The organism is Candidatus Brocadiia bacterium (assembly GCA_041658285.1).
GTDB lineage: Bacteria > Planctomycetota > MHYJ01 > JACQXL01 > JACQXL01 > JBBAAP01.
In genome coordinates this window covers 1-57,671 of record JBBAAP010000006.1, presented here as the reverse complement: position 1 = coordinate 57,671, position 57,671 = coordinate 1, and the positions used below count along the sequence as shown (strand labels likewise).

Genomic DNA, 57,671 nt, shown 5'->3' with positions numbered 1-57,671 from the left:
GGAGTAAAATTCTTCTGGTACTTTTCCATGGCGCCTTTCCATTTATCCATAGAGGCGAATAATTTATCACCGTCTATCTCCATAAAGATAATCTTGTTGCCATCCCGGAAAGAAGCGTTGGTTTCGACTATCTCCGCGCCGCAGGTCAGGCCCATGGAAATGCGCAGACCTTTAAGAAACTGCTTGGCCATTTCCATATCCGCTTCACTATCGGAACCAGGCTCTTCCTTGTTTTCGGGCTGTTCAACCTGCTCCGGATCCTTCGGCTCAGGTTTTTCCTTGGATTCCTGAACAGCTGTTTTCTTAAGGGGCGACTTGATAGTCAACACGGTTGCCTTGCCGTCGACGGTTTTCTTAAGGACGAACCCGAAAGCCTCCATAGCCGAAGCCGAAGGCGCGCTCATACCACCCATAAAACTGCTCATCGGACCGGCTGACTGGGGATTAAGCTTGATCTTGGTGATATCGGTGAAAGTATACGCCACGTTAAAGCAGATAAACCCATCCTTGGTCGTTTCCTTGGAGAACGATTCGAAATAAACCCCATCGCCGTAGGAAGAGGTCGCTTTGCGGAATTCCTTTTCCATGGCCGCGGTTTCGTCCTCTTTTTTACCTTTCTCATCCTTGACGCCGGGCATAGCCGTCATCATGCCGTTGAGCATTTCAAAGGTCTCTTTGCTCAGGCCGATGGTCTGCTTGATTCTGCCGGAACCGTCGGGATTGACGCTTACATTAATATCAACCTTAAAACATCCTATTGTAACCAAGATAACCAACCCGAATACCGCCCAAATAATCAGTTTCTTCATAAAGCTCGCCTTTCATTTGGTATTAAATACCGATGCAAAACCTGGAATGGTAGTATCTAAACCTTCAAAGTCAAGTTTTAGTTGACTAGTCGGTCTGGCGGGTTACAATAAGTCGTTTTTATTAGCGATAAATTTATCTATGCTAGACTAGAAAGAGTTGCCTATGAAAAAGATAAAGGTCATCATAATGGGCGCGGCCGGCAAAGATTTCCACACCTTCAATACCTGTTTCCGCGACAACCCCAAGTACGAAATAATGGCATTCACGGCCACCCAGATACCAGACATCGCCGGGCGGAAATACCCGCCAGAACTGGCCGGCAAGCTTTATCCCAAAGGCATCCAGATATATCCGGAAAGCGACCTGCTCAAGCTTATCAAGAAGTATAAGATAGACGAGGTCTATTTCGCCTACAGCGACGTGTCTTATGATTACATCGACGGCCACCGCAAGAAGGTTGAAAAAGCCGGAGCCGAGTTCAAGCTGCCCGATCCGAACGCCACCATGATAAAGGCGCACAAACCGGTCATCGCCATCTGTGCGGTCCGGACCGGGGCCGGCAAAAGCCCCTGCACCCGCCGGGTGGTCAACATCCTAAAACAGCATAACAAAAAAGTCGCGGTCATCCGCCATCCCATGCCATACGGCGACCTGAGGGAACAGATTGTCCAACGCTTTGAAACCATCCAGGATATGAACAAGCATAAATGCACCATCGAGGAACGAGAGGAATACGAACCGCACATCGTCAAAGGCGCCATCGTCTATGCCGGAGTCGATTATCAGAAGATACTTGATGCGGCCGAGAAAGAAGCCGACTTCATACTCTGGGACGGCGGCAACAACGACACCCCCTTCTACAAGCCCAACCTGTACATCACCGTAGCCGACCCCTTAAGGGCCGGACACGAGCTGTCGTATTACCCCGGCCGGGTCAACTTCGAGATGGCCGATGTAATCGTCATAAACAAGGTCGATACGGCCGAACCGTCGGCCGTGGAAAGCATCGCTAAAAACGCCAAGAAATATAATCCCGATGCCATAGTCATCAAAGCCAATTCGCCCATCTTCGTGGCTGATTCCGCCGTCATCAAGGGCAAAAAGGTCCTGGTCATCGAGGACGGCCCGACCGTGACGCACGGCGAAATGGGTTACGGCGCCGGATTCGTGGCCGCCAAAAAATACAAGGCCAAGGAAATCATCGACCCCAGGCCTTATGCCGTCGGCAAGCTGGCTGAAGTATTCAAGAAATACAAACATACCAAGTCCGTACTGCCGGCCGTCGGTTACAGCGCCCAGCAAATCAAAGACCTGGAAGCGACCATAAAGAAAACGCCGGCTGACCTGGTAATCATAGCCACGCCGATAGACCTGCTTAAGTTGGTCAAGATTGACAAGCCGTCGGTTCGGGTTACATACGAGCTGGAAGAAATCACAAAGCCAACGCTGGAAGATATCGTTAAGAGGATGCTCTAACCCGGCGGTTAGTGTATCAGGCGTGTTTTGACGGTATCCAGCGAGAAATTCTTGCCAGGGCAATTGGTCTCGCCTTTGTCCACATCGCGATGGACGACAATATTGCCGGACGGAATATTGTATTTCTGGCAAAGTTCCTTGAGCAGTTTTAACAGCGCCGAGACCTGTTTTTCCGTAGGATTCTTCTGGTCGAAGTCCCCCACCAGGCATATCCCTATTGACTGCTGGTTCATCTTGCCGTCCCAGCAATGAACGCCCGGAATCTGCTTGTCCCAGCGTGCGCCGGTTTCCACCTGGCCGTCCTTGGAGTTCGTTCCGTTGCCGATGACAAAGTGATAGGCCAGACCCTCGGCCAGCCCTTTTTCTTCCCGGTGATACCTGTCAAATATTTTGGCGCTGCCGTTCTTGGTGGCGCTGTGATGAATGATAATATATTTCCACTGGACATTTGCTGATACCGCCTTCTGGTCATCCTTGACCGGTGCCAACTGGTTGACCGCCTGGGGTTTCGGGGTAAAAGACGCCTTATTAGCGCTGACTTGTTTGGATACCTGCCCCTTAAGACCAGCGGTTGTTTCGGCTATTTTCTGGTCAACAATGGCCTCTTCGGTCTGGGCTAACCCCGGGTCTGAGGCAAAAAGATATGCCGCAAAGGCAAACGCCACCACGGCGCCTATGGTCAACATAAAATCAAGGAATTTCATAGTACTACCTGATATCTATATCGGCAGGAGTGCCCGAGGACTTGAGCCAGCAGTATGAATCAGCAAGTAAACGCCTATCCGCCTATTTCTTAACGTAGAACGGATTGGCCCGCTCGATATACTCGTGTGTAGCCTTCTTGTCCGCTTCGGGTATGGACAGGTCAAAGGGCATATCCACAGAGTTGACAATGCGGCTGACCAGCTCCAGCCCGAACTGCCCGAGTATCTTCAGCCCGGCCGGGCTCATCAGGCGCATATTATCCAGCGGCGTATGGCCGTAGTTGCCGCTGTAACGATGCAAGGCGATGGACGGTATGCCCTTCTCATTGAACGGGATATTGTCGCTGGAATAGGCCGAATGACCCGTCTGGAAGGGAATACCTTTTTCTTTGGCGAATGAATCGACAAAAGTGGCCATCTGCTCCGTGCCGCAGATAACCGAACCGTTATTGCCCATGACCGTGCCGGCTACATCCACGTTGATGAGCAGTTTGACCTGGGGCGTATTGAGCATCACCGGCGGTTTGGGCTTGGCCAGTTCTTTCTTATGCTTTTCGGTGTAGGCCCAACTGCCCTTGAGCCCCATCTCCTCGCTCCCGAACCATACAAATACTATGGTCCGCTTGGGCGGATGCTGGGCGAAATACCGGGCGAATTCGGCGATGGTCACCGAGCCGCCGGCGTTGTCGACGCAGCCATCCACCTTGTTGACGCTGTCATAGTGGCCGACGATATAGATTTTCTCATTGGGCAGGTCAGTTCCCTTGATTTCGGCCACCACGTTGCGCGAGGTAGCCTTGAACTCTTTCTGTTTGGAAATGATGTTAATCGTCTTGGCGCCCTTTTGAATCATCTCCAGCCCGTCTTCGTAGCTGATGAATACGGACGGTATCTTGCCAAAAGCCTTGAGGAACAAATCGCCCTGTTTCAGCTGCGGCAGCTGCGGCGTGGCTTCGTAGATGCGTATCAATGCCTTGACATTATTCTGCCTTAGGCGCAGGAACATGGTCTTGCTGATATTCCCCTGGTAAACCATGGCCACCTTGTTCCGGGCGGCATTGATATGCTCGGGCGAGAATGAGTTGAGGTAGACCACTTCGGACCGGACGCCCTTGTCCGGGGTTGAACCGCTGTTGCCCATAACCGAAACGTTATAACGCTTGCGGTAAGGGCTCAGCACCTCGACCGAGGCGTGGATGTCCTGGTAGGCCTGAATCTGGAAGGTCTCTTCCCTGGGATTCAGCCCGACGGACTTGAGGTATTTCCTAAGCATATCCGCGGCGCGCTTTTCCTCGGATGAACCGCCCAGACGCGGGAATGATAACTGCTTTAGTAACCTATAAGCATTCTGTTCGTTGAATACTGTTTCCATAAATCAATCCTTTCTAATACTTCTCACCACAAACCTGCCCGACTATGCCAGTCAGGCGAAGACACAAAGAGCACAAAGAATATCTCTTACTCCTATTTATAGCGATGTCAAATAATTCATTACCTGCCCCGCCGCGGTTGCGAAGTTTTCTTGACGCTATGGATATTTTTAGATAATGATTGTGATATGAGTATTGGCTCTAGAACCGGCATAGAAATCAGGCAGTTAATCCTGGACAAAAAGGCCAGCGCCCAAGAGGTGGTCAGCGAACTACTCAAACACATCAAGTCTGCCGACCATAAAATAAAGGCCTATTTGACCCTGTGCGAAGAACAGGCGCTCAAGCAGGCAAAACTCATAGATGAAAAGATAGCGGCCAAACAGCCGGTCGGCGCCCTGGCCGGCATCCCCATCGCCATCAAGGACAATATCTGCACCGAAGGCGTCCGGACTACCTGCGCCTCGAAGATACTGGGCAATTTCATACCGCCCTACGACGCCACGGTCATCAAGAAAATCAAGGCGGCCGACGGCATCATCATCGGCAAGACCAACCTGGACGAATTCGCCATGGGCTCGTCCTGCGAGAACTCGGCATTCGGCCCGACCTACAACCCGCACAACACGGCTTACGTGCCGGGCGGTTCCAGCGGCGGCTCGGCCGCGGCGGTGGCCGCCTCTATGGCGCCCCTGGCCCTGGGCTCGGACACGGGCGGCTCCATCCGCCAACCGGCCGCGCTCTGCGGCGTGGTCGGACTGAAACCAACCTACGGCTCCGTCTCGCGCTACGGCCTGGTCGCATTCGCCTCATCACTGGACCAGATTGGGCCTATCGCCCGAACCACGGCCGACGCCGAACTGCTCTATTCGGTCATCAACGGACACGACCCGCTGGATTCGACATCAGCCCAATCGAAAGACAAGCCGACCGGCGGACCGGTAGACCTTAAAAATCTGCGCATCGGACTGCCCAAAGAATTCTTCGCCGAAGGCATCCAGCCGGAGATAAAAGAGTCGGTCCTTGCGGCCATAGAGGCCTTTCGCAAAATGGGCGCACAAATAAAGGATATCTCCCTGCCGCACACAAAATACGGCATTGCCACATATTACCTGATAGCCCCATCCGAGGCCAGCTCCAACCTGGCCCGTTACGACGGCATTCATTACGGCTACCGGGCCAAGGAACCGGCTAACCTGATGGACCTCTACGCCCGGTCGCGCGACGAGGGTTTTGGTCCGGAGGTCAAGCGCCGGATTATGCTCGGCACCTTCGCCCTGTCCTCGGGCTATTACGACGCCTATTACCTCCAGGCGCTCAAGGTCAGGCAACTGATAAAGCAGGACTTCGATAACGCCTGGAAGGACGTGGATGTGATAATCGGGCCGACCTCGCCCATCCCGGCGTTCAAGGTCGGAGCCAAGATAGACGACCCGCTCCAGATGTATTTGTGCGATATATTCACCGTCACGGCCAACCTGGCCGGGATTCCGGGCATATCCCTGCCGTGCGGGATCACCCGGGATAAACTGCCCATCGGACTTCAGATACTGGGTAAGGAGTTTGACGAAGCAACATTATTCAAAGTGGCCAGTGCCTTTGAAGAGACAAGAGACAAGTGACAAGAGACAAGAAAAGAGGAACTCCCACGTAGAGACAAGCAACAGGAGATAAGTATATGGAGGAGAGGAAAAAGGGATATCGCAATTTATTAGCGTGGCAAAAAGCTGACGAGTTAGCCTTTCAAATATATAAAGGAACAGAACTCTTCCCCAAATCAGAGTTATACGCCCTTACTTCTCAATTAAGAAGAGCTGCTTTATCGGTACCAACAAATATAGTTGAAGGCTTTGGACGCAAGGGCAAAGGCGAAATGAAATATTTTACCAATATTGCTTTAGGTTCATTAGCCGAAGTAGAATATTTACTTGGTTTTTCTGAAAGATTAGGTTATTTATCAAAGGATGCATATAATAAATTTGAGGGAATAAGAAACGAAACAGGACGACTACTCTGGGGTTATTACGAATCGTTGTAATAATTCCTTGTCTCCTGTTCCTTGTCTGAACGAGCCAGGGCAAGCACTTGTCTCTTGTTGCTTGTCTCCTGTCTCTTGTATATTATGGAATACAAAATAGTCATCGGCCTGGAAGTGCACGTGCAGATAAAGACAGCATCCAAGATGTTCTGCGGCTGTCCGACGCTCTACGGCATGCCGCCCAACAAGCAGACCTGCCCGGTCTGCCTGGGCCTACCCGGAGTCCTGCCGGTCATCAACAAGAAGGCGGTGGAGCTGGCCATCAAGGCCGCCCTGGCCCTAAACTGCGCCATCAACACCCCGACTAAGTTCGACCGCAAGAACTATTTCTATCCCGACCTGCCCAAGAACTACCAGATTTCGCAATACGACCTGCCCCTGGGCAAGAACGGGCACCTTGACATCGGCAAGGGCAAGAAGATAGGCGTCACCCGGGCGCATCTGGAAGAGGATTCGGGTAAGTCCATCCACGAAGAGAATACCGATTACTCGCTGGTGGACCTGAACCGAACCGGCGTGCCGCTCCTGGAAATCGTCAGCCAGCCGGAAATCTCATCGCCCGAAGAGGCCTACCAGTACCTGACCACCCTGAAAGAGCTTATGATATACTTAGGCATCTCCGACTGCGATATGGAAAAAGGCTCTCTCAGGTGCGACGCCAACTTGTCCATATTGCCGGAAGGCGAGACAAAACTCAGGACCAAGACCGAAGTAAAGAACCTCAACTCGTTCAAGTTCGTTGCCAAGGCGCTGGAGTTCGAGGCCAACCGCCAGATAGCCCTGCTCAATGCCGGCAAAGCGGTAGAGCAGGAGACCCGGCTCTGGGACGACGCGGCCGGAGAAACCCGGCGCCTGCGCGGCAAGGAAGCCGTCCAGGACTACAGATATTTCCCCGAGCCGGACCTGAGGCCTATAACCATCTCGCCGGAATGGATAGCCCAGGTCAAAAATACCATCCCCGAACTGCCCGCCCAGCGCCGGGCCCGGTTCGTCCGGGATTACCAACTGTCCGAATACGACGCCAGCGTGCTGACCCAATCCCGGGCCATGGCCGACTACTTTGAGGAATGCGTCAAACTCTACAATAATCCCAAATCCATCGGCAACTGGCTGATGGGCGAGGTATCCAGGCATCTCAATGAACAAAAGATAGGCATAGACGAATTTAAGATTAAGCCCAAACAGTTAACACCCCTTTTAGGCCTGCTCGACGCCAAAAAGATTACCTCCAGTGCGGCCAAGGACGTCTGGGTCGAGATGCTCGCATCGGGCAAAACGGCCGAAGAAATTATCAGTGCCAAAGGGCTGGGCATCGTCAACGACCAGTCCGCCATAGAGGTGTTCGCCAAACAGGCCATAGAAGCCAACCCCAAGATAGTGGCCGATTACAAAGGCGGTAAGAAGGCGGCCATCCAATCCCTGGTCGGACAGGTGATGAGACTGTCCAAGGGCAAAGCCAATCCAGAGATAGCCAAACAGGCGCTGGAAAAACAACTGGGCAATTAGCTCCTCGCTACCTGACCATACTACCTGTACTAGGATAGGGTAGGATACCCTCTGCCATCCGGTAGGGTATGGGGTGCCAGAGGGTGGGGCATCCTCTACTATCCGATGGGGTATCCTCTACCATCCGATGGGGTACCCTCTGCCATCCGGTGGAGTATCCCCTGCCATCCGATGGGGTATCCCCTACCATCCGATAGAGTATCCCCTGCCATCCGATGGAGTATCCCCTGCCATCCGATGGAGTATCCTCTGCTATCCGATGGAGTATCCCCTGCCATCCGATGGAGTATCCCCTGCCATCCGGTGGAGTATCCCCTGCCATCCGGTGGAGTATCCCCTGCCATCCGATGGGGTATCCCCTGCCAGGGGATAGGGTATGGGAGTGTGTCCCGTTTTGGTCTTTGTTGTACTCAATTGTCCCGTTTAGCTGTTTTTATTGACCCCGGACTTCTTACATCCTAACATACCCATTATATGAATAAACTGATGACGGTCAAAGAGGTGGCTGAATATATGAACACCTCCACCAAAACAGTCCTGAGGTTGATAAGAAAAGGCAAGCTCCCGGCCGCCAAGGTGGGCGGTCAGTGGCGGGTAAAGCCCGAAGACCTGGAGATATTCCTTAAAAAACGCCTGCTTTATCTTGGCCAATATGCCAGCCCGCCGATGTATTTCAGGCCGGAGGTTTTGGAGCAATACCGCAAGGACATTTCCTATTTTGTTCACGAGGCCGGATTTGACGGCAGAATCGGCCGCAAAAAGGATTACTATAAAGATCACATCCGCCGGTCAACATTGGGCTGGAGCAAAGACGCGTTCGGCAAGGATAACTTCAATCCGCCGACCACATTCCCTGAGATTGCATTCTGGAAAGTAACGCTCAATGACAATTCCACGGCAATCGTGCTTGACCCGCGGGCGTTCTACAATATGCCCGAAGCCGAGCAGAGAAAATGGTCTAACTACCAGATATTCAATCCGCAGGTATAAAATCTTTCAGCGCAGCGGTTACAAAATATTCTTAGCGCCGTTTTGGTTGGAATCGATTGGCGTGGCCGGGTCGGAAGATATTTCGCCCAGGATGGGTTTGATGGTCTCCATCGGTACGCGGGACAGACCAGAGTCTACTGCCTCCCGTAGGGGCATATTTTCTTCCCTGCTATTTCAGCGGTTTACAATACAAAGTTTTTACCATTTGCCTTTTGGATCGTTTTATGATTTCAGCTGCCGAATACCGAGCTGTATATAAGTATCACCACCGACGCGGTTATAGCAATGGTCGCGGCAACAGCAACAAAGTTAACGATCGGCCCGTTGGCGTATTCGCCCATCAGTTTCTTCTTGTTAATCAGGATTAACATTATGACCAGAACAAAAGGCAGTAATAAGCCGTTTATGGTCTGGGAAAGAATCATTACCTGAATAAGAGGAATGCCCGGGATTAGAATAATCGCCGCGCCCAGGATAATCTGGATGGTAAACATCCCGTAAAATTGAGGCGCTTCCATAAACTTCTTATTGACGCCGCTTTCCCAGCCAAATATTTCGCAGACCGAAAACGCGGTTGAAATGGGCAGAATCATGGCCGCGCCCAGGCTGGCTATCAAAAGCCCGATGGCAAAAAGATCCTTGGCATAAACCCCGGCTAACGGCACCAAGGCCATGGCCGCCTGCTGGGCCGTTTCTATCCTTATACCTTGGCTGTAAAGCGGCGAACAGGTTACAATAATAAAAAATATGACTACCCCGACGCTTATGCCCACAAAAGGCAGTTCCCACCTGAAGTAGCGGAATTCGGCAATGCTTATGCCTTTTTCCACCACAGCCGACTGGTGATAAAACACCATCCAGGGCGCGATGGTCGTGCCGATTAAGGCCACCAATAACATCAGGTATTGTGAATCCATCCGGAATGACGGCGTCAAGGCTTGTTTTGCGACCTCATGCCAATCTATCGGAGACAAAAGGCCGGCAACAATATAACAGGCGAAGAACGCGATGCCGATAAAGAATATTTTCTCCAGCTTGCGGTAGTTGGCCTTTATGGTCAAAAGCCAAACTAATATGGCCATAAGCGGTACTGAGATATACTTATTTACCCCGAACAGCTCCATAGACGCCGCAATACCGCCGAACTCGGCCGTGGTATTGGCAATACCGGCTAGGAATTTGCCTATCATCAGGTAGAAGGCAATCCGGATTCCGAAGTTCTCCCGAATCAGGTCGGACAGCCCTTTTCCGGTGACGGCGCCGAGCCGCCCGCTCATTTCCTGGTACAGAAGCAATATAACGGTTACAGGCAAAACCATCCATATCATCCCTAACCCGAAATCGGCTCCGCAAACCGAGTAAGTAGTAATACCGCCGGCGTCGTTGCCGAAATTACCGGTTATCAAACCGGGGCCTATCAAAGAAAGGAAAATCAGAATGGTGGCCCAAAAAGATTTCTTCTCCACCGGTTTTGCCGGGGCGCCATTGCCGATAACATTTAATTCTTCCGCCATAATCAGTTTACGCTGTCATCAAACACGGTTAATCAAAGGCATCATTACCTTATCAGCCAGGTCCTTAAAAAGAATCACCCCTTTGAGTATATTGTGGTTATCCACCACCGGCAAAGCCACGAAGTTATATTTTATATAAGTCTTTATTATCTTAGCTTCGTGGGTGTTGACCTTTACTTTCACCAGTTTGGTATTCATTATTTCGGATAATTTCGACGCGGGCTGGGCGGCGAACAACCGCCGCATATTGACTACGCCCTGGAGCGTCTGGTCATTGTCAATCACATAGATGTAATACAGGTAGACCGGCTTGTTGGCGACGGAAATTTCCCGTATCTTGGCCATAGCCTGCTCTGCGGTGGTATCTTTATTCAAAGAAACGTAATCGGTCGTCATCAATGCCCCGGCGGTCTGTTCCGGATGAGACAGCAGGCTTCTTATCTCACCGCTTTTGGGCTGGGGGATCTGCTTTAATATTTCTTCCTGCCTGCGCCGTGACAGGCGGCTGACCAGGTCGGCCGCTTTGTCAGAAGGCATCCGGGTGACTATTTCCCGCCGTTTTTCCCCGTCAATCAGGTCCATCAATTCCTTTTGCATTTTAAGATCTATTTCAACCAATGCTTCAGCTGCAGTCTGCGGGTCCATCAGCTTGAACGTGGAAACGCGCTCGTAACGGTCCAGCGCCGTCAGTATCTCGGCCATATCAGCCGGATTCATCTCGCTAAAACACTGGTAGGCCGACCGAAGCATCAGCTTGTCTGATTTGCGCTCGCCGCTTGACGGTATGGCCTGGACGAATTTCCAGGAAACGAATTTATCCGGCAGTTTAGACGTGAATATCCATTCAACCAGCGGGTCCAGCCAGGACAACCAACCCAGCCTGCGGGCAATGCCGCGGAACCCGATATCCATATGCACCACCCAGATTTTGTTATTTTCCTTAAGAAGATGCAGGTCATTTACCCGGACAACTTTGCAACCGCCCGTATCAAGCACCTGCTTGTCAAGAAACATATCTTTAAGCAGAAAATTATTCGGGGCTGACGGCTGGAAAGGCATCGGTTTCCGGTCCGGCTTGAGATATAACTTATTGACAGGCAATGCGAAGGGCTCTAAATCATCGACAGCTACTGTGAATTTCCGGCCCAGGATGCCGACGGAAATAAACAGGGAAGTTATTTCAGGATATATTTCCTTGGGCGCAATCAGGACGTCCTTTATCCGGCCAATAGTTTTATTGGTCTGGCTGTCAATTACCTTTTTATCCAATAATTCCGAAAGATAAAGAAAATACTTGCTGTCCTGAATCATAGGCCATATATGTCATGGAAAATGTTATAGTTTAGAAAGCACCTGCTTTTGTATCCTGATAAGATCATTGATACCCTTTTTCCCGAGGCTTATCATCTCGTTCAATTCCGCCTCAGTAAACGGTTTTGCCTCGGCGGTGCCCTGAATTTCTATTATTTTATTCTGGTCGGTCATGACCATATTAAGATCTACTTCCGCGCTTGAGTCTTCGGGATAAGACAGGTCAAGCATCAATTGCCCGCTCACCCGGCCGACGCTGACGGCAGCCAGATGCGTAATAATCGGGTTTTTAATCAGCAGCTTCTGGCTGAGCATATATTTTACGGCCTGGTAAAGAGCCACAAACGATCCGGTAATGGCCGCAGTGCGCGTGCCGCCGTCCGCCTGAATCACATCGCAGTCTATCCAGACAGTCTTCTCGCCCATAAGCTCCAGATCAACCACGGCCCGGAGCGACCGTCCGATAAGCCTCTGGATTTCCTGGGAACGTCCATCGGTTTTGCCTGAGCGGGATTCCCGCTGCTTGCGCTGTTGCGGGGTAGAAGCAGGCAACATACCGTATTCAGCCGTAAGCCAGCCTTTTCCCTTGTTCATCAGGAAATCAGGCACCTTCAACTCGTATGTCGCCGTACAGATTACTCTAGTGTTGCCAATTTCTATCAGAGCCGATCCAGGTGCAGTATTGATAAAACCCGGCGTTATTGACACCGGTCGAAACTGGTCAAAATTCCGTTTATCCGCTCTTTGCATAATCAAATCATCCGGGTTTCTGGTTAAGGTCGTTAAAGGCTCCCCTGATAGATCTATGGAACTTTTCGTCGCCGGCTCCTTCAAAACGCTTGGCTGCTTCCTGGATGGGATCCAAAGCTTTCTTCTCGCCGATTGCCGCCAGCGTTTTTGCCACATAAACGACCACATCGCCTTTTGGATCACCTAACGCATCAATCAGTTTGTCAACCGCCTTGGACCCAATCTGCTCCAGAGCAACTTTCGCTTCATTCCGCAAGAACTCATTTTTCTTCTGGAAACATTCTATCAAAGGGGTAATTGCCGGCTCACCGATTATGTTTGCCAGCGCTTTTTTGGATTCCTCGCGCGGAACAGTTTCCTCATCCATAAGCATATCAATCAAAAGCGGAATTGCATTTTCATTTTCCAATCTGGCAAGAGCTTCGCAGGCGCCGCCCCTGACGTCCGGCTCCTTATCTTGCAAAGCTTCTTTAACCGCATCAATGGCTGAAGAATCTCCGATTTTACCCAGCACTACGCATACATAGAAACGGACCTTGGTGCTGTCGTTATTCTTAAGTTCCCTTATCATCCTGGGCACAACCGGACTTCCCATGGCCACCAAGCGAGCGGCCGCGGCGTTACGGGTGCCGGCATTTGACATCTTATCTTTCATGTCACTCAAGCATTTATCAATTCTTGACTCTTCGCTTTGGGCGCAACCAATGATTGTTGCCGCCAATACCCCGGCGCTTATTGCCCATTTTATTGCTTTTATCATAACCTACCTCCTCTTTATTTTTTGAGATATCTCGGAGTTCTGGACCGAAATATCAGTATCAATACCCATCATTTTTTCTATGCTGTCGTCAATGTGGAATGAGACTATCGGAATGTATCTCATTTTCAACCTGTGCCCAAGCAGATTCTGGATATATCCTTTGGCCTTATTCAGGCGTTCCAGCGAATCATTCTGCGATGATTTCACATCCAGGATGGAAATAAAAACCTTGGCCGTCTTTAAATCCAAAGACGGCTCCACCCTGGTCACGGTAACAAAACCAAGATGCGGATCTGATAATTCGTACAGAATCAGCTGGCTCATTTCCCGCTGGAGCATCCGGGCAACTTTTTCCAGTCTTTTAAACCTCATTATAACGACTCCTGCCAAATATATCTAATGGTAATGCCGGATTTATTCTATTAGTCCAAGCTATCATCATCTTTATTTGGAAGATAGTTTCTTCATCCGTTTTTCTATATGATAAGCCTCTATGGTATCTCCCACGTTAATATTATTAAAGCCTTCAATCCTTAAACCGCATTCGAATCCGTTGGCCACCTCTTTGACATCGTCCTTAACCCGCTTAAGCGAAGCAATCTTGCCCGTATGAATTATTTCCTTGCCTCGCCGCACCCGGACCAGGCAATTACGTTCAATTTTACCGTTAGACACTTGGCATCCGGCGATATTGCCCAAAGCCGATATCTTGAATAAATTCTTGACCGTCAGCCAACCGGACGTGACCTCCACCTCTTCCGGCTCCAACAATCCTTCCATAGCCAGCCTTAACTCCTCAACTATCTGGTAAATAACTCCGTAGGTTTTTATCTCTATGCCCAACTGCCGGGCCAGCGATACGGATTTTTCCTCAGCCGAAACGTTAAATCCGATAATAATCGCATCCGTGGCATCAGCCAGAAGAACATCAGATTCGCTAATCTGACCGATACCTTTGTGAATAATCGAGACTTTAACCTCGCCGGTGGAAATTCCGGTCAGCATCGTGGGCAGGACTTCCAGAGAACCGTTCACATCGGCCTTTATCAACAGGCGGACCTCTTTTATTTTATCATCTTCCATCCGGCTGAAAAGATTCTCCAAGGTACTGTGCACCGGCGCGGCAACCGTTGTTTTCTTTTTAGCCGCATACACTTCCGAAAGTTCCTTGGCCGTTTTGATACTATCCACCGTATAGAACTTATCACCCGCTTCCGGCAATTCCGAAAGCCCAATAATTTGGACCGGGGTTGAAGGCAACGCTTCAGTTATAACTTTATTCTTGCTGTTAAGCATAGTCCTGACTTTACCGAAGGCGCTGCCGCAGCAGATTAAATTCCCGGCTCTAAGCGTGCCGTTTTGAACCAGGCAGTTTGCCACCACTCCGTAGTTTTCGGTCATCCGGCTTTCCAGTACCACGCCGTAGGCCTTACGTTTAGGATTAGCCTTAAGCTCCAGAATTTCGGTCTGAAGCAGTATCATTTCCAATAAATGGTCCACGCCCTGGCCGGTCAAAGCTGAAATCTCGCAAAAAATGGTTTTGCCGCCCCATTCTTCCGGGACAAGCTCCATACTGGACAACTGTTGTTTAACCTTATGGAGGTTGGCTTCTTTCTTGTCCACCTTATTGATAGCGACAATCATAAGCACGTTGCTTATCCGGGCGTGCTTGATGGCTTCTTCAGTCTGCGGCATAACCCCATCATCCGCCGCTACCACCAAAACCACAATGTCAGTAATATTGGCTCCCCGGGCCCGCATACTGGTAAACGCCTCATGACCCGGCGTATCCAAGAATACTATCTTACGTCCATTAAGTTCCACTTCCGACGCCCCGATATGCTGGGTAATCAATCCTTGTTCGGTAGCCGCGACATTAGTATTGCGTATTTTGTCCAGCAGGCTGGTCTTACCATGGTCCACATGGCCCATCACCACCACCACCGGCGGTCGAAGCACCAGGTCTTCAGGTTTATCAACCGTCGCGGTCGAATATTTGGAAGCAATATCCTTGGACGCGGCAATATTTATCTCGTAATTGAACTCCAGCCCAATTAATATTATGGCATCTTCACTCAAGGTATCATTAATCGTCACCATTATGTTATGCTGCATCAACTTCTGGATAATCTGGTTGACCTTAACGCCTATTTTTTCCGATATTTCCTTGACCCGAACCGGCGGCTCCAGTGTTATTTTACGCTCTTCCTCGGTTTTTACCACCGGCTTGACCGGCGCCGGCGTAACCGGCCTGCCATAATGATGTGTTTTTAGGAAGAATGTCTTCTTGGGTGCGGTTTTAGCCCGGAGCTCCGCCTGTTTGGCGCTTATCTTGCCCTTGGCATCTTCGGTCACCACCTCTTTATCGTAATAATTTATTTCTGTCGAGCGTAGAGCCCGGATGTCTTTCTCTTCGGTTTTGGCTTCCTCAATAATTATCGGCGCTTGATCTTTCTTGGTTTCAGGTTCGTGTTTAACCTCAGGAATCTTTTTCGGCTCCGGTCGAGGCTGTTCAATCGGCTTTGCCGGTAACGTCTCTGCGTGGATCACCGTCGCTGGAGCGTGATGCGTCTTCGGTTCAACGAGCGGCGCTGCGCCGGGCTTTCGTGTTTTTTTCACCGGAGCCGCCTTCTTTTCCACCGGTTTCTTCTTTGGTTTTTCCTTGTCCTTCATTTTGGTCACTTGCTTTCTTCAACGGTTTTTCCGCTGTTTTCGGGATCACTCTTTACGGCTTCTTCGGCCTTATCAGGATTGTCCAGTTCCTCGGTCGACGCCACATCTATTTCCCAGCCAACCAGCTGAGATGCCAGCCTGATATTCTGGCCCCGCCGCCCGATAGCTAACGACAACTGGTCCGGCGCAACAAAAATCTTGGCCCGCCGGTTATCCGCGTCTATCTCGATGGCCCGGACTTCGGCCGGTTTCATGGCATTAGGAATAAAAACCTCCGGCTTTTCATCCCATTTTATAATATCTATTTTCTCGGTCGAAAGCTCCTCGACTATATTTTTAATCCGGTTTCCCCTTACCCCGACGCAAGCGCCAACCGGGTCTATTTTAGGGTTGGATGAATAAACCGCCAGCTTGGTCCGGAATCCGGCTTCGCGTGAAATTTCTTTTATCTCGATAGTCTTATCGGAGATCTCCGGTATTTCCAGCTCGAACAACCGCTTGACAAAATTAATATCGGCCCGGGAAAGTATTATCCTAACCTTGCTGCCCTGTTTCTTGACTTTCTGAATAACCGCTTTGACATGGTCACCCATCCTGTAAGTTTCTCCAGGTACCTGCTCTTTCTTAGGCAACACCGCTTCGGTTTTGCTTACGCTGGTAATGATATCACCACGGTCAAACCTCTGTACCGTACCGCTGACCATCTGGCCGACCCGGTTGTCGAAACTTAACTTAACCACATCGCTTTCCGCGTCTTTTATCATCTGGAGTATTACGTGCTTAGCGGTCTGGGCGATAATCCGGCCCAGCTCGTTGACTTCTATTTTCTCGCCCTTATCATCATGAGCCAATATCTGGCCGCTGGTCCGGTCTATTTTCACAACAATACCGTCCTGCCCGAACTGACTCTGGAAAGCCGACGAAAGAGCCTGCTCGATATCATTAAGAATGACCTCTTTGTCTATCCCCTTATCCCGGTGGATAGCGTCAATCAAACGAAGTATTTCACTGTCCATATATTATTCTATCAATTTGGCCTTGATATCCTTAATGATTATTTTATCATTGGGCTTAAGAATAAAACCAACTTTGCCCTGGGCCGATGTTCCATCCGGCACCGGTACTTTCTTAACCTCACCGTCGCCCTGTTTAAAAATCATCTCATTATCCTTAACAGTCACCGTAACCTTTTCCCATGAACTTCCGAATTTACGGGCCACCGGAATAGCCATGCTTGGCTCACCCGCTTTAAACCTAACTGCTATCGTCACCGCGCCTTGAACCATTTTAAAGTTCAGCTCCACGGTGTAATTTTGCCAGTCCGCTTGACCAGCCGCCGCAAATCCCAAACCGCTGGACTTATTTTCTATGACCAGTCCATCTGTCTCGATAAATAAATTACATCCGACGCTGTCCCAACCGGTTGTGGCTGAACCGTCATAAAGCACCTGCCAGTCGTAGCGCTTCTTCTGGTATTCCGCCTGAGCCTGGTTAATTTTAACTACAATCTTTTCTATATCCGACTTGGCATCGGGCCAATCTTTAAAAGTTTTGTTGCATTCAAATAAAGCCTCCTTGAACTGGTTTTTATCCATCAAGCCGCCGACATTGCTTTCCAACGATGCCAGCACATTTTCAACCTCTTTCTTCTGCGCTTTAACCACCTCGACCTTTAGCTTCTCTATTTCGTTCACCAACGCATCCGTATTCTTAATTACTTGAGCGTCTTCCCTAAGCTTATCATACTGCTTAATTATCCGGTCAAAATCCTTGGGATTGGACTCAAAATCACGCGTTGTCTCCCGAACCACCCGCAAAACATCCACTTTTTGCTTGACCTCGTCCTCCTTGGCGGCCAACTCCTTTTCGAACGGCGTTCCCTTGACATCGCTCTTCTTTTCCCTTATTTTCTTAAGGAGCGAACCATAATCCACTCCTACCGATTCCTCAAATTTGACAACATCTTTTATAACACTTTGAGCCTTCTGCTCACGAGCCTCTTTTTCCTCTTGCTCCTGTTTAACCTTAGCGATGCGCTTATTCTCCTCCAGCTCCTTTTGCTTCCTGGCCGACTGAGCCGACATAAATACGGCTATTAAAACTATGATAATGACTCCAGCAATTGCGCCGCCTAACATCATCATGGTTTTCTTTTTCTTGGCCGCCTGCTCTTCAGGCGACAGCTGTTTTACCCCCGGCCTCAAACGGCCGGATGCCAGCTTACTACCCGTTACCGGTTTAATCGCCGGCTTGGATGCCGGAGCTAATCTGCTTATCGGAGCTGTAGACCTAGGCGCCGGTTTTGGCTCAGGCGGATGCTCCATCATCGGTATCGGCTGGGTCGGCATCGACTCCGAATCCGGTATCTGAATAACGTTCATGCATGCCGGGCACTTAACCGTTCGTCCGACCAAGTTCTGCCTGACCTTTAACAACTTCTGGCAGCTCGGACAATTGAACGAAATAAGCTCCTGGTTTTGTTCCTGCCCCATAACCGTCTCCTTTACCTAACCTTGATATTAACCGCAACGGATTGTTCCTGCCCCTCGCGGATGATTTTCACTTCTACGTTATCCGGCCGATCCTTAACCTTGCCCAAAGCTCGAAGCATCATCTTGGGTGACTCAATCTTAAACTTGCCGATTTCCACGATAATATCTCCCTCGCGCAGTCCGGCCTCCGCCGCCGGCGAATCCGGCTCAACGCCCCTGATAAACGCGCCGTTGGGCTTCTGGATTTTTAACTCCTGCATAAACTTGTCCCTATTATCGTGATTATATGCCTTAGCTAATCGTTCATTGATTTCAGCCGTTACCGCTCCCAGATAAGGCCGACGCACCTGGCCGTCTCTAATCAGCAATTCCATAATCGCCTTGGCCCGGTTAATCGGTATAGAGTTACCGATACCCTGCCAGTTGCCGCCGGTCCGTGAAACAATAGAACTGTTAATGCCAACAACCTCGCCGCGCAGGTTAATCAAAGGACCGCCGGAGTTCCCCTGATTAATAGCCACGTCAGTCTGGATATGGCTTTCCAGTTCCATAATCGGGTCCTCGTCCTTTTCCATCTCGCGCAGTGCACTAACCACGCCCATAGTCAAACTATAGCCAACATTGAGCGGGTTACCGATAGCCACCACGAACTCACCGACTTCGACCTTGTTGGAATCTCCCAACACCGCTTGGGACAGGTCCGGCGGAGGGTTAGTAATCTGAACCACGGCCACATCGGACGGCCGCGGGTCAACGCCTACCACCTTGGCTTCAAGCTCACGTTCATCCTGAAGCACTACGGTAATCGACTCAGCCTCGGCCACCACGTGTTCGTTGGTCAGGACATAGCCTTTTTTCTTATCCACGATAAAACCGGTGCCGGTACTTTGTCCGGTCTTGCCATCGCGTTTAACAATGCAAAACAGTATGACCGTAGCCGGCGAAACCGCCCGGCCCACCGTCACGAACGACTTGGGCGTAAGCGTTCCCGAATCCGGCAGAGGCACGCTGGGCACAGCAACCTTCTTTTCCGGAGCCCCGGCCCCGGCCGGCTTGATAGCCTCAAACCAGATGCCAAACACCAACCCGGCCAGCAGCAGACCGAGAATAATTCCTCGAACCAACGACATAACACTGCTCCTTTGTTAAAATAAAAATTCTTGATTATGTTATATTAAAACATACACGATGTCAATAAAATACCTTAAGATTAAGAGAAAATAATCACAGCTCACAAATCCAGGCAGGCAGGAGAAAAGAAGCTCTATTTACAAACTATGGGCCAGGTCCGGCGTGAGAATATAATCAGAATTTAATCATGCGCTCGAAACCGCAGAGCTTCCAGGCCAGGGCGCTGATACGGGTGCACATCTGTTTCTGGGTGCGCGGGCATTTGGCGCAATCACTTGATTTGGCGTCATCAACATAACCGCGTATCTGGCAGTTCATAGCCATCAGGAAATAATCGTGGTTCTTAATGGCCTTTTCCATGCCTTTGTGAAACTTGGCATAATTCCTTCGAACGCCTTTACGAAGCAGTTTTATCACCGGAGTGTGGCAACAAGGCCGGTTCAGACAGATGAATTTAATACGGTCTTCAAACCCGGACATGGGTACGGGCGTCATGTACTTGCCGCATTCGGGGCATTTGACCTTGAATACTTTTTCGCTCATAGGTTTTTATTAATAGATAATCGCCCAACCGGTGTCAAGCTAATGGATGTTTCAGCCACGGTTCAGTAAGTGTCCATATCCCTGAGCCGCTGGTCGGTGATGCCGAAATGGTGGGCGATTTCGTGGCGGACGGTCCGGCGCACGATTTTCCTTATGGCCGCATCGTTCCGATAAAAACGCTCGATGTTCTTCTGAAAAATGGTTATCTTGTCGGGCAAAATCATACCGTAAAGATGGTCCCGATCGGACAACGGTACGCCTTCGTACAAGCCCAGCACCGATTTCCGCCCGGTCGGAACCTGCCGGACCGTGGGCCGATCGGCAATTACCACCTCGATATCCTTGAGATGACGGCGAAAAACCTTGGGCAGGTTCTTCAATGATTCCATTACCAGTTTTTTAAATTCATCTGGGTTCATTTTCAGTCATCTGTCAATCCATCCAGAATATCTAACCGGATTGTCCAATACGTTGGGTTATAACGCATACGAAAAAATAAGTCAAGCAAATATCCGGGCATAATAGTTTGACTTCCCGGATTGGACTGCTATAATCTGGCTTGAATTATTTATGAATGCCTTGCCTGATTCAGTCAAACGTTACGCCCGGAAACCGTTCGCCTTCCGGCCCGAATACGCCGCCCTGCTGGTCATTGATATGCAGAGGTTTTTCCTGGACAAATCCTCGCACGCTTACCTGCCGCTGGCCCGGCCGATTGTGCCGCGCATAAAACAGCTGGTAACAGCTTTCCGGGAACATAAACTGCCGGTCATCTTCACCCGCCACGCCCTGAAACAATCCGAAAACCCGGGCATCATGCAGGAATGGTGGCGCGATGTCATCAGGAACAAGAGCCGGTTCTCGCACATCATCAAAGAGCTCAAGGCGTTCCGTAACTGTGAGGTCATCAGGAAAACCCGTTACAGCGCCTTCCACGGCACAAAACTGGAGCAAATACTCAAGCAGCATAAAATCAACCAACTGGTCATTACCGGCGTGATGACGCACCTATGCTGCGAGACCACGGCGCGCGAGGCGTTCCTAAAGGATTACCGGGTGTTCTTCACCGCCGACGCCACGGCCAGCGAGAATATGGACCTGCACCTGTCCAGCCTTAAAACACTCAGCCACGGGTTTGCCGTGCCGGTCACTGCCAAAGAAATTATAAATACGCTAGAATGATTTACGATACCATCATCATCGGGGCCGGGCCGGCCGGAATAGCCGCGGCCATACAGCTGAAACGAAACGGACTCAACGCCCTGCTTATGGAAAAACATCAGGTGGGCGGGCTGATGCTCAATGCCAACCTGATAGAAAATTATCCCGGATTCGACAAAGGCATCACCGGAATTAAACTGGCAAACCAATTCTCGCGGCACCTGAAACAACTAAACATCAGGCCGGTGTTCCGTACCGCCAGAATAATCAAGCAAACAAACCAAGGATTTACGGTCGTCACCGACAAGGGCGTTTACAGGAGCCGGTCGCTGGTCATCGCCAGCGGCACAAAACCTAAACAGCTGGACATTACCGGCGAAACAGACGCCGCGCACAGAGAAAAGCTGTTCTACGAAATAAAGGACGTACCAACCGCCAATCGTAACAAATCGTTCATTGTCATCGGCGGCGGCGAGGCGGCATTCGATTACGCCCTGAACCTGGCTGGCCAAAGCAAATCCGTTGATATCGTCTTCCGCAACAACCAACCGCGGGCGCTGGCCCTGCTGATAACCCGGGCAAGGGCCAAAAAGAATATCAGGATATGGCCTAACATCAGTCCGGCCCGGATATTAGTTATCAAGAACAAAGCCGTGCTGGCCGGACACCGGGGCAAGCAGAATGTGGCACTGGTCAGCGACTGTATCCTGGCCGCCGTCGGCCGGTTACCCTGCCTGGATTTCCTTCCCGCCCGGCCGGGTAAAATTCTCAAGGCCAAAGGCTTATTCATTGCCGGCGACGTCCGGCGCGGTAATCACCGACAGGCAATCATCGCCGCCGGCGACGGACTGCTGGCCGCCATGCAAGTAATTGATTTCCATAGAAATAAATAAAATGATGAAAGTAATCTCTGAACAGGGCCGGCCGGAGCTGGCTATGGTTTATATCGGACGGATGCGCGACGGCTCGGACAAGCATCTGGTCGAGTTCGTGGAATCGGTCCAGCCGCCCATCCCGCGCCAGAGCAAGTGGGTCATCATCGTCTCCTCGCAGTTTGGCTGCCCCATCGGATGCCTGATGTGCGACGCCGGCCGTAAGTTCTCCGGCAACCTGACCGCGGACGAAATCCTGGCCCAGATTGATTATCTGGTCACCAAGTATTATCCGTCCGGCGCGGTGCCGGTGCCAAAGTTCAAGATACAATTCGCCCGGATGGGCGAACCGGCCCTCAACCCAGCCGTGCTCGATGTGCTGGAGCAACTGCCCAAACGTTATAAAGCCGAAGGCCTGATGCCCTGCGTCGCCACCGTCGCGCCGCAAGGCAGTGATGAGTTCTTCGAGCGGTTGATAGATATCAAGAATCGTTTATACAGCGGCGACAGATTCCAGCTGCAGTTTTCCATAAATACCACCGACCCGGCCAAGCGGCAGGAGCTTATGCCACATCCCAAATGGACGCTGGCCCAAATCGCCCAATACGGCCGCCGTTTCCACCGGCCGGGTGACCGCAAAATGACGCTCAACTTCGCCGTAGCCGAAGGCTATCCTGTCGACGCCGACATCATCCGCCAACATTTCAGCCCGGAGCAATTCCTGATTAAAATAACTCCGCTCAACCCCACCCGACAGGTGGCCAGCAATAAACTGGAAACATATATCCAGCCAAACAGCATCGGACAGAATAACCAACTGGTCAGCCGGTTCAAGAAACTCGGCTACGATACTATTCTCAGCATCGGCGAGCAGGAAGAAAACCAGATCGGCAGTAATTGCGGCGAGTTCGTGAGCGTGTTGCAGGACAAATCAGCGCTGACTGCGCCGATGTAAACATACGCCTTAGTAGTTCGGGAAACGAAAAATAAAGGTAAGTATGAAAAGATATCTTGTTATTTTTATTATTCCAACATTATTACTTGGAACAGCCTATTTACTGCGGGGAATCATTCCTGACAAGCTGATTTGCCTATCGTTGCTCATTATAGTCATCGGAGTAACAGCTTACTTTGCATATGGAGCATTTTTCTTAGATTCAGGGGAAGAAATTTACAAACAGGCACTGCAATCCCGTTTACAAAGATCTCTTATTAATCCTTTTTATGTTTTGTCTCAATCTGATTATGTATTACGATATAAACTACAATGGGCGGGTATGTTAATTTTCCTGATAATTATTCTCATATTTGTATTAATGAATTGGTAATCCCAGGCGCCAGACATAAACCATCTTAATCCGTGTTCATCCGTGGCTAAATAGCGTATCTGCTACTCTGCGGATTTGAGTGTCTGCAGTTTGCGTGACAATGTTCTTATCAATTCCGGTAATCCCGTCTTCTTTACGGCCGAAATAGTCAGGAACTTCTTAGGCAGTTTGGCCCGGTATTTCTTGATATTGGCCTCGGCTCCGGGCAGGTCTATCTTGTTCAACACCAGTATTTCCGGCTTCTTAGCCAGCGTCGGGCTGTATTCCTTGAGCTCTTCGCGTATGGTCTTGTAAGCCGCATCCAGCGGAGTGGTCGCGTCGATGATGTGCAGGACTATACGGGTGCGCTCGATATGCTTGAGGAACTTATCACCCAACCCCTTGCCCAGATGAGCGCCTTCTATCAACCCGGGCAGGTCGGCTACTACGAAGGTGCGGTCTTCGGTCACCGCCACTACGCCCAGCGACGGCTCCAGCGTGGTAAAGGGATAATCGGCAATCTTGGGCCGGGCGTCGGAAACACGGGAAAGCACCGTTGATTTGCCGGCGTTGGGCAGGCCGACCAACCCGACATCGGCGATGAGTTTCAGTTCCAAATAAAGCCAGCGCTCCTCGCCGGGCGCGCCGGTCTCGGCGTTGCGCGGCGTCTGGTTTATGGCGTTGGCAAAGACCTTGTTGCCCCGTCCGCCCCGTCCGCCTTTGACCACGATGAACTCGTCTTTGGCGTCCTTGAGGTCTTTGAGAATATTCCTGTTGGCCCGGTCGCGGACAACAGTGCCCAAAGGAACTTCAACAACCCGGTCCGCGCCGTTCTTGCCGATGCAGTTATTGGAGCCGCCCGGCTGTCCGGCCTGAGCCAGGATGCGCTCGTGATGAGCCAGGTGGTAGAGCGTGTTCATATGCGGATTGGCACGGATAATGACATCGCCGCCCCAACCGCCGTTACCGCCGTCCGGGCCGCCTTTGGGTATGTATTTCTCGCGCCAAAAGCTGACTATGCCCGCGCCGCCATCGCCGGCCTTGACAAATATTTCTACTTCGTCTTTAAACATATAATTTAATAGTACGCAGATTCACGCACTTGGGCTGTTGGAGCAAAGCGACTTATCCCGATACATCGGGATGCCACTCCGCGAACACAACGCACAGCCCAGTATACCTGGCAGATAATTCGCAAAGTTTATCCCGCTTTTGGCGGGGCTCAAACTGCCAGCGTACTGATAACCACGGATAGTTTATTTAATAGAATATTTTTATAATTACAAGCTAATCCTGTAAATCTTAGTTGCCCATAGGGTGGTAAGATTGTTATTTGCTGGTGCGGCGGAGTATTTCGACGCTCATCACCGTGCTTAGGACCGGCGTGACGTAGTCGCGGATGTAGCGGGAAACATCGGCAATCGGCTTGGCCGAAACATAAACTATATCGTTCGGATACATAACGATGTCGTTGCGCATATTGCCGGCCAGGATTTCGCTGATATCGACCATAACCACCTCGGGCTTGTCCAGGACATCGCCCCGGATGACCAGCAGGTTGCCCTTGCTGGAATCTCGGGTCAGGCCGCCGGCCTCGCCCAGCACCTGCATCAGCGAAATGGTGCCGGTCAGCTTGTAAACCCCGGGCTTGCCCACCTCTCCCAGGACAATCACCGGCTGGCCGGAGAACTTCTTTATGGCCACGGTCACCTGCGGCGCCAGGATGTATTCAGCCAGCCGCTGGGTGATTTCGTCGTCTATCTGGGTTAGGGTCTTGCCGGCCGCCTTGATGTCGCCGGCCAGGAACATTGATATCTTGCCGTCCGGGCGGACTATCAGGTCACCGGAAATATCGGCGTTCTGCCAGACGAATACCTGGATGACATCGTCAACCGCGATGGAATAGTCTATCTTGTCCAGCGACCGGGCCTCTATGGCCGAAGGCCTGATGCTGGGCGGATAGGCGCCGGACTGGTTCTGGACGCAGCTGAAACACAACAGCGCCGATAAAACTGCGGTAAATATGATTATTCCGGACTTCATCTTATGTTTTCCTTGATTACGAGGATTATATATTATATCGTCTTTAACGAAACCAAGCACTAATAATTCAGACAGCGCGACAAATGGAACAAATCATCAAAACTGTCCGGGAAACTATCGGACAACACCGGCTCCTGTCCGGCGGCGATACCGTCATCATCGGCGTTTCCGGCGGTCCCGATTCGGTCGGCCTAACGGTGCTGCTGGACCGGCTCAACCGCTATTACGGGCATAAATGGCAGTTGGTCATCGCCCATCTCAACCACCAGATACGCGGTAAAGCGGCCGACGCCGACGAACGTTTTGTCCGCCAATTGGCCGCCAAGCTGGGACTGCCCTTTTATTCGAGCAAGCGCGACATCCCGGCGCTCAGCCAACGGCACAAGCTCTCGCTCGAAGAAACCGCCCGCAACGAGCGCTACGAGTTCCTGTCCCGGCTGGCCGGGAAACTCAAGCATAATAAACGCGTACCCAAAATCGCCACCGGCCATACGCTCGACGACCAGGCCGAAACGGTCCTATTCCGCATCATCCGCGGCACCGGCATCAAGGGACTGCGCGGCATACTGCCGGCGCGCAACCTGCTGCCCGGCCGGCCGTTCCGGCTCATCCGCCCGCTCATCGAGCTGACCCACAAAGATATAACCGATTTCCTCAAAGCCCATGGCTTCGGGTATCGCTCCGATAAATCCAACTTCGACCGGAAGATACTGCGCAACCGCATCCGGCACCAGCTGATGCCGCTGTTAAACGATTACAACCCCGGCGTGGCGCGCCACCTGGTCCAGCTCGGGCAGGCGGCCGGGGAATACGAAGCCGTCGTCTCCAAACTGGCTGAGACGCTCTGCCCCAAAGGCCGGAAATGGCTGTCCCTGGCCGAACTCAGAAACCAACCCCAACCGGTCCAGCAGATGATGATCAACCATCTGCTGAAAAACGCCGGGTGCAACCTCAAGCACATAGTCCGGGCCAATTACGAAGCGCTCATCGGCTTGGCCTCATCGTGCCGGAAGACTAATGAAGTGCATTTGTCCGGCGGCGTCATCGGACGGATTGCTAACGGCCGGCTGACAATAACAAAGAAAACATAACCATTAGCCACGGATGGACACAGATGAACACGAATAACTTATTATTAAAAAGAAATATCCTCCTTAAATAAAAAGGTTAAATTATGGGGTCTTACAAAAAAATAGTACTAAATGAAAAAGCCTTGGAATTTATTACTAGCGTACTATATGATTTAGCAAATATCAAAAACTATGGGAATGGCAAGAATGACCCAGTAAAATTTGAGGGAAAAATCTTAGCAAAACTCATTTCAGATTCAGTCAATTTAAAGCAAGGAACAATATATACCATACTGCCAGGAGGTACTTCACTCGATCAGGTTTACAGTTTTGAATACGGCGGAGTACTTCCTCAACTCAATAAAGAACAAGATATAATAATGCACATAAAGGGTTTAAAAATACCTAGACCTGATAATTTTATCCAGCTATATTCAATTATTGAAGAATATCTCAAGAAAGACGAGGAAAATATTTGTATCTTTATAGATGCAATGCGCAATGCAGATGATAAAGGCTCCTTAAAGGAAAGAACAGATTCCTTTACCTTCCAGAATAATATCTATCGGTATATAACCCCTACTAATGCCGAAGAAAATAAAATAGAAACGATGGTAAAGGCGTTTGGCAGTGGATGGCGAGCATTTACAGGAATATTAACCAAGGCTGACAAGATAGATACGCCTCCATTCAATAAAATGGAAATAACCTTAAAAAAATTGGAAATCCTCGCTAAAAATACCTCTAAGATTATTATTAACGCGTACGATGGAGAAGGATTCCTAATATGGGAAAAAGTGGATTAGCTGATAAGGGCGGCGCCAAGTAGCCACCCAAGTTAGTGTTTATCCGTGTGCATCCGTGGCCATAATTAACTCAGTGTTTTCAGTGCTCTCAGTGGTTAGTGGCAGTCAGTGCTTATTAGTATTAATCTGTGTAATCTGTGGCTAATATGAATGAAATCTCCCCGGAAGAACTAAAAACCCACTACCAGCTGGAAAAGCGGCTGGCTGAATCCATAAAGAAGGCCGACCGGCCGGCCCGTCCCGTGCTGTACAAACAGGCCTATGACCAGCTCTTCCGCGATATCCCCCACCTGCGGGCCGTGTCGCAGAAGAACGATATTGAGCAATGGAGCAAACCATCGCCCCAGCTCAAATGGCTCAAGCCCTTCCTGACTCCGGAAACGGTCTTCCTCGAGGTCGGGGCCGGGAACTGCAAGCTATGTTTCGAGGTGGCCGGCCGGGTCAGGCAGGTCTATGCCATCGAGGCCTCGGCCGAAATCGCCTTGCACCCCAAATATCCGGACAACCTCCGGCTGATAATCTCCGACGCCACCAAGTTAGACGTGCCCGACGGCTCGGTGGACGTCATCTTCAGCCGGCACCTGATTGAGCATCTGCATCCCGAAGACGGGCTGGCCCATTTGCAGGCGGCCTGCCGGGCATTGAAATCCGGCGGAGTTTACATCTGCACCACACCCAACCGCATCTTCGGCCCGCACGACGCCTCGAGGGGATTCGACGCCGAGGCCACCGGACTGCACCTCAAGGAATATTCCTACGGCGAACTGGCCGGGATAATGAGGCAAGCCGCATTCAGCCGTGTCAAAGCGCATTGCAAGGTAGCCGGAATGGTGATGCTCTGGCCGTTGTGGCTATACAGGTTGAGCGAAGCCTGGGTCGGGCTGATGCCCAAGGGGTTCCGGCGGGTGCTGGCCGGGCCCATCGGATACCGGTGGCTGAATACTATTCGCCTGGTGGCCTGGAAATAATATATTCCCTTGACAAATTATACTTATGGGCTTAGAATCTTAATTAAGATATCTTCTTTCCTAAAATAACTCCGAATAAGAGGAGGCCAGTATGCGCAGCAATTCTATATTGAAAATAGCCACAGTTATTATGTTTGTTGCTTATATCACCGCATTTAATTATGGCGGTTGTGGTGACATTGGTGGCTCAAGCGGCAGTAGTGGCATACCAACACCGACCCCAACTGCACCTGCTCAGGTAACCTCACCAACACCGGATGATAGCGCAACTAATGTGATAACGACTACTCAAGTCTCTTGGGCTTCTGTCAGTGGCGCAACCTCTTATGATGTCTTTTTCGGTACAACTTCTCCCGGGGTATTTGTCGGCAATCAGTCCGATACAAATTATAACCCCGGTACTGCTCTCTTTTATAATACGACCTATTACTGGCGGATAGATTCCAAAAATAGTGCTGGGACAACTACCGGTAATGTCTGGACCTTTATCACGCAAATAGCACCGTCTGCACAGGCAACCTCGCCAAGCCCGGCTAATAGTACAACTAATGCACATATTAATCAACAGTTAGGTTGGGCCTCGGCCAGCGGCGCAATCTCTTATGATGTATATTTCGGACTGACCGCTACCGGGTGGTCGCCGGTTACGAATATAATTACTACGGTTTATAATCCAGGCACGTTGAACACCAGTACCATCTATTACTGGCGGATAGATTCCAAGACTAGCGTCGGTACCACGACAGGCAGTGTCTGGAGTTTTACTACTCAATTAGCTCCTGCACAGGCAACCTCACCAACACCGGTTAATGGTGCAATCAATGTAATAACCACTACTCAACTTTCCTGGGCATCGGCCAGTGGTGCAACAAGTTATGATGTCTTTTTCGGCATCACAACTACCGGGTGGGCTCCTATTACAAATACAACTGGAACAAGTTATAATCCAGGAACACTTTCTAATAACACCACTTATTACTGGCGGATTGACTCCAAGAATTTCGATGGTACCACTACTGGTAATGTCTGGAGTCTTACAACAATAGACGTGCCCCCTTACTGGACCCAAAGAATACCTACTGGGACTTCTCCATTGGCACGATACCAACATGCGATAGCATATGACTCAGTCCGGGGTATTACGGTTATTTTCGGCGGGGAAACCGGCGTTTCTAACAACTTTATTCTTAACAACGAGACCTGGGAATGGGATGGAACAAACTGGTCACAGAGAACACCTGTGACTTCTCCATCGGCACGACGTAATCATGCAATGGCATACGATTCAGTCCGGGGTGTTACGGTTCTCTTCGGTGGGGAAACCAACAATGGTATTAACCACGAGACCTGGGAATGGGATGGAACGAACTGGACCCTGAGAACACCTGTAATTTATCCATCGGCACGATACTGTCATGGGATGACATATGACTCGGCCAGAGGTGTTACGGTTCTCTTCGGCGGGTATGTCAGCGGTATTAACAACCAGACATGGGAATGGGATGGGACAAATTGGACCCAGAGAACACCTGTGACTTCTCCATCGGCACGATACATCCATGCGATGGCATATGACTCAGCCCAGGGTGTTACGGTTCTATTCGGCGGGTCTGGTGGCAGCGGCGGGGAGGTTCTTAACAACGAGACCTGGAAATGGAATGGAACGAATTGGACCCAAAGAACGTCTGTAACTTCTCCATCGGCACGACACGGTCATAGGATGGCATATGACTCAGCTCGGGGTGTTACAGTTCTCTTCGGCGGATGGAACGGCAGCGTTTATAATTACGAGACGTGGGAATGGGATGGGACGAACTGGACCCTGAGAAGAATGCTTGTGATTTATCCATCGGCACGATCCTCCCATGCGATGGCATATGACTCAGTCCGGAATGTTACTGTTCTCTTCGGCGGGTGGGTTACCAGCGCTTGTAACAACGAGACCTGGGAACGATAATTCGGGGAACAGCATACTGAATTAAGATAAGTAAGACATCCCCGGAATTAAACTCTATGGGCTGATGGAGAAAGAAATAGAGCTTATAAAGGGGAGTTTGAAATGACAATAAAAGAATTAATTGAACAGTTAAATCGGATAAAAGATAGAGTCCAAAGCAATCCTAAACAAAATTATAGTTGGCTTTATGAGAAAGAGTTTCAACAAGAATATTCTATTGGGAACATCAAAAATCTTGCGGAACATGAGCTTGACATCCAAGCATTAATACGTTACTTAGGGAGTTTTCGAGACCATTTGAAAAATGAGGTGAAATCATTAGGCAAAAACCCTCAAATTGTTGAAGCTAAAGTGAAGAAGGATAAAACATTATGCATTATTATTGACTTAGACAATTGGTTAAAGCACGGGGAATTGAAACGGTCAAGAAGTGGATTATTTCCTAAATTAGAAAGACCGGGAATTACTGCTGAACAAAAAGATATAGAGTATATAACCATTCAAGGAAATAAAATACACTCTCAATTAAAAGATACTAATTTGATAAAACCATCAACTTTGGTACTTTCAAATAATGGAGTAGAATTAGGAAAAGCTGAAGATATAGCACTTAAAGCGATTGATTCGTGGTTGATAATTTGTCAAGAATTCGTGCTCTTGTAGGTACTTGGGGACAGTCCCTGCCCGGGGAAACCCAGTAATTATCCCTGACGGGAGGCTTCGCTCAGCCTATTACTGGGCATCATTTCCCAAAAATAGCTCTTTTTTCACCCCAATTCCTTATTTAATTCGTTTCCAGACAGGGGGGGGTATACTCCCCCATACCATACCCCCTCCCCCCGGATAGTATATACCCTGCGAGATGACCCCACATACCCTGTGATGCCATCCCACATACCCTGTGATGCCACCCCATATACCCTGCAATGCCACCCCACATACCCTGTGATGCCTACCCATATACCCTGCAATGCCACCCCACATACCCTGTGATGCCTACCCATATACCCTTGCAATGCCACCCCATATACCCTGCACCTCCACCCCACATACCCTGCGATGCCACCCCATATACCCTGCACCTCCACCCCACATACCCTGCGATGCCACCCCATATACCCTGCGATGCCACCCCATATACCCTGTGATGCCTACCCATATACCCTGTGATGCCTACCCATATACCCTGCAATGCCACCCCATATACCCTGCAAGATGACCCCATATACTCTGTGATGCCATCCTATATACCCTGATACTATACCCTATATGCTCTGATACTATATCTCATATACCATAATACTATCCCCCATATACCCTGATACTATATCCCATATACCCTGATACTATATCCTATATACTCTGATACTATATCCTATATACTCTGATACTATATCCTATATACTCTGATACTATACCTCATATACTCTGATACTATATCCCATATACCCTGATACTATACCTCATACACCCTGATACTATACCTCATATACTCTAATACTATATCCTATATACTCTGATAATATACCTCATACGCCCTGATACTATACCTCATATACTCTGATACTATATTCCATATACTCTGATACTATATCTCATATGCTCTGATACTATATCTTATATACCTTATAATTAACTGGAGGGGCTAAAACTATGGGAAAACTTTAATGGTGTGCTTATTTTGCCTGATTCTTCAGCCAATCGGGCGAGCGTTCGGTAGGTGCTTCGATGACCACGATTTATTTTGCCACAGATTACACGGATTTTTGGTTAGTGTGTGAAAAATCAAGCCACGAATAAACTCGAATGGACCTATCTGCGTTCCGAATGCTTTCGGGACAGGCAGGCACTAATAATTCTCTTGGTCTCCTGGGTTCCTTATTTGTAGCTACGGATAAACACTAAGACCCGCGATATTTTTATTTAGGCAACTGCTTGAGCATCATCTCGGCCGTCCCGGCCATGGGGTCGTCGGGATAGTAGGCGGATATCTGCTTGAGCTTCAGCTTGGCCGTGGCCATATCGCCCTTCATCATCGCCTCCTGGACCTGCTTGAACAGTTCGGCGGCGGTCTCGGTCGGCTTGGGCACGTCGCCGGAAACCTTGGGCGCGGCGAAAATATCGTCGGCTATCTTGACGTTGACCTTGACGTCGGAATAGGTGATGATGATGTGCTTCATATTTTCGGGAACGGCTTTGCCGTCCAGCGTCATTTCCATCTTGGCCGGAACTGCGAATTTGTCGGCCGTGGTATAGGTGTTGGTTATGGTGGTGGTGTTGCCGGGGACGGACGTTACCATCCTGAAAATCAGCCCGTCTTTGTATTCGAAATCGCTGGTGCTCTCGGCTTCGTCGGCCTTGACCTTCATCTGGCGGACGACCCAGTCTTTGGTATCGACGAATATAACCAACTTGGTAAACTCCAGTTTCTTGTCCTTGAGCGGCACAAATGTCAGCTGGGAAACCTTGACCCCGTTGAGGGTGGCCGCTTCGCAGGTGCCGGCCACGTTTTCCTTGGTGAGTTTGTAGGTGGCGCTGGGTTTTTCGGAGCACAATCCGTTTGTTTTGACAAAAGAGCCTATCATCTGCTGGGCGATAATGGCGTTGGGACCGGCACCTTCGACCTTGGTCTTAAGCCCTTTGCCCTTGGCATAGTAGATCGTGGCCGGAGCGTCCGGCGCGGCCGAGGAAACGGCCTTGGCCGTCAGTGTGTCCAAGCCGGGTTTTTCCAGCCCGACATAATTCTTTTCCAACTGTTCCAATACGGCGAATGCATCGTCTGCGGCCAGGGCGTAACCGGCGAACAGGCCGACCAACACCAGCGTTGCGCTTAAGATTGACAGGTTTCTTTTCATAATGGCGTACTCCTTTTTGTCAAACGCCTTTCATTTTATTCACATCCCTGAAAGGATAAGGATGGTTCGTTAAACGGTTACTATAGAAAAAACTCCGGTTCTGTCAAGGGAAATATCCGGCTTAAGTAAAGTTATTTGGCCGGTTCCCAAATGAACTTGCCGACCTTATCTATGTAACCACAATTGTTGCCGATAAAAACCTTGGCCAGGCCGCCGGAAAATGCCTCTGCCCCGTCGAATATTGGTTCAATCACTACCTTGCCGGTTTTGTCTATATAGCCGTACTTGCCATGCTCCGCTCCGCCGTCGGGGATGACCGCGGCCAGGCCTTCGGAAAACTCACCGGCCAAGTCAAACTGCGGTTTTATGACCAGCTGGCCGGTCTTGTCTATATAACCCTCCTTGGTGTCTGGGTCATTGTTGAGCCGGACCGGCGCCAGTCCGGAATTAAACACGCCGGCTGAAGCGAATGCGGGCTTTATCACAAACTGGCCGGCCTTGTCTATGTAACCGAACTGGGTCTGACCGCAGACCCGGGCCGGAGCCAGCCCTTCGAAGAACCGGTCCACGCCGTCGAACTGTTCCTTGATGACGATTTTACCGGTCCGGTCGATGAACCCCCAGTCTTCGGTCATCATAATCGGAGCCAACCCTTCGGAGAAAGACATGGCGCCGCGGAATTGTGGCTCAATCACTACCTTGCCGGTTTTGTCTATGTAACCGACCAGCCCGTTTATCTGGACCGGAGCCAGGCCTTCTTTGAAATCATAGCCGGCCTCAAACCGGGGTTCAATCACGACCTTGCCTGTGCTATCTATGTAACCGATTTTCTGGGCGCCATCTTTGGTCATCATTACGGCGGCCATGCCGTCTGAAAAACCGGCCGCATAGTCAAACATCGGCTCAATCACTATCTTGCCGGTCTTGTCCATATAACCGTACTTGCCGTTCTGCGGCACCGGGAACAGGTGTACCTCCTCAGAAGTTTTATCAGGTTTGGCAATTGCCGGAGCCAGTCCTTGTATCTTTTGGCCGTTGGCCGGATTGAGATAATATTTAGCGTTGTTCTCATTGATAACCACCAACCTGCCGTCTTCTATGGACAGAGAAGTAATGTATACCATCTGGACATCCTTTTCCAGCATGGGCTTCATCTCTACATCATAGACCTTTGTCTCCCAGAGTTTCTTGCCGGAGCTAACGTCCCAGGCCTCGACATAGCCCATTTTGCCGTGCGGCGCAGTGTATTTAACCCCATTGTGTATGATGGGCGCGACATCCTTCGGCCCAACGCGCTTGGCCTGGGCTAAGCCGATAAAAATCAGTGTCAGGAACAGGGCAACCATTATTGAATGCTTCATTTTACTCCTCCTATAATTAAACTCATTAAGGCATTTGACTCAGGAATGTCAATGAATTTGGTTGCGGTGACACGAATAAACACGAATAATTTAATAGTATGGCAGTTTGAGTGTAACGAATTATCCCTAGACCCTGAGGGGTCTTAGGACAAGCCCGCAGGCTATCCCGCTTATAGGGACAAGAACCCGTACGGGCTGCCAACTATACTGGGCTGATAACTCACCTGCTACAGGCAGGTTCTAACAGCCCAAGTATAAGGAGTCCAGGAGAACAGGAAGAATTTCTTGGTTTCCTGGGTTCCTTATAATCGACTTTAATCCGTGGGAATCTTTTCGAATTATCTTGTCTTGCCTAATCCAAGTGATATAATTCACAGCGTGTCTGTGTCTTATTACCGCTTCGCACCAGAAAGGAGCTCATATGAAGAGCAAGGCGCCCACCCAAGAGGAAATCCAGGTTATGCTTAATAGAGCCAAACAACCCGGCGAGGATGCGATGTTACTGCACCCTTTCTATAAAGGGAAAATCGGCATCACACCCAAGGCCTGCATCAGGAGTAACGACGATTTCAGCATCTGGTACACGCCCGGCGTGGCCAAGCCGTGCATGGACATCTTCGCCCATCCGGAAAAGGTCTACGAACACACCAACAAGGGCAACTTCGTGGCCGTGGTCTCGGACGGCACACGGGTGCTGGGGCTGGGCGATATCGGGCCCGAAGCCGGCCTGCCGGTGATGGAGGGCAAAGCACTCATATTCAAATATCTGGGCGGCGTGGACGCGTTCCCGATCATGCTGAATACCAAGGACCCCGAGGAAATCATCAAGACGGTCAAGTACCTGGAACCAACCTTCGGCGGCATCAACCTGGAAGACCTGTCCCAGCCCAAATGCTTCGAAATCCTGGCCAGACTGCGGGCCGAGATGAACATCCCGGTCTGGCACGACGACCAGCAGGGAACAGCAGCCGTGACGGTGGCCGGGCTGATCAACGCCCTGAAAGTGCAGGGCAAAAAGATGGGCAACGTCAAAATCGCCATGGTCGGCGCGGGCGCGGCCAATATCGCCATTTCCAGGATGATTATCAAGGCCGGAGCCGACCCCAAGAAGATTATCATGGTCGACAGCAAGGGCACTCTCCATAAGGGCCGGACCGAGCTCAAGGAAAAGTTCAAGGAGAAATGGGACATGTGCCTGAAGAGCAACGGTGCCAACGTGGTCGGCGGCATACCAGAAGCCATGAAGGGCGCCGAGGTGCTGCTGGCCCTGTCCAAGCCCGGGCCGGGAACCATCAAGAAGGAATGGATAAGCCTTATGGCCAAGGACTCCATCGTGTTTGTCTGTGCCAACCCGATACCGGAAATCTGGCCATGGGAAGCCAAAGAAGCCGGCGCGGCCATCGTGGCCACAGGCCGTTCCGATTTCCCCAACCAGGTCAATAATTCGCTGGGATTCCCGGGCATATTCCGCGGCGCGCTGGACGTCCGGGCCAAAACCATCACCGACGAGATGTGCATCGCGGCGGCCGAATCGCTGGCCAAGTACGCCGAGAAGATAGGCATCAGCGAGGATTACCTGATTCCGACCATGGATAAATGGGGCGTCTACGCCGAGGAAGCCGTGGCCGTCGGGATGAAGGCCATCGAACAGGGCGTGGCCCGGCTGAAGATTTCGGAAAAGGAACTGCGCCAGATAGCCACCGAGACCATCACCAAGGCGCATAATACCACGGACCTGCTGATGAAGGAAGGCGTCATCGCCTTGCCCAAGGGTTCCAAACCCAAGAAATAACCTGTCCTAAAAAGAAAGAGGGGCGATAATAACATCGCCCCTCTTTTATTTCACCGTGAATAAACACGGATTGAGCAAATTAGCGCGTATCCGGGTTACGCATCCGTTTTCGGCAATTCTCTATCCATCTAATAATCTTGGCGCGATCCGAAGCATCTGCCGGAATTAATTCTAAATACCGGGAATAATAGAATATGGCCTTGGTCGGGTTGTCGTAATAATCATCATAGATAACCCCTAAATTATAGCAAAGCGCGGCATCATTTGGATTGCGGTCGAACTCGGCTTCGTAGGTTTGGACATCTTTGGCCATCTGCCTCCGCGAGGCTTCGGCTTGTTCGGGGGGCAAGCCGACATGCTGTCCGATATTGATTCTGCAGGCAACTCCCCCCCCGCATATTAATGCGGTTAATATGATTGCCAGCATGAACCGAAGCCGAAGATGTTGATTCATAGACTGATTATGGGATGATTTCCATCGGTTGTCAATAGATTTTGTTAGCCACGAAATAATTTTCCCAATCCCACTCGCTGTGCTCGGGACCCCGCTATGCGGGATAAGTCGCTGATAACGGCTAAAGCCTAACAGCGACTAATAAGGTGGCAGTACGTCGTTGCACTCCTACTGCCACTAATCCATAAATACGCGGTGCCAGGTTTCCAGCACCAGCAAAGCCCAGAGACGCGGGGTGTGGTCGTATTTGCCGCTGGCGTGGGAGTTAATCAGGTTCTCGACGGCTTCCCGTCGGAAGTATCCCCTCTTGATGCTTCGCTCGGACAGGATGATGTCCTTGAGATAATCCTTGAGCGAGGTCCGAAACCAGTTACCGATAGGAATGCCGAAACCCATCTTTCCGCGGGAAAGAATCTCGTCCGGCAGGAATCCTTTGAGCGCTTTCTTGAGTATGTATTTGGTGGTCAGCCCTTTTATCTTCAGCCCGGCCGGTATGGACGCGCTCAACTCCAGGAGCTTATGGTCAAGGAACGGCGAACGCCCTTCCAACGAGTTGGCCATGGTGGCAATGTCCATTTTGACCAGCAGGTCTTCGGGCAGGTAGGTGTTGATATCAGCATACAAAACCCGGTCGATGATGTTGTCGGCCGGAGACTGATTGATGCAGTTTAGCAGGTAATTCTCTGCCGGAGCACCCTTTGTCCGATTGGAGAAGTCATCCGAATAGAGACTGTGCCTGGCTGCATCATTAAAGCAGGCGCACCAGGAAAGATACCTTTGGGCTTCGGTCAGTCCGGCCGCTTCGGTAAACCTTTTGAGCCGGCCGGAAATGGTGCGGGGCTTGTAGCCAGGGAAAACAGTATTAAGCAAATTATTGAACGGCTTGCCGGCCAGCCGGTAGAGCGGCATTGAAGCCAGCTTATGCGCCAGGTAGCGCTGGTATCCGGCGAAGTTCTCGTCGCCGCCGTCGCCGTTGAGCGCCACGGTCACGTGCTTGCGCGTCTCGCGGGCCACGTAGTAAGTCGGCAGCATCGAGGAATCGGCATAAGGCTCGCTATAATGCCAGACCAGTTTAGGCAGGATTTCGATAACATCAGGCCGGACGATAAACTCGTGATGCTCAGTATTGAAATGTTCGGCCACGGCCCGGGCGTAAGCCAGTTCGGAAAAATCCTTTTCCTCGAAACCGATGGAAAAAGTCTTGACCGGTTTGCTGGAATGCCTGGCCATCAGGCCGACCACGGCCGAGGAATCGATGCCGCCAGAAAGCAGAGCGCCCAGCGGCACGTCGCTTATCATCCGTATCCGGGTGGACTCTTCCAGAAGCTCCATAATCCGGGCTGAGTATTCGGCTTCGCTCAGTTCCAACTTATGGCGGTAATCCAACTGCCAGTATTTGCCGGTGGTGATATTGCCAGCGGCATCACAGACCAGCCAGGAGGCCGGCGGTAATTTCTTAATGCCTTTAAAGACGCTCATCGGCGCCGGGATATAACCATAGGTCAAATAGTGGTCCAGCGCGCTGACGTCAATATCCTTTTTTATTTCCGGGTTGGCCAAAATGGATTTGAGTTCGGAACCAAATATAAGATATTTGGAGCCGTGCGCGTATAAAAGCGGTTTCTTGCCGACACGGTCCCGGGCCAGGAAGAGCTGTTGCTTTTTATTATCCCAGAGTGCGAAAGCGAACATGCCCCGGAGATGCTTGAGGCAGTCAGTGCCGTATTCTTCGTAGAGATGAACGATAGTCTCGGTGTCGGTCTTGGTGTAGAAACGATGGCCTTTGGCCTGGAGCTCGGCCCGGAGCTGGTCAAAATTGTATATCTCGCCGTTGAGGACGAGCCAGATGGTCTTGTCTTCGTTATGGATGGGCTGGTCGCCGGTCTGCAGGTCGATGATGGCCAGTCGCCTGATACCCAACCCGGCCCGTGTTCCGTTGGCGGACAGATAAACGCCTTCGCTGTCCGGCCCGCGGTGACGGATAAGGCCACACATCTTGCGGACCAATTCCTCGGGCACCGGAGAACCGTCAAAGTTGACTCTGCCGCAGATACCGCACATAAATCAGCCTTTTCTGTTTATCAAATGGTCATAGAGTTCTTCAATCAGGCGTACGGACTGCTCTATAGTAAATCGCTCCTGGAATACGGTCACGGCTTTCCGGGAAAATTCGGATGACCTGTTCCGGTCCTTAAGCAAGGCGATAATGGCTCCGGCCAGCTTGTCCGGGTCTTCCGGCGGAACCAGCAGTCCGGTAACTCCGTCCTGAACTATTTCCGGCGTGCCACCAGCAGCCGTAGCCACCACCGGAACGCCAGCGGCCATGGCTTCAATAACTACGTTGGGACAGCCTTCATAAGAAGAAGATAATGCTAACAAAGTGGAAGATTTGAGAATGGCCGGGATATCGTTCCTGACCCCGGCGAATATGACGGAGCTTGACAGGCCTTTGTCATTGGCCAGTTTCTTCAGTTCGGCCTCGAGCGGGCCGTCGCCCACGACCAGGAAGGCGGCGTTAGGAACCTCTTTCAGCACCGCCGGAACGGCTCTGATGAAAACATCAACCCTTTTCTCCAAGCGCAGTTTACTGATGTTAGTGACCAGATATCTGTCCGGCCGAATATTGAATTCCTTGCGGATATCCTGTTTAACGGAATCGGCCGCGTAGTCCCGGCTGTTTTTACCGTTGTAGATGACTGTGGTTTTAGCCGGCGAAACGCCGTTTTGGGACAGATGTTTCCTCACGGCCATGGAATTTGCGATAACCGCGTCGGTTACGTGATCGAACCACCTGTTGACCAGCGGGGAGAACCATTTTTTCATGGTAGTATTCTCAGAACAAACAGTCAGCGGCACTCCGGACAGGACGCCGGCCAGCCGGCCGATTAGATTGGCCCGGAAAAGATGGGTATGAATTATTTTTATCCGCAGCCCCCTTATCAGGATTACCAGTTTCCAGAAAGACCAGATATCAAAAATGCCCGTGGCGTTAAGCTCAATTAACTCGATGCCTTGACTGGCCAGCTGATTCCGGTACGCCGCCCCGCCGGTGATGGCGCAGACCCGGATTTTATATTTGCCCGACCCGGCCATGTAAGGCAGTACCTCCATCAACCGTTTTTCGGTACCGCCCACCTGGTCCAGTGAATAAATTATGTGCAGGATATTAGTCATCTGCATATATTAACCCTGGTTTAATAGGGATAGTATCTCATTGATCCGGTGCCGGTAAGTATGGGCAGACATGATATGCTCATAAGCGGCATCGGTCATTTTGATGCGGTAATCCTGGTCGCGGAACCTGGCCAGAACATCGTCGATATTGGAAAAATCCCTTTTCAGTGCGATGTAGTGCCGGTCGGCCACGAGGATGTCGTTGAACCTGCCCGGGAACATTATCTGGCAGGTCTTGGTGCCGATGGCGTCGAAATGCCTCGAGGAAATACCTTTTCCATGAAAAGGATTGCTATAATTTTTAAAAAATATATCGAATATTTCATCAAAAGCAATCGAGTAATATATATCCCCAAAGTATGCTTTTCTGATACTAGTAAGTTTAAATGCCAATTTAACCCATGATTTAATAAATTCCGGAATCAGGCTGGAGTATTTGTGCTTAGTAGAAGAAATGGATAATTTCTGGATGCGGCCGCATTTACTCCTAATATACTCGGCTATTTTGATTGCAGTAGCATCATCCCTTTCTAAATAATAACTCCCAGTCTCAGTAGATATCGTACCTTTACATTTATTCAAAAATTCGGCCCAACCTAGAGGAGATAATCTGCTTGCTTTATCAAAACTAATATCAATAGTTAATGGCGGATTAAATTTTTGTTTTAAGAAAAACTCCATTATCTCTATCCGATTATTATCACCAAGAAATGGATAATACCTGGCTGATCTTGTGCCAATATCAATTTTACGTTCTGACTGTTTCAATACAGGAAAAAATCTTTCAGGATTTAAGGCATGTGGAATTGAAATTATTCTTGGACCAACGATATCATCATAATATTTTCGCCCAACATCCTGTGGCAATTGCGTTCCAATATAATCTGGCATTATTTTTCTAAGTAGCAATCTCCTATCTTTCATGCCAACCAACGGCGGAGGATTATTAAATTCATTGCCTACAAACACCAATAATTTCCCTTTGCGGCGCATCAACACATCAGTATATTGGATAATATCTTTCAGCCCGTCAGCATTGGTGGAATGTAATAAAACAACCAGGTCATAGTTGGTAATATTGCCGGCAACGGCGTTAAGGCTAGCCCCGTTCCTGATATCAAAAGCGTCAGCAGACAACTCCGGCGACTGGCTAAAAGCGTCCAGCCAATCGTCATAATAAGAAAGCTCGTCGGTGTAGCACGAATGCAGTATGAGTATGTGCGGTTTTGAGAAACTCATTATTTCAGATGTCTTTTGTGCTTATCCATGCACTTTTGAATCAGTTTCATATTCTGCCCAGTCCAGGCTATGGTTCTAACCAGCCCGTCATGTAAGTTTGTCCGGGCCTTGAACCCGAGTTTTCTTTGTGATTTGACGGTGCTGCCGAACCGACGGCCGGAATGGTCCCACGACCTTTTGGGCCTATTTTCGATGCCGGCCGGGTTGCTAGTCAGTTTATTGATTGTCTTGGCCAGTTCCAGAATGGCCGTCTCCCTGCCGCTGGCCAGGTTGTAGACATCGCCGGGCTGTCCCTTGACGGCGCAGGCAATCAAACCGGAGCAGATGTCATCAACATAGATAAAATCACGACTGGCCAACCCCTTATTTTCCACCGGCAGCGGCATTTTATTTATGGCCCGGTAGATAAAAGTGGGCGTGACGTTCCTCCAAACGGTGGCCGGCGTACCGCGCCATCGGCCTGCACCCAAAATTTCGCCCGGCCCGTAGACGTTCTGAAACCTGGCCCGAACCACCGGCAGTTGGTGCTGCTTGTGATAATAAACCGCATAAAACTCGCCTATTATTTTAGATATGGAATAGGGGCTGTCCGGGTCTATCTCAATCGGCTCGTCTTCGGTCGTCGGCCGGGTATTGCCGAATGTCTTTCGAGCCACGGTGCAACCGGCCGAAGAATAGACCACCTTTTTGATGTTCCTAAACGATTTGATTCTTTCAAACAGCTTTAATGTAGTCAAAGTGTTGTTCTCGTGATCGACTAGTGGATTGCAAATAGAGCTCTGGTTACCATGGTAGGTGGCCAGGTGGAACAAATAATCGATATTGTCTTTGACTTTCCGCAGAATATCATCGCTCGCGATTGAGCCCTTGATAAAAAATATCCTTGAATCATCGGGCAGGTTTTCCCGTTCGGCAGAAAGGAGGTTATCGATTATCATTATGCTGCGCGGTCCGTATCCTAATAATTTCCTGACCAGGTTACTGCCGACGAATCCGGCCCCACCGACGATCACTATCCGCTTGCCTTTAAACTCTTTCATATTCTCTGCTATTCTTTCTTATCCATCATTTTTAGGTGCGTATAAGTCTGGGTAATCCCGTACTTCTTATACCATTCAATGGCGCTGGCCACGCCTTCTTTAAGCGGTATTTTAATCTTCCAACCGAAATCCTTGTGCGTTTTCGACGGGTCCAGCAATATGGTGTAAACATCGTCCAGATTTCGCTGGCGGACTTCGACCTCCTGGTTCATCTTGATTTCCAAAGCCTTGACGGTGGCATCGAACAGTTCCTTGATTGAGAAATCGCTGCCCGAAGAAACGTGGTAGGTCCCCTTGGCGCCCTTGCCGTCAAGCGCCATAACCACAATATCAATCAGGTCGTCCACATAAATAAAATCGCGCCTGGTATCCATAACAAAACACGGTTTGTTGTTGGTCAAGCGGTGGTAAAAAGTCGGCAACGGGCCGCTCAGATTCCTCGGTCCGTAAGCGTTGGCCAGCCGAAAGGAAATGAAATCCATCCCGCTCAGTTGGATATACTGCTCGGCCGAGGTCTTGCTTATAGCATAACTGCTGCCTTCCGGCTTGATGGGATGAGTAATGGTTATAGGCTGCTCCTGAGGATGCAAGCCATAACAAAGGGATGTCTGGAAATAAATCAGACGCCGGCTTTTGGCTTTCTGTGTGGCCCTAACCACATTGACCGTGCCCAAAACATTGGTTAAAGCATCTTCCAGCCAGTTATCCGGGTCTTTATACGAGGCCGCCGCGTGCACGACCTGCTCGGGCATGAACTGGCTGAATATTTTATTGACCAGATTGGCGTCGGCTATCGTTCCTTCAACGACTTCCAGTTTCGGGCTCGGAGTCAGATTATCACGCCGGCCGGTAGCGTAGTTATCGATAACCAGTACCTGGTCGCCTCTTTTGAGCAATCTGTCTGCCAAATGAGACCCGACAAAACCTGCTCCGCCGGTTATTAATACCTTCATATTTACATCTCCTTTTTCAGTATATTCTTAAACTCGGTTTCTTTATCGTGGAATTCCTGCTGCCATAATTCCAGGCACAATAGCCCCCAGATTTTCCGGCCGAATTTAGGCTCATTCTCAAGCTCCGATAAAACCATATTGTTGTTTATCAAACCCCGATTCAGGGCGGCCGGCGAGGAAAAAATGCCACGCACAAAATCGCGTGCCTCGCCGTTTATCCATTCGGTCAACGGCACCGGGAAACCCATTTTGTCACGGCGGTTCCTGATTGAATCCGGCAGAGAATCCTTCATGGCGTTTTTCAAGACGTTTTTCATGGTGCCGTTTTTGAACTTAATATTTGACGGGATGGTCGCGGCGAATTCGACCAGACGGTGATCCAGAAAAGGAACCCTGGATTCCAGCCCGGAAGCCATACTTACCCGGTCTTCCACCTGAAGCAAAGCCGGCAACAGAGTCTTGAAGTCGAAGTGGGTCATGCTGTCGAAATAAGATTCTTTGCCGACATTGTCCGCCCTAAAAATACTCTTAAAACTTTCGTAAGGGGAATAATCTCCCAAAGCGTCCCAGTTTATCTCCTTATCCAAAACCGGGGCCCGGTTTATCAGGCGGAAATACCGCTTATCCAGGCTGTCAAACAAGCCGTCTCGCCAAAATTCCTGTAGCATGGGTTTATAATTACTTAATGCCGTCAGGTTGGAAATGATAGACTCGTAAGTAACCACGAAACTCCCAGAATGTAGATTTCCTTCTATTGCGCCTTTTATGCACTGTTCAAAATAAGCTACCAGGTATCTGGCATAACCGCCGAAAATCTCGTCGCCTCCCTGTCCGCCCAGGACCACCTTGCGGTGCTTGCTGACCATTTTTGACACTATGAACTGGGGAAAAGATCCCGGACCGGCCACAGGAGAATCGAGATGGTATATGACTTTATGGATATTTTCCATGAAGTCATTGACGCTGATATCCACTTCAAACAGCTTGAAGTTGCGCCAATGCGCCAATTCGCGGCCGTACTTGCTCTCGTCATAATCACGGCTGAATGAAAACTTACCAAGGAATCCCTCAAAACCGACGGCAGAATTCCTGGTAGCCGTCGCGGCAATGATGCTTGAGTCCAACCCGCCGCTGATGTAAGCCCCAACCGGAACATCGCTCCTCAAGTGCAAATCGACGGACTCGAGCAAAAGATTTCTTATGGTATCTTCACAATCCTTCTCGTCCATCTTAAAATCCACATTATAATAAACCTGCCAGTACCGCTTCACCTCGATATGATTATTTTTTATGACCATCAGGTGCCCCGGCAGCAATTCCGTAACGCCTTTGAATAATGTTTTCCCGGCCAGGCAAAACTGGAATGTCAGGTAATCCTTGAACCCGTCCAAATCGGTATCAATGCTTTTCATAAAAGGCAATAAAGCCTTGATTTCCGATGAGAAATAGAAACTGCTGTTCATAGTTGCATGATAAAAAGGCTTGATTCCAAAACGGTCACGAGCGCAGAACAGCAGTTGATTCGCCTCGTCCCAGAGAGCGAAAGCGAACATGCCCCTAAAATGGTTAACGCAATCATAGCCCCATTTCTTGTAGGCGTACAGAATGACTTCCGTGTCAGAATCTTTCTTGAATTTATCCGCGCCCAATTCTTTTCTCAATTCAATATAATTATATATTTCACCGTTATAAGTTATCCAGTTGCCTGATTCATCGCTCATGGGCTGGGTACCGGTGGTCAAGCCGATTATGCTCAGCCTTCTATGCGCAAAACCGACATGTTTTTTAGGATGAGTCCAGATTCCCTGTCCGTCCGGACCGCGATGTTGCTGGAGCTTGTTCATCACCTTTAAACTTGGCTCAAGAGAAGGAATCTGTCCCCCGGACAAACTTAAAATACCAGCTATTCCGCACATATTACCGCCTTTTATTAATAATTTTTCTATTTATAACCCTTGGCGTATAAAAACCAACCGTATCTACCAGCTAAAGATTTCAACCAACTGTCAGGCAAGAATCTACCCAGTCCCGGCATTATCATCCATCCCTGAAGCAAGCCGACAAATATGTTCAAATTATTAAACCTAACCAGCAGTTGACGTAAATTCTTTTTAGTATATACCGCCCCTTTAGGATTACCAACACCGTCGACTTCGTTAATAAGCTGTCGGATGCTTTTCATTTTTATGATTGCCTGCAAATGGATGCCAACCCAGTATAAGGCCGAATTCTTATGGTAAAACATAAGTATTAACCGCCCGTTTTTCTTCATCACCCTGTATACTTCCGAAATAGCCTGTTTCGTATCCGGAGTGTGGTGCAGAACGCCCATAGAGCAAACGCAATCAAAGGTCTCGTCATCAAAAGGCATATTTTCAGCGTTAGCCACTTGGAAATTCCCTTTTAGGCCAGCTATTTCAAACCGCTTCCGACAAAGATCAATAGCCGTTTGGCTCAAATCGATGCCGAATACTTCCGCCCCGGCTTTGGCATAGTGGCTCAAAACATACCCGTTTCCGGAACCGACATCAAGCACCTTCTTGCCGGCAAAATCCCGGTATTCATGTAATTTTTCATGAAAGTCAATAGATCCATTTAATTCCCTTAATTTATCATAATAATTGAAATATTCCTTTGTTCCCAACGCATAAGGAATTACCGAAGCGCATAGCGGATTATTATCCCAAAATTTTATTACTTCTTCTACTTTTATTTGCTCATCCATTTCAAAAAATCAATCCTCCCCTTCAATTATTGATTTGACATAACTAATAATAGCATTCTTTCCGGGTAAAAACTTGCTTTTCACAGCCTTAACTCTCCCATAAATATTTCTAAGATATTGCCCTTTCTGAATAATTGACGTCACATTTCTAATCTGTGATTGCCCAATATCTCCGGGGGTAAACCCTTCTTTTATCAGTTCCTGGTCAAAGTCTCTAATAAATTTCCGATAGCTATATAAACCAGAGACTACCAGGTCATGATAAGCATTGTTTGTCAATTCCAAGTATAACTTTTTATCTTTTAGCATTACCATCACTTCGTTAAAATTAGAAAAATCTTTTTTAAGCGGAATATAATGAACCATCGGTTTTAGTATACCGGAATATTCCCCCTCAAAAAGGACCTGACAGACCCGGAACGCCGCCGCCTCAAAATGTCTCGGGCCTATGGTTCGATAATAAATATTATCTTCCCATTTATACAAAATTATTTTAGATAATTCTTCAAAGGTTATTTTTGGATTTCTTGATAATATTTTTCCACATTCTTCCTGAACATAGCCTTTAAGATCAAAAATAGATACCCCGGTTTCTACCCCCAGAACAAATCGGCAGTTAGACAAAAACCGATACCAATATCGACCGTATATTCGCTTAGATTCTTCTGTTTCAATATCTAAAATAAAGTTATAGTTTTTGACTCGTTTTTTAAACTCCATCCCAATTTGATATTTTTCCTGTGCCCCCCTACCCATATAATAACCTAACCGTCTGCCCCGGTAACCAATATCAATCGTGCGGGATTCTGATGAAATAGCAGTTCTATCAGCCAACCGCACCAAATCATCACTGACATAACCGGTTAATGCATAAACTATTTTAGAAGCATTTGTATATTTCAAATATACATCCTTAAAATAATTAGGCTCTAACAATGTATATACACAGTCAATATTATATCCATTAATAAAATTAAATCTCTGTTGGCAATAATGATGCTCATCCTGGAAAAAAGCTACCTTATAAGAAGATGTTTCCCCTATATATCTTCTGAATTTCTTATTTAATTGATATTTTGGTCCAAATATAGAATAATGTAATATTATTATTTTAAAATCCACTCTATTTAAACCCATGGGAAACCCCGTTCCAGTATTAATAGACCAAATTTTAAAAGATGAATACCTTCTAAAAGCATTAATATATTCGATTAGCGCTGGAGCATTAGTAATCAAGCCCTGATTATATAGAAGTAAAGCTTCAGCTTGTATTGATTTCTCCATAAAAATACTTATTAATTTAGAGATTCTTTAGCAAAAAAAATCACCCATTCAATTGAACGAAACGGGATTACTTTCCCAGCTCCAACAGTATCCTGCTTAAAATACTTCGCCCCACTATGGGGCAAACCTTCGGGATAAATTTTGCACGATACCCCTTCAAAAATTGCATAAATTTTATTTCCCCGGAACTAAGCTTCTTATTATAGGTTTTACTTAGAATATCAAACTCGCTCTTGCCAAGAAAAATCTTAGCCCCCTCCCTATAAACTTTGCTCCGCTCTTTTTTGTTAAATTCCCTAATAAATGAATCCATCATAATCATTTTATCTTGAACACTCATTATTTTATATGGCTTTATTTTACTAGTTATATCTACTGCAGGAGTCCCTGCGTAAATTCTGTCCGACGCCGTATTTTTAGTTACTACAGAACCAGTTAAAATAACTGACTTCTTCCCCAGAATTAATCCTTGAGAAACAGTTATATACCCCCCCACTAACCACACATCATCTTCGATTATTGCAGGGCTCACCTTATCTAGTAAACAACCCTCAAATAATTCCCCATGCCTAATGTGTGTCCAGATATGAGTCGCCGCGCCGATACCAACATTATTACCTATCCAAAGAGCACCGGTGGTATTTAAAAGACTTTTTTCTCCTACCCATGAATTATGCCCGATAATACATTCTTTTTGACCAGAAATACTGCTATCATGATGGATAGTTACATAATCGCCAATTTCCAAATAGGGAACTGCTATATTAACATTTCGCCCGATGTAGCTGTTGTCACCCATAATTATTGTCGGCTCCCCATAAACGCCAGAGATTACGACACTTTTTTCTATCTGGCTATTTTTACCTTTTATTATTCGCATATTAGTATTCTTCCTATTGATCTTGTAATAAATTTAATAATTGTTTTAATGACATAAAATTATAGTGATATTTCCTTCCTAACCGAATAAATTTTTCTAATTGTGAAGAAAAATGATGGTATTTTTCCAAATTAAGGGGGTGAAATGTACCTACAATAGGAGTAACATTATTCCGAAATAACGTTTCCATGTTTTCAACAAGGGAATATCCTGCGCGCATAACGGAAACACAAGAAGGTTCAAAAAAAGCAAAAGGAATTTCCCATATGGGTAATATTCTTCCTTGGACACAAGGCTTGTAAGGAGTTATGCCTATTTTGGTGCTGTCAGCTAATATCCCATGAAGGGACAAATAAGCAAAATCTATATTATCAGAACGCCACCAAAGACGATGATTGCGATTAATTCTCGGAGTATACCCCATTTTTTCAATAAATTTCTTTTTCTGGCTCTCTATAGATCCCATATCCTTATTAAAATGAAATTCAACTTCCTTGTTCTTTAATTCCGGGACCAACTCGTTAACTACAGGAAACCAAGTAGCCGGAACATTGTTTTTTGCTAACAAATTATCAAGAAACAAATCATAGTTATCATCCATCGTAACAACAACAATTTTACGTCGTATATTAGCATCCACCTGTTTATAATTTTTTGCTATGGGTAGTTGTTTATAAAAATTAATAATCAATGGGGGGGGGAATGAATAGAGAGCACCTCGCTCTCTTTTTGAATCACAATAAATTTGTTCCCTCATTGTTTCTTTCGCTTTTGTTTTATCTTTTGTATTCATTACTATCCCCTTTCAATCAAATATTTTAAATAACTTATTACAAAATTATTACCAGGTATATATTTATATCGTATCACTTTTATTTTACCATATATATTTCTTAACCACTGCCCTTTTTGAATAATTGCTGTCACTGCTTCAACCTGTGATTGCGCAATGCCCCCTGGTCTGAAGCCCTCCTTTATCAGCTCCTGATCAAAATCCCCGATAAATTTCCGATAGCTGTATAAATCCGAAGCAATCAGGTCGCGATAAGCATTGGCTATCAATTCCGAACATAATTTCTTATCTTCCAGCATCTTAATAACATCATCAAAGTTAGAAAAATCTTTTTTAAGAGGAATATAATGAACCATAGGCTTGAGTATACCGGAATATTTACCTTCAAAAAGAATCTGGCAAACCCGGGAAGCAGCCGCCTCAAAATGCCTCGGGCTTATTGATCTATAATAAATGTTATCCTCCCATTTATATAAAATCATCTTGGATATCTCTTCAAATGTTATGCCCGGCTTACTTGACAGTTTCTTTGCGCACTCTTCTCGAACACGGTCCTCGATATCAAAAATCGACACTCCGGCCTCTACCCCCAGAATAAACCGGCAGTTGGCCAGAAATTGATACCAGGAACGACCATATATTCGCTTAGACTCTTCTGTTTCAATATCTAAAACCAAGTTGTAATTTTTAGCTCGTTTTTTAAACTCCATCCCGATTTGATGCTTTTCCTGTGCGCCCCTGCCCATATAGTAATCTAGTCTCCTGGCCCGGTAACCGATATCAATTGAACGAGTTTCTATTGGTATGGTTAATTTGCCTGATTGGAATATTAACTCCTCACTCACATATCCTGGTAAATTAGAAACTAATTTAGGAGTATTTGTATATTTCAAATATATATCTTTAAAATAATCCGGTTCAAGTGAAGTATATACACAATTAATTCTGTATTCATTGATAAAATTAAATCTCTGCTGGCAATAGCGGTACTCATCTTGGAAAAAAGCTATTTTATAAGCGTATTTATTATTATTCAAGTAATTTGAAAATTTATTATTTAACTGGTATTTTAGAGCAAACAATGAGTAATGCAACACTATTATCCTAAACCTTAATCGCTCCAAGTTTTTTGAAAAACCCAACTCAGTATTGATACTCCAGGTTTCGAATTGGGAATACATTTTAAATGAATTAATATGTTCTAAAATCGTTGGCGCATTAGTAATCAATGGGCTGTAATAGAGCACCAGAATACCATTCACGTCAATCTCTTTGATGTAACTCATTGCATTATTTAATGACTTCCCCCGCAAAATATAAATCAAGCCCCCAAATCGCAGAATATCAAACTTCCTGTTTTATTATGTCCCATAAATTTTTTAATATATTATTAGTTTAAATATCGTATTATAACACTTTCAACATAACACTTTCTTATAAAAACATATTATTTCTTAATGAAGCACATATTAATTTCCACTGGATAAAGTAATTTAGGTAACAAAATCATGTAGAAGAAAGGCAATAGCCTTTTTAATATAGTCAAAGCTTCTAAAATCTTATATTTAATTATGGGCAATTGGCATTTTAGCCTTGTGTCATATATATAATAACCCCCTGGGGTGTACTCAATAAACTGACATTTAAAAATCCCCTCTAATAATAAGCGCAAAGAATTTTCATCAAAACTACGAAAATGAGCATATTTATAAGGATAACCGGGCTTAAGATATCCACTCAAGTCTTCCTTATAGGGAACTCGAACAATAAAAATACCTCCTTTCTTAAGAACTGAAATTATTTTCTGGCAAACAAGGTTAAGATCTATCACATGTTCTAATACATCCGTACACACAACAATGTCAAAAATTCCTTCTTGATATGGCATATCTTCAATAAGTGAATAACAAACATCTATCCCCTTACTTTGCGCAACCTTAAGATAATTCAAACTTATATCCATCCCATATTTTTCAACACCAGGTAACAAATTTAAAAGCCGACCTAATCCAACCCCAACATCAAGTATTTTACATCCACCCTTTAAATATTTACTAACAAGATTTACTGTAGAATTTTCCATTTCAACCCAAAGCTTTTCTGGGATAAATGGATTCTCCCCACTACAAGTTGCTGCCAAAATATGATCATGCGCAATACGCTCATAATTATCAGTATATTCATTATTCAAAGAAAAAACTGGTATTTTATCCCGCAAAAATAGGGGGGCCCTACTATAAATATTGTTTTTCATATTATTTAACCTTCATTAATATAGATTTACCAAAATCAAGCAGAAATTGCCTTTCTTTAAATTCTAAAAGTTTATAAACAACGCAAATTAAAATAAAAAACATAATACTATTCAAGATTAATTCCGCCCAAAGACTCGAAGTTTTATCAAGATAAGTAAAAATCGAGAACCCTATGTAAAAAAATACAAAAAGTATTAATTTCTTCCACTCATAATTAACATTTTGATATGTGCCTTTTCTTCTTATATTCCATATATACTGCAATAAAATGAGTATCAAATAACCGAATACCAAGGAAACTATAGTTCCCTCAAGCCCCCGGTAATATATAAATATTAAACTCAATATACTCGTTATTGCTACAGTGACTATTTGTATCAAAGTAATAATTTTTACTTCTTTGGCATAATATACCCCTGGTAATAATATGCTGAACACTCCCGTCAGGAACTGAGCCGTGGCTGACGGCCCTATTGATTTATATGCTTCATAGAAAGCAGGCTGAGTCATAATTATCACCACAGGTTTAGCTAATGCATAAAACAACAGGCTTATGGAGCCAAACAAAAAAACATAATACGTCAATATCTTGCTAAATAACACTTTCGCCTCTTCCGGTTTATCTTTATAAGAAAGAAAGTAGGGCATCCAAGCTGTAGTGAATCCACCCACGATAATATTCATCAGCATACCCAAATTAAACCCTACTGTATAAATCCCTACGAATTCAAGCCCTTTTAACCACTGCAGAATAAATCTATTCCCTTGTGACAGCAGGAATAGGCATGCAAAAGAAGGAATCATTGGAATGCCCAGCCGCAACAATTCTTTAACAAGAATACTATTAAGTCTGAGTCTCAAAGAACCGGCGGCAAACAAAATAAAAATTAGGAATGTAACTGTCTGTCCTATTAACCAGGATTCTATCAAGCCCTTAACGCCTTGTTTCAGAAAAATAACCATTATGATGCTGGCGCAAATGGAAATTATCGTAGCTGTTGTCGTTAGCACGACAAATTTCTTGGCCCTGTTCTCAAACTGAAGGCGCCACATAAAAGGCTGGACCAAAATGCTGAAACCGGTGTAAATAAGAGCGATAAACACCAGATAAGAATAATCCGTACTCTTAAAAAGTATGAAACTTATCTTGCCAGACAGCCAAATGCCCGGGATCAGGAATATCAGCGAACTTATGAGCATGATAATGAAAGAAGTCCAGATGACCGCTGATTTCCTGTCATTATCATTATTTTCAAAATAGCAAATGCCGGTCGACACGCCCAAGCCCAAAGACAATATCGGGGACGCAAACGATGAAACTAATAACAGCATAGAACTTATTCCATAATCAACCGGTGTCAGATAAGCGGTAAAAAGAGGCAGCAAAAGAAAACTTATCAGGCGGTTTAAAAACCCGCCCGCACCATAAATAATAGTGCTTTTTAATAGCTGTCCTATTTTATTTTCCATTTATAACTTTTTTGATTACAATAATTTCCTGACCATGTCGACAGACATTATAGCCAAGATATTCTTAACTTTTTCCTTCTGGGTCTTAATCTCGACTAGTCTTTTTTTATATGCCTGGATAGTCTCCCTGGCAACAGGGTCTAAATTATTATTGTTAATTAATTTCAAGTATTTCTCGGACCTGTTGATTATCGTATCAGCCTTACCCAAACGGATTGCCAGTCCTGATTTAAGCCGGCTTATCACTATGCCCATAATATCCGGATTGGCCTGATAATAATCCTTACGATCCCCCTTTATCCATATTTTGCTTACCGCACCCCATTCCTCAAGAACCCTTATGTTAACGCTTACATTACCCTTACTTATCCTTAGGGCATCCAGCATTTCATCCAACGACAACGGCTTAGAACTGATATACAAAAGGGCATATAACTGTCCGACCACCCGATTCAGCCCCAAGCTACCGGCCATTTCACCAGCCGAGTCAATGATCATATCCCGGAATTTATTGATATCTTCTTTCATAATCTACCTTCTACTATAATTCACAACTTTTAGAATATTCTAAACGTACTATAATGATAATAATATGTCAAGAGAAACATGCATTATTTAAGATGTTTTTATAAGTGCCCGAAACCGGCTACCCCTTAACGATAACCTGGCATTTAGGGAGTGATTCCAGAAAAAACTTACCGTAATTCTTGGTCATAATCCGACTGTCCAGTATTACCACGATGCCCTTGTCGGTCTTGGTTCTGATAAGCCGCCCGAACCCCTGACGCAGTTTCAGAATCGCCTCGGGCAGAAAATAATTCATGAACGAATCCAGACCGGCTCTTTCCATATCCTCTATCCGGGCCTCGACCAAAGGCGTACTCGGCACCGAAAACGGCAGTTTGGTGATGATGATGTTCTCCAGCGCCTCGCCCGGCACATCGACCCCCTGCCAGAAGCTGTCCGCCCCGAAAATAACCGACCCGACATTGTTCTTGAATTTCTCCAACATCTGGTGGCGCGGCATGCTCTTGCCCTGAATATACACCGGCATGCCCTTTTGCTCCAGCTGGCTGCTTATCCGCTCATGCACCCGGTTCATCAGGTCATAACTGGTGAAAAGCACGAAGGCCCGCCCGTTGGTCAACCCCAGGTAATCCGTTATCATCTTGCTGATGGCGAACTCGAACTCCTTGGTCCTCGGGTCCGGCGTATCCTTGGTCAGGTATATCTTGACCTGTTTCTGATAGTCAAAAGGCGACCCCAGCACCTTACCCAACGCATTTTCCATTCCCAGGTTTTCTTTTATATAACTCAATGGGTCTATCCCGGCAACGGCCACGTTTGTTTCTCCGTCTGTCTTTGGTTTCACTGACGCCGAAGCCGCCTGATTACCCGGCGTGTAACAGGCCAGCGTGGCGCTGGTCAGCACCGCCGTCTTGACCTTGTCAAAAATAATATCTTTAACCACCTGGTTGACCTTGAGCGGCGCGCCTTTTAGGATAATCCTGGGCGTTCCCCTGTTTCGCCCTTTAAGCTCTATCCAATAAACGTTGTCCTTCTGCACCTGCTTCAGGAACGACTCCACCGCGCCGGCAAAGCCCAGCGTCCGCCTGACGAACGCGTCCAGTTCCGTCTCGTCGTAGTCGTACGAAAACTCCCGGTCACGCCCTTTCTTGGACTTGCCCTTGACCTTCATCTGCTGTGACAGGTCCTTGAGGCACAGGTAAAGCCTGCCCAGCGCTGGGCTGAGCATATTGGTTATTCCGGCCATGGCCGCCGCGTCCTTGACACGCCCGTTCTCCGGAAGCTTGGTCTTTATCCACCCCAGCAGTTCATCAAAGAACTCCGCCGACGCGTCACGGGCCTCCAACACCAGGTCTTTGCATTCCTTAACCTTGGCGTTCTTGGCCGGCAGAAAGGTCAAAAACCCCCGGTTCTTGTCCGGGCGGTACAACGTATTGAAAAGATAGGTCAGCTGGTCGTTCGATATCTCCATGCCCAGATGGTCCTGGGCCACCAGCTCCAGCCGGTGCGCCTCGTCCACGATGACCACGTCGTACTTGGGCAGGAAATTGGCCTCCTCCTGCTTCAGCCCGGCGTCAATCACCAAGACCGGATGGTTGACGATAATCAGGTTGCTGGCCGCCAGCTTGGCCCTGGCCCTCTGATAATAACATTCGTGATGATGATAGCACTTTTTCCCGGCGCAGTTATCGTGTTCGGAGCAGACCTTGCTCCAAACCCCGTCCGACGGCACCCAGGACAACGATGAAATGCTCCCGTCGCTGTCCGCCTGCGTCTCGGCGTTCCATTTCTTTATCCGGGCCAGCTCCTCGACGTCATCCATACCCTCGAAAATCCGGCTCTGGTTCAGGAGCGCCTTGTTCAGCCGCCGCTTGCATAAATAATTGCTCCGGCCCTTGCACAAAGCCGCCGAGAAATGCACGCCCAGCACCGTCCGCAGGAAAGGAATATCCTTATACATTATCTGTTCCTGCAGGTTGATGGTGTTGGTGGAAATGACCACCGGCTTGCCGCTATTGACCGAATACTGGATGGCCGGAATCAGGTAAGCAAAGGTCTTGCCCACGCCAGTGCCGGCCTCGATGACCAGGTGCTTTTCCAGTTTTATGGCATCGCGGATGACCTCGTACATCTCGATTTGCTGGGGCCGGCTTTCGTAACCCTTAAAGCCATGGGAAATCAGGCCTTCGGCCCCGAAAATCTCTGCAATAGTATAATCAAGTGCCATATTGAATTCACTTTTTATCCGCTCCGGACTGGCTCTTCAATTTCTCCCAGAACTCTATCCGTTTCCTGATTTCCTTCTCAAACCCGTAATCAGTCGGCTGGTAATACTTTTTGCCCTTCAGCCCGGCCGGCAGGTATTCCTGTTTAACGAAATGGTACGGGAAATCGTGCGGGTACTTATATTCCTTACCGTAGCCCAATTCACCCATCAGGTCCGTGACTGGGTTCCTCAGGTGCAAAGGCACCGGCTCGTTGACAGTATTCTTGACGTCCGACTTGACCTTGTTATAAGCCGCGTAGATGGCGTTGCTCTTGGGCGCCGTAGCCAGGTAAACCGCCGCCTGGGCCAGGGCGTTATCCGCCTCGGGCATACCCACAAAATCCACCGCCTCCTTGGCCGCCATGGCCACCATCAGCGCCTGCGGGTCGGCGTTGCCGATGTCCTCCGAGGCAAACCTGACCATCCGCCGGGCCACATATAACGGGTCCTCACCCGCTTCCAACATCCGGCCCAGCCAGTACAAAGACGCATCCGGGTCGCTGCCACGCAGGCTCTTGTGGAAGGCCGAGATGATATTATAATGCTCCTCGCCGGACTGGTCGTAAAGCATCACCTTCTTCTGAGCCGCCGCTTCCACCGCCTCGCGGCTGATATGCCGGGCGCCGTCCGCGGACTGTTTAGTACTCTGGATGGCTATATCCAGCAGGTTTAGCCCGATCCGGGCGTCGCCGTTGGCGATGTTGATGATATATTGCATGGCCGGCTCGTCCAGACTGACCTTGGTCTTGCCGAAACCGCGTTCCGGGTCCGCCATCGCCCGGTTGATAATCTCCTTCAGGGCCGATTCATCCAACGGCTTCAGGACAAACACCCGGCACCGGGAAAGCAAGGCCGAATTGAGCTCGAACGACGGGTTCTCCGTGGTCGCGCCGATGAGCACGATAGCGCCCTTCTCCACAAAAGGCAGAAAGGCGTCCTGCTGGGCCCGGTTAAAGCGGTGAATCTCGTCCACGAACAGGATGGTGTTCTTCTGGAGCATGGCCCGGTTGTACTCGGCCCGCTCCATCACCTCGCGGATTTCCTTAACGCCCGAGGTCACGGCGCTGAAGGCAATGAACTCGAAACCGGTGGCCCGCGCCACCAGATAAGCCAGAGTGGTCTTACCCGAACCGGGCGGGCCCCAGAAAATAAGTGACGGGAAAGTGGCCAGCGAGTTCCCGGCGTCTTTTATCAACCGGCGCATCGGCTTATCCTCGCCGATGATGTCCGACTGGCCCACGAACTCGTTAAAATCCCTCGGCCTCATCCGGTCCGCTAAAGGTTTGGCTAACATATTTAGTTATTATATAAAACACTTTCAGTACAGTCAAGCTAAACACTGCTATTCATATAAAAAGATAATTTTTCTGTAATTTATTAGGATATTTTCTTGACAAATTTAATATTATTAGCATCATTCAGGCATGAGCATTTATGCAGCACCACTGGGGACGGCTTCAAAAAACACCAATAACTTCTTACACACCCAAATTAAATTATTATTGAAAGGATAAAGTATGAGAAAAAATCTATGGTTAAAGGTTAGCCTGGCTTTTGTGTTTGTTGCTTACATTTCAGCTTTTAATTACGGTGGTTGCGGCGGAGCAGGCGGCGGCGATGAAACTACCGATAGCGGCAGCAGCGGCCAGAATTTGTACCGGGCGCCGGTTTTTAATGCCATCGGCAATAAAACCATCGCCGAAGGCGCCACCCTGACCTTTACCGTATCGGCCACCGACCCGGACGGCGACACCATCACTTATATGGGCATCAACCTGCCGGCCGGAGCCACCTTTAATACCACCACCAACGTCTTTACCTGGGTGCCAAACTATAACCAGGCCGCCACCTATGCCGGCATCCGTTTCCGAGCCACCGACTCGACCTACCTTTATACCGAGGAAACCATCACTATCACCGTCACCGACGTAGCCGCGCCCAACGCCCCGTCTAACCTGATTTCTGCAGTGGCCTCGACCACCCAGATAAACCTGAGCTGGCAGGACAACTCCTCAGATGAAAGCGGATTCAAGATCGAGCAGAAGATTGGAAGCGGCAGCTACACACAAATAGCCTCATTAGCCGCTGACGTGGTCAGCTACAACAATACCGGCTTGGTAGACGGGACTATATATTATTACCGGGTCCGGTCTTACACTGCCGCCGGAAACAGCGCCTATACCAACGAGGTCTCGGCCTCGACCACCGGCATAAACGCGCCGCCTAATATAATGAACAACTATTTAAGCAACGTCAGCCATAATACCGCTTCGTTCTACGGCAACCTGAATCCCAACGGCCTGGCCACCGCGGTCTATTTCGAATACGGCGCTACCACCGCCTACGGCAC

52 protein-coding genes (1 of these 52 running past the window's edge) are annotated in these 57,671 nt (G+C 48.4%); 16 read left to right on the top strand and 36 right to left on the bottom strand.

The genetic code is table 11. The features are described 5' to 3' along the window. A protein-coding gene (locus WC980_07095; GenBank protein ID MFA5794816.1) for a hypothetical protein crosses the window boundary here: on the bottom strand, window positions 1-809 show its 5' portion. It extends 106 nt beyond the left edge of the window; 809 of the gene's 915 nt are visible here — the first part of the coding sequence; its start codon is at window positions 807-809; the stop codon falls past the left edge of the window. Between the two features lie 163 nt (window positions 810-972). Here WC980_07095 and WC980_07090 point away from each other — a divergent pair, with 163 nt between their 5' ends. After that, a complete protein-coding gene (locus WC980_07090) occupies window positions 973-2,286 on the top strand; it encodes a cyclic 2,3-diphosphoglycerate synthase (protein ID MFA5794815.1) in 1,314 nt (437 codons plus the stop codon). Between the two features lie 8 nt (window positions 2,287-2,294). On the opposite strand, the gene WC980_07085 is transcribed toward WC980_07090, so the two are convergent. Next, window positions 2,295-2,990, bottom strand: coding sequence for a peptidoglycan recognition family protein (locus tag WC980_07085; protein MFA5794814.1), 696 nt, complete (start codon window positions 2,988-2,990; stop codon window positions 2,295-2,297). A gap of 82 nt (window positions 2,991-3,072) precedes the next feature. After that, entirely contained in the window at window positions 3,073-4,362 is a 1,290-nt protein-coding gene (locus WC980_07080) for a M28 family peptidase (GenBank protein MFA5794813.1), read from the bottom strand. A 186-nt stretch (window positions 4,363-4,548) separates the two neighbouring features. Here WC980_07080 and gatA point away from each other — a divergent pair, with 186 nt between their 5' ends. The 4 genes from gatA (at window position 4,549) to WC980_07060 (ending at window position 8,894) form a co-directional block, all read left to right on the top strand. Further along, entirely contained in the window at window positions 4,549-5,982 is a 1,434-nt protein-coding gene (gene gatA / locus WC980_07075; GenBank protein ID MFA5794812.1) for an Asp-tRNA(Asn)/Glu-tRNA(Gln) amidotransferase subunit GatA, read from the top strand. Between the two features lie 56 nt (window positions 5,983-6,038). Next, the gene (locus tag WC980_07070; GenBank protein ID MFA5794811.1) at window positions 6,039-6,398 is read left to right on the top strand and encodes a four helix bundle protein; all 360 of its coding nucleotides are present in this window, start codon (window positions 6,039-6,041) and stop codon (window positions 6,396-6,398) included. Between the two features lie 84 nt (window positions 6,399-6,482). After that, complete coding sequence (gene gatB / locus WC980_07065; protein MFA5794810.1) at window positions 6,483-7,904, top strand: Asp-tRNA(Asn)/Glu-tRNA(Gln) amidotransferase subunit GatB; 1,422 nt, start codon at window positions 6,483-6,485, stop codon at window positions 7,902-7,904. Between the two features lie 474 nt (window positions 7,905-8,378). Then, window positions 8,379-8,894: a helix-turn-helix domain-containing protein gene (locus tag WC980_07060; protein ID MFA5794809.1), complete on the top strand. Its 516-nt coding sequence runs from the start codon at window positions 8,379-8,381 to the stop codon at window positions 8,892-8,894. Between the two features lie 18 nt (window positions 8,895-8,912). On the opposite strand, the gene WC980_07055 is transcribed toward WC980_07060, so the two are convergent. From WC980_07055 to WC980_07000, 12 genes are all read right to left on the bottom strand, one after another. Beyond that, the gene (locus WC980_07055; protein MFA5794808.1) at window positions 8,913-9,050 is read right to left on the bottom strand and encodes a hypothetical protein; all 138 of its coding nucleotides are present in this window, start codon (window positions 9,048-9,050) and stop codon (window positions 8,913-8,915) included. A 74-nt stretch (window positions 9,051-9,124) separates the two neighbouring features. After that, window positions 9,125-10,408, bottom strand: a complete 1,284-nt coding sequence (locus WC980_07050; protein ID MFA5794807.1) for an Nramp family divalent metal transporter — start codon at window positions 10,406-10,408, stop codon at window positions 9,125-9,127. Between the two features lie 18 nt (window positions 10,409-10,426). Then, entirely contained in the window at window positions 10,427-11,719 is a 1,293-nt protein-coding gene (locus tag WC980_07045; GenBank protein ID MFA5794806.1) for a CBS domain-containing protein, read from the bottom strand. A gap of 24 nt (window positions 11,720-11,743) precedes the next feature. Further along, entirely contained in the window at window positions 11,744-12,469 is a 726-nt protein-coding gene (gene rph, locus WC980_07040) for a ribonuclease PH (GenBank protein MFA5794805.1), read from the bottom strand. A 7-nt stretch (window positions 12,470-12,476) separates the two neighbouring features. Next, window positions 12,477-13,229 carry a HEAT repeat domain-containing protein gene (locus WC980_07035; protein ID MFA5794804.1) on the bottom strand — a complete coding sequence of 251 codons (753 nt, stop codon included), beginning with the start codon at window positions 13,227-13,229 and terminating at the stop codon, window positions 12,477-12,479. 3 nt (window positions 13,230-13,232) lie between these two features. Then, entirely contained in the window at window positions 13,233-13,601 is a 369-nt protein-coding gene (gene rbfA, locus WC980_07030) for a 30S ribosome-binding factor RbfA (GenBank protein ID MFA5794803.1), read from the bottom strand. A gap of 72 nt (window positions 13,602-13,673) precedes the next feature. Next, window positions 13,674-15,902 (bottom strand): translation initiation factor IF-2, encoded by a 2,229-nt coding sequence (gene infB / locus WC980_07025; GenBank protein ID MFA5794802.1) that lies wholly within the window; start codon window positions 15,900-15,902, stop codon window positions 13,674-13,676. 5 nt (window positions 15,903-15,907) lie between these two features. Continuing rightward, window positions 15,908-16,918 (bottom strand): transcription termination factor NusA, encoded by a 1,011-nt coding sequence (gene nusA / locus WC980_07020; GenBank protein ID MFA5794801.1) that lies wholly within the window; start codon window positions 16,916-16,918, stop codon window positions 15,908-15,910. A gap of 3 nt (window positions 16,919-16,921) precedes the next feature. Further along, window positions 16,922-18,394 (bottom strand): hypothetical protein, encoded by a 1,473-nt coding sequence (locus tag WC980_07015; protein ID MFA5794800.1) that lies wholly within the window; start codon window positions 18,392-18,394, stop codon window positions 16,922-16,924. Window positions 18,395-18,405: 11 nt separating this feature from the next. Continuing rightward, window positions 18,406-19,524: a trypsin-like peptidase domain-containing protein gene (locus WC980_07010; GenBank protein MFA5794799.1), complete on the bottom strand. Its 1,119-nt coding sequence runs from the start codon at window positions 19,522-19,524 to the stop codon at window positions 18,406-18,408. A 175-nt stretch (window positions 19,525-19,699) separates the two neighbouring features. After that, a complete protein-coding gene (locus WC980_07005; GenBank protein ID MFA5794798.1) occupies window positions 19,700-20,068 on the bottom strand; it encodes a hypothetical protein in 369 nt (122 codons plus the stop codon). 62 nt (window positions 20,069-20,130) lie between these two features. Then, window positions 20,131-20,487, bottom strand: coding sequence for a metallopeptidase family protein (locus WC980_07000; protein MFA5794797.1), 357 nt, complete (start codon window positions 20,485-20,487; stop codon window positions 20,131-20,133). Between the two features lie 151 nt (window positions 20,488-20,638). Between WC980_07000 and WC980_06995 the strand changes: the two genes are divergently transcribed. Genes WC980_06995 through WC980_06980 form a run of 4 tightly spaced genes read left to right on the top strand, consistent with a single transcriptional unit; the run spans window position 20,639 to window position 23,429 of the window. Then, complete coding sequence (locus WC980_06995; GenBank protein MFA5794796.1) at window positions 20,639-21,250, top strand: isochorismatase family protein; 612 nt, start codon at window positions 20,639-20,641, stop codon at window positions 21,248-21,250. Further along, window positions 21,247-22,122 (top strand): NAD(P)/FAD-dependent oxidoreductase, encoded by an 876-nt coding sequence (locus WC980_06990; GenBank protein ID MFA5794795.1) that lies wholly within the window; start codon window positions 21,247-21,249, stop codon window positions 22,120-22,122. The genes WC980_06995 and WC980_06990 overlap by 4 nt, the downstream gene beginning before the upstream one ends. Window position 22,123: 1 nt before the next feature. After that, window positions 22,124-23,056 carry a radical SAM protein gene (locus tag WC980_06985; protein ID MFA5794794.1) on the top strand — a complete coding sequence of 311 codons (933 nt, stop codon included), beginning with the start codon at window positions 22,124-22,126 and terminating at the stop codon, window positions 23,054-23,056. A 43-nt stretch (window positions 23,057-23,099) separates the two neighbouring features. Further along, a complete protein-coding gene (locus tag WC980_06980; GenBank protein MFA5794793.1) occupies window positions 23,100-23,429 on the top strand; it encodes a hypothetical protein in 330 nt (109 codons plus the stop codon). A gap of 62 nt (window positions 23,430-23,491) precedes the next feature. Here the strand turns inward: WC980_06980 and obgE are convergent, their stop codons facing one another. Further along, complete coding sequence (gene obgE, locus WC980_06975) at window positions 23,492-24,481, bottom strand: GTPase ObgE (protein ID MFA5794792.1); 990 nt, start codon at window positions 24,479-24,481, stop codon at window positions 23,492-23,494. Window positions 24,482-24,737: 256 nt separating this feature from the next. Then, window positions 24,738-25,451 (bottom strand): polysaccharide biosynthesis/export family protein, encoded by a 714-nt coding sequence (locus WC980_06970; protein MFA5794791.1) that lies wholly within the window; start codon window positions 25,449-25,451, stop codon window positions 24,738-24,740. Between the two features lie 83 nt (window positions 25,452-25,534). On the opposite strand from WC980_06970, the gene tilS reads away from it, so the two are divergent. The 5 genes from tilS to WC980_06945 all read left to right on the top strand — a co-directional run bounded on the left by tilS (window position 25,535) and on the right by WC980_06945 (window position 30,915). Beyond that, window positions 25,535-26,542, top strand: coding sequence for a tRNA lysidine(34) synthetase TilS (gene tilS, locus WC980_06965; protein MFA5794790.1), 1,008 nt, complete (start codon window positions 25,535-25,537; stop codon window positions 26,540-26,542). 83 nt (window positions 26,543-26,625) lie between these two features. Next, window positions 26,626-27,327 carry a hypothetical protein gene (locus tag WC980_06960; protein MFA5794789.1) on the top strand — a complete coding sequence of 234 codons (702 nt, stop codon included), beginning with the start codon at window positions 26,626-26,628 and terminating at the stop codon, window positions 27,325-27,327. Window positions 27,328-27,473: 146 nt separating this feature from the next. Next, a complete protein-coding gene (locus WC980_06955; GenBank protein ID MFA5794788.1) occupies window positions 27,474-28,295 on the top strand; it encodes a class I SAM-dependent methyltransferase in 822 nt (273 codons plus the stop codon). A 91-nt stretch (window positions 28,296-28,386) separates the two neighbouring features. Then, on the top strand, window positions 28,387-30,252 hold the full coding sequence (locus WC980_06950; GenBank protein ID MFA5794787.1) for a kelch repeat-containing protein: 1,866 nt from the start codon (window positions 28,387-28,389) through the stop codon (window positions 30,250-30,252). Between the two features lie 102 nt (window positions 30,253-30,354). Then, entirely contained in the window at window positions 30,355-30,915 is a 561-nt protein-coding gene (locus tag WC980_06945) for a hypothetical protein (protein MFA5794786.1), read from the top strand. A 1,256-nt stretch (window positions 30,916-32,171) separates the two neighbouring features. Here WC980_06945 and WC980_06940 read toward each other — a convergent pair. Continuing rightward, on the bottom strand, window positions 32,172-33,107 hold the full coding sequence (locus WC980_06940) for a hypothetical protein (GenBank protein MFA5794785.1): 936 nt from the start codon (window positions 33,105-33,107) through the stop codon (window positions 32,172-32,174). A 131-nt stretch (window positions 33,108-33,238) separates the two neighbouring features. Beyond that, entirely contained in the window at window positions 33,239-34,468 is a 1,230-nt protein-coding gene (locus WC980_06935; GenBank protein MFA5794784.1) for a WG repeat-containing protein, read from the bottom strand. A 421-nt stretch (window positions 34,469-34,889) separates the two neighbouring features. Between WC980_06935 and WC980_06930 the strand changes: the two genes are divergently transcribed. Next, window positions 34,890-36,260 (top strand): NADP-dependent malic enzyme, encoded by a 1,371-nt coding sequence (locus WC980_06930; GenBank protein MFA5794783.1) that lies wholly within the window; start codon window positions 34,890-34,892, stop codon window positions 36,258-36,260. A 79-nt stretch (window positions 36,261-36,339) separates the two neighbouring features. On the opposite strand, the gene WC980_06925 is transcribed toward WC980_06930, so the two are convergent. The 17 genes from WC980_06925 to WC980_06845 all read right to left on the bottom strand — a co-directional run bounded on the left by WC980_06925 (window position 36,340) and on the right by WC980_06845 (window position 56,615). Continuing rightward, a complete protein-coding gene (locus WC980_06925; protein ID MFA5794782.1) occupies window positions 36,340-36,714 on the bottom strand; it encodes a hypothetical protein in 375 nt (124 codons plus the stop codon). A gap of 177 nt (window positions 36,715-36,891) precedes the next feature. Then, window positions 36,892-38,775, bottom strand: a complete 1,884-nt coding sequence (gene asnB / locus WC980_06920; GenBank protein ID MFA5794781.1) for an asparagine synthase (glutamine-hydrolyzing) — start codon at window positions 38,773-38,775, stop codon at window positions 36,892-36,894. A 3-nt stretch (window positions 38,776-38,778) separates the two neighbouring features. Further along, entirely contained in the window at window positions 38,779-39,894 is a 1,116-nt protein-coding gene (locus WC980_06915; protein ID MFA5794780.1) for a glycosyltransferase, read from the bottom strand. Window positions 39,895-39,897: 3 nt separating this feature from the next. Further along, window positions 39,898-41,127, bottom strand: coding sequence for a glycosyltransferase (locus WC980_06910; protein MFA5794779.1), 1,230 nt, complete (start codon window positions 41,125-41,127; stop codon window positions 39,898-39,900). Beyond that, on the bottom strand, window positions 41,127-42,167 hold the full coding sequence (locus tag WC980_06905; protein MFA5794778.1) for an NAD-dependent epimerase/dehydratase family protein: 1,041 nt from the start codon (window positions 42,165-42,167) through the stop codon (window positions 41,127-41,129). Before WC980_06905 ends, WC980_06910 begins: the two co-directional genes overlap by 1 nt. An 8-nt stretch (window positions 42,168-42,175) precedes the next feature. Then, window positions 42,176-43,120 carry an NAD-dependent epimerase/dehydratase family protein gene (locus WC980_06900; GenBank protein MFA5794777.1) on the bottom strand — a complete coding sequence of 315 codons (945 nt, stop codon included), beginning with the start codon at window positions 43,118-43,120 and terminating at the stop codon, window positions 42,176-42,178. Window positions 43,121-43,122: 2 nt separating this feature from the next. Further along, on the bottom strand, window positions 43,123-45,036 hold the full coding sequence (gene asnB, locus WC980_06895) for an asparagine synthase (glutamine-hydrolyzing) (protein ID MFA5794776.1): 1,914 nt from the start codon (window positions 45,034-45,036) through the stop codon (window positions 43,123-43,125). 26 nt (window positions 45,037-45,062) lie between these two features. Then, window positions 45,063-45,845 carry a class I SAM-dependent methyltransferase gene (locus tag WC980_06890; protein ID MFA5794775.1) on the bottom strand — a complete coding sequence of 261 codons (783 nt, stop codon included), beginning with the start codon at window positions 45,843-45,845 and terminating at the stop codon, window positions 45,063-45,065. Between the two features lie 9 nt (window positions 45,846-45,854). Continuing rightward, the gene (locus WC980_06885; protein ID MFA5794774.1) at window positions 45,855-47,129 is read right to left on the bottom strand and encodes a hypothetical protein; all 1,275 of its coding nucleotides are present in this window, start codon (window positions 47,127-47,129) and stop codon (window positions 45,855-45,857) included. 67 nt (window positions 47,130-47,196) lie between these two features. After that, entirely contained in the window at window positions 47,197-48,009 is an 813-nt protein-coding gene (locus WC980_06880; GenBank protein ID MFA5794773.1) for a hypothetical protein, read from the bottom strand. A 13-nt stretch (window positions 48,010-48,022) separates the two neighbouring features. Next, window positions 48,023-48,802: a hypothetical protein gene (locus tag WC980_06875; GenBank protein MFA5794772.1), complete on the bottom strand. Its 780-nt coding sequence runs from the start codon at window positions 48,800-48,802 to the stop codon at window positions 48,023-48,025. Window positions 48,803-48,804: 2 nt separating this feature from the next. Then, a complete protein-coding gene (locus WC980_06870; protein MFA5794771.1) occupies window positions 48,805-50,088 on the bottom strand; it encodes a hypothetical protein in 1,284 nt (427 codons plus the stop codon). A 161-nt stretch (window positions 50,089-50,249) separates the two neighbouring features. After that, the gene (locus WC980_06865) at window positions 50,250-51,056 is read right to left on the bottom strand and encodes a class I SAM-dependent methyltransferase (protein MFA5794770.1); all 807 of its coding nucleotides are present in this window, start codon (window positions 51,054-51,056) and stop codon (window positions 50,250-50,252) included. Window position 51,057: 1 nt separating this feature from the next. Beyond that, window positions 51,058-52,527: an oligosaccharide flippase family protein gene (locus WC980_06860; protein MFA5794769.1), complete on the bottom strand. Its 1,470-nt coding sequence runs from the start codon at window positions 52,525-52,527 to the stop codon at window positions 51,058-51,060. A gap of 15 nt (window positions 52,528-52,542) precedes the next feature. Further along, window positions 52,543-53,055: a MarR family transcriptional regulator gene (locus tag WC980_06855; protein ID MFA5794768.1), complete on the bottom strand. Its 513-nt coding sequence runs from the start codon at window positions 53,053-53,055 to the stop codon at window positions 52,543-52,545. A gap of 118 nt (window positions 53,056-53,173) precedes the next feature. Then, window positions 53,174-55,282: an ATP-dependent DNA helicase gene (locus WC980_06850; protein ID MFA5794767.1), complete on the bottom strand. Its 2,109-nt coding sequence runs from the start codon at window positions 55,280-55,282 to the stop codon at window positions 53,174-53,176. A gap of 7 nt (window positions 55,283-55,289) precedes the next feature. Continuing rightward, a complete protein-coding gene (locus tag WC980_06845; protein MFA5794766.1) occupies window positions 55,290-56,615 on the bottom strand; it encodes a replication-associated recombination protein A in 1,326 nt (441 codons plus the stop codon). A gap of 223 nt (window positions 56,616-56,838) precedes the next feature. On the opposite strand from WC980_06845, the gene WC980_06840 reads away from it, so the two are divergent. Beyond that, a partial coding sequence (locus tag WC980_06840) for a putative Ig domain-containing protein (GenBank protein ID MFA5794765.1) occupies window positions 56,839-57,671 on the top strand: 833 nt, incomplete at its 3' end.

Excerpts from the sequence above, each read along its gene's own strand:
- WC980_06910 (MFA5794779.1), bottom strand. The coding sequence starts at position 41,127 with ATGAGTTTCTCAAAACCGCACATACTCATACTGCATTCGTGCTACACC.
- WC980_06860 (MFA5794769.1), bottom strand. The coding sequence starts at position 52,527 with ATGGAAAATAAAATAGGACAGCTATTAAAAAGCACTATTATTTATGGT.
- WC980_06855 (MFA5794768.1), bottom strand. The coding sequence starts at position 53,055 with ATGAAAGAAGATATCAATAAATTCCGGGATATGATCATTGACTCGGCT.
- WC980_06875 (MFA5794772.1), bottom strand. The coding sequence starts at position 48,802 with ATGAATACAAAAGATAAAACAAAAGCGAAAGAAACAATGAGGGAACAA.
- WC980_07015 (MFA5794800.1), bottom strand. The coding sequence starts at position 18,394 with ATGGGGCAGGAACAAAACCAGGAGCTTATTTCGTTCAATTGTCCGAGC.
- WC980_06925 (MFA5794782.1), bottom strand. The coding sequence starts at position 36,714 with ATGAATCAACATCTTCGGCTTCGGTTCATGCTGGCAATCATATTAACC.
- WC980_06900 (MFA5794777.1), bottom strand. The coding sequence starts at position 43,120 with ATGAAGGTATTAATAACCGGCGGAGCAGGTTTTGTCGGGTCTCATTTG.
- infB (MFA5794802.1), bottom strand. The coding sequence starts at position 15,902 with ATGAAGGACAAGGAAAAACCAAAGAAGAAACCGGTGGAAAAGAAGGCG.
- WC980_07070 (MFA5794811.1), top strand. The coding sequence starts at position 6,039 with ATGGAGGAGAGGAAAAAGGGATATCGCAATTTATTAGCGTGGCAAAAA.
- WC980_06905 (MFA5794778.1), bottom strand. The coding sequence starts at position 42,167 with ATGAAAGAGTTTAAAGGCAAGCGGATAGTGATCGTCGGTGGGGCCGGA.
- WC980_06930 (MFA5794783.1), top strand. The coding sequence starts at position 34,890 with ATGAAGAGCAAGGCGCCCACCCAAGAGGAAATCCAGGTTATGCTTAAT.
- tilS (MFA5794790.1), top strand. The coding sequence starts at position 25,535 with ATGGAACAAATCATCAAAACTGTCCGGGAAACTATCGGACAACACCGG.
- WC980_06985 (MFA5794794.1), top strand. The coding sequence starts at position 22,124 with ATGATGAAAGTAATCTCTGAACAGGGCCGGCCGGAGCTGGCTATGGTT.
- WC980_07060 (MFA5794809.1), top strand. The coding sequence starts at position 8,379 with ATGAATAAACTGATGACGGTCAAAGAGGTGGCTGAATATATGAACACC.
- WC980_06885 (MFA5794774.1), bottom strand. The coding sequence starts at position 47,129 with ATGGAGAAATCAATACAAGCTGAAGCTTTACTTCTATATAATCAGGGC.
- asnB (MFA5794781.1), bottom strand. The coding sequence starts at position 38,775 with ATGTGCGGTATCTGCGGCAGAGTCAACTTTGACGGTTCTCCGGTGCCC.
- WC980_07050 (MFA5794807.1), bottom strand. The coding sequence starts at position 10,408 with ATGGCGGAAGAATTAAATGTTATCGGCAATGGCGCCCCGGCAAAACCG.
- WC980_06850 (MFA5794767.1), bottom strand. The coding sequence starts at position 55,282 with ATGGCACTTGATTATACTATTGCAGAGATTTTCGGGGCCGAAGGCCTG.
- WC980_06955 (MFA5794788.1), top strand. The coding sequence starts at position 27,474 with ATGAATGAAATCTCCCCGGAAGAACTAAAAACCCACTACCAGCTGGAA.
- WC980_06980 (MFA5794793.1), top strand. The coding sequence starts at position 23,100 with ATGAAAAGATATCTTGTTATTTTTATTATTCCAACATTATTACTTGGA.
- nusA (MFA5794801.1), bottom strand. The coding sequence starts at position 16,918 with ATGGACAGTGAAATACTTCGTTTGATTGACGCTATCCACCGGGATAAG.
- WC980_06870 (MFA5794771.1), bottom strand. The coding sequence starts at position 50,088 with ATGAGTTACATCAAAGAGATTGACGTGAATGGTATTCTGGTGCTCTAT.
- WC980_06915 (MFA5794780.1), bottom strand. The coding sequence starts at position 39,894 with ATGCAGATGACTAATATCCTGCACATAATTTATTCACTGGACCAGGTG.
- WC980_07055 (MFA5794808.1), bottom strand. The coding sequence starts at position 9,050 with ATGCCCCTACGGGAGGCAGTAGACTCTGGTCTGTCCCGCGTACCGATG.
- WC980_06845 (MFA5794766.1), bottom strand. The coding sequence starts at position 56,615 with ATGTTAGCCAAACCTTTAGCGGACCGGATGAGGCCGAGGGATTTTAAC.
- WC980_07035 (MFA5794804.1), bottom strand. The coding sequence starts at position 13,229 with ATGATAAAAGCAATAAAATGGGCAATAAGCGCCGGGGTATTGGCGGCA.
- WC980_07005 (MFA5794798.1), bottom strand. The coding sequence starts at position 20,068 with ATGAGCGAAAAAGTATTCAAGGTCAAATGCCCCGAATGCGGCAAGTAC.
- WC980_06995 (MFA5794796.1), top strand. The coding sequence starts at position 20,639 with ATGAATGCCTTGCCTGATTCAGTCAAACGTTACGCCCGGAAACCGTTC.
- asnB (MFA5794776.1), bottom strand. The coding sequence starts at position 45,036 with ATGTGCGGAATAGCTGGTATTTTAAGTTTGTCCGGGGGACAGATTCCT.
- WC980_06945 (MFA5794786.1), top strand. The coding sequence starts at position 30,355 with ATGACAATAAAAGAATTAATTGAACAGTTAAATCGGATAAAAGATAGA.
- WC980_06960 (MFA5794789.1), top strand. The coding sequence starts at position 26,626 with ATGGGGTCTTACAAAAAAATAGTACTAAATGAAAAAGCCTTGGAATTT.
- WC980_07045 (MFA5794806.1), bottom strand. The coding sequence starts at position 11,719 with ATGATTCAGGACAGCAAGTATTTTCTTTATCTTTCGGAATTATTGGAT.
- gatB (MFA5794810.1), top strand. The coding sequence starts at position 6,483 with ATGGAATACAAAATAGTCATCGGCCTGGAAGTGCACGTGCAGATAAAG.
- WC980_06880 (MFA5794773.1), bottom strand. The coding sequence starts at position 48,009 with ATGCGAATAATAAAAGGTAAAAATAGCCAGATAGAAAAAAGTGTCGTA.
- WC980_07000 (MFA5794797.1), bottom strand. The coding sequence starts at position 20,487 with ATGAACCCAGATGAATTTAAAAAACTGGTAATGGAATCATTGAAGAAC.
- WC980_07080 (MFA5794813.1), bottom strand. The coding sequence starts at position 4,362 with ATGGAAACAGTATTCAACGAACAGAATGCTTATAGGTTACTAAAGCAG.
- WC980_07010 (MFA5794799.1), bottom strand. The coding sequence starts at position 19,524 with ATGTCGTTGGTTCGAGGAATTATTCTCGGTCTGCTGCTGGCCGGGTTG.
- WC980_06865 (MFA5794770.1), bottom strand. The coding sequence starts at position 51,056 with ATGAAAAACAATATTTATAGTAGGGCCCCCCTATTTTTGCGGGATAAA.
- gatA (MFA5794812.1), top strand. The coding sequence starts at position 4,549 with ATGAGTATTGGCTCTAGAACCGGCATAGAAATCAGGCAGTTAATCCTG.
- WC980_06970 (MFA5794791.1), bottom strand. The coding sequence starts at position 25,451 with ATGAAGTCCGGAATAATCATATTTACCGCAGTTTTATCGGCGCTGTTG.
- WC980_06940 (MFA5794785.1), bottom strand. The coding sequence starts at position 33,107 with ATGAAAAGAAACCTGTCAATCTTAAGCGCAACGCTGGTGTTGGTCGGC.
- WC980_06990 (MFA5794795.1), top strand. The coding sequence starts at position 21,247 with ATGATTTACGATACCATCATCATCGGGGCCGGGCCGGCCGGAATAGCC.
- WC980_07085 (MFA5794814.1), bottom strand. The coding sequence starts at position 2,990 with ATGAAATTCCTTGATTTTATGTTGACCATAGGCGCCGTGGTGGCGTTT.
- WC980_07090 (MFA5794815.1), top strand. The coding sequence starts at position 973 with ATGAAAAAGATAAAGGTCATCATAATGGGCGCGGCCGGCAAAGATTTC.
- rbfA (MFA5794803.1), bottom strand. The coding sequence starts at position 13,601 with ATGAGGTTTAAAAGACTGGAAAAAGTTGCCCGGATGCTCCAGCGGGAA.
- obgE (MFA5794792.1), bottom strand. The coding sequence starts at position 24,481 with ATGTTTAAAGACGAAGTAGAAATATTTGTCAAGGCCGGCGATGGCGGC.
- WC980_06890 (MFA5794775.1), bottom strand. The coding sequence starts at position 45,845 with ATGGATGAGCAAATAAAAGTAGAAGAAGTAATAAAATTTTGGGATAAT.
- rph (MFA5794805.1), bottom strand. The coding sequence starts at position 12,469 with ATGCAAAGAGCGGATAAACGGAATTTTGACCAGTTTCGACCGGTGTCA.
- WC980_06935 (MFA5794784.1), bottom strand. The coding sequence starts at position 34,468 with ATGAAGCATTCAATAATGGTTGCCCTGTTCCTGACACTGATTTTTATC.
- WC980_06950 (MFA5794787.1), top strand. The coding sequence starts at position 28,387 with ATGCGCAGCAATTCTATATTGAAAATAGCCACAGTTATTATGTTTGTT.